The organism is Rhodococcus opacus B4, from assembly GCF_000010805.1.
In the GTDB taxonomy this organism is placed as follows: domain Bacteria; phylum Actinomycetota; class Actinomycetes; order Mycobacteriales; family Mycobacteriaceae; genus Rhodococcus_F; species Rhodococcus_F opacus_C.
This window is the reverse complement of sequence record NC_012522.1, coordinates 1256465-1314135: the sequence shown is the minus strand read 5'-3', so window position 1 is coordinate 1314135 and position 57671 is coordinate 1256465. Positions and strand designations below refer to the sequence as shown.

Annotated in this window: 54 protein-coding genes, 2 tRNA genes and 1 pseudogene (2 of these 57 running past the window's edge); 37 read left to right on the top strand and 20 right to left on the bottom strand. The window is 68.1% G+C overall.

The features are described 5' to 3' along the window. Positions 1-346 carry the 3' end of an enoyl-CoA hydratase gene (locus ROP_RS06150; protein ID WP_012688463.1) on the top strand. It extends 431 nt beyond the left edge of the window, so 346 of the gene's 777 nt are visible here — the last part of the coding sequence; the start codon falls outside the window, past its left edge; the stop codon is at positions 344-346. Between the two features lie 31 nt (positions 347-377). On the opposite strand, the gene ROP_RS06145 is transcribed toward ROP_RS06150, so the two are convergent. Then, entirely contained in the window at positions 378-911 is a 534-nt protein-coding gene (locus tag ROP_RS06145) for a MarR family winged helix-turn-helix transcriptional regulator (protein WP_012688462.1), read from the bottom strand. Between the two features lie 54 nt (positions 912-965). Further along, complete coding sequence (locus tag ROP_RS06140; protein ID WP_043824283.1) at positions 966-2216, bottom strand: multidrug effflux MFS transporter; 1251 nt, start codon at positions 2214-2216, stop codon at positions 966-968. 92 nt (positions 2217-2308) lie between these two features. On the opposite strand from ROP_RS06140, the gene ROP_RS06135 reads away from it, so the two are divergent. Continuing rightward, a tRNA-Cys gene (locus ROP_RS06135) sits at positions 2309-2380 on the top strand. Positions 2381-2420: 40 nt separating this feature from the next. Here ROP_RS06135 and ROP_RS06130 read toward each other — a convergent pair. Together ROP_RS06130 and ROP_RS06125 are read right to left on the bottom strand one after the other, a co-directional pair. Beyond that, a complete protein-coding gene (locus tag ROP_RS06130; protein ID WP_012688460.1) occupies positions 2421-4385 on the bottom strand; it encodes a glycosyltransferase family 39 protein in 1965 nt (654 codons plus the stop codon). Between the two features lie 115 nt (positions 4386-4500). Further along, on the bottom strand, positions 4501-5109 hold the full coding sequence (locus ROP_RS06125) for a TetR/AcrR family transcriptional regulator (RefSeq protein WP_012688459.1): 609 nt from the start codon (positions 5107-5109) through the stop codon (positions 4501-4503). Positions 5110-5208: 99 nt separating this feature from the next. Here ROP_RS06125 and ROP_RS06120 point away from each other — a divergent pair, with 99 nt between their 5' ends. Next, positions 5209-6996, top strand: a complete 1788-nt coding sequence (locus ROP_RS06120) for an N-acyl-D-amino-acid deacylase family protein (RefSeq protein ID WP_012688458.1) — start codon at positions 5209-5211, stop codon at positions 6994-6996. Beyond that, positions 6993-7841, top strand: a complete 849-nt coding sequence (locus ROP_RS06115) for an alpha/beta fold hydrolase (protein WP_012688457.1) — start codon at positions 6993-6995, stop codon at positions 7839-7841. The genes ROP_RS06120 and ROP_RS06115 overlap by 4 nt, the downstream gene beginning before the upstream one ends. Here the strand turns inward: ROP_RS06115 and ROP_RS06110 are convergent. Beyond that, positions 7809-8372: a TetR/AcrR family transcriptional regulator gene (locus tag ROP_RS06110; protein ID WP_012688456.1), complete on the bottom strand. Its 564-nt coding sequence runs from the start codon at positions 8370-8372 to the stop codon at positions 7809-7811. The two genes, ROP_RS06115 and ROP_RS06110, sit on opposite strands and share 33 nt — an antisense overlap. A gap of 40 nt (positions 8373-8412) precedes the next feature. Between ROP_RS06110 and ROP_RS06105 the strand changes: the two genes are divergently transcribed. Both ROP_RS06105 and ROP_RS06100 read left to right on the top strand, forming a co-directional pair. Further along, entirely contained in the window at positions 8413-9666 is a 1254-nt protein-coding gene (locus ROP_RS06105; RefSeq protein ID WP_012688455.1) for a KasA/KasB family beta-ketoacyl-ACP synthase, read from the top strand. A gap of 64 nt (positions 9667-9730) precedes the next feature. Next, positions 9731-10078, top strand: coding sequence for a helix-turn-helix domain-containing protein (locus ROP_RS06100; RefSeq protein WP_012688454.1), 348 nt, complete (start codon positions 9731-9733; stop codon positions 10076-10078). 9 nt (positions 10079-10087) lie between these two features. On the opposite strand, the gene ROP_RS06095 is transcribed toward ROP_RS06100, so the two are convergent. Together ROP_RS06095 and ROP_RS06090 are read right to left on the bottom strand one after the other, a co-directional pair. Further along, positions 10088-10672, bottom strand: a complete 585-nt coding sequence (locus ROP_RS06095; protein ID WP_012688453.1) for an ATP-dependent Clp protease proteolytic subunit — start codon at positions 10670-10672, stop codon at positions 10088-10090. 4 nt (positions 10673-10676) lie between these two features. Then, positions 10677-11285: a ClpP family protease gene (locus ROP_RS06090; RefSeq protein WP_005568279.1), complete on the bottom strand. Its 609-nt coding sequence runs from the start codon at positions 11283-11285 to the stop codon at positions 10677-10679. Between the two features lie 208 nt (positions 11286-11493). On the opposite strand from ROP_RS06090, the pseudogene ROP_RS06085 reads away from it, so the two are divergent. Next, positions 11494-12181, top strand: a pseudogene (locus tag ROP_RS06085) (low molecular weight phosphatase family protein). Here the strand turns inward: ROP_RS06085 and ROP_RS06080 are convergent. Genes ROP_RS06080 through ROP_RS06070 form a run of 3 tightly spaced genes read right to left on the bottom strand, consistent with a single transcriptional unit; the run spans position 12165 to position 15302 of the window. Then, entirely contained in the window at positions 12165-13322 is a 1158-nt protein-coding gene (locus ROP_RS06080) for a sulfotransferase family protein (protein WP_012688451.1), read from the bottom strand. The pseudogene ROP_RS06085 and the gene ROP_RS06080 sit on opposite strands and share 17 nt — an antisense overlap. Positions 13323-13341: 19 nt before the next feature. Continuing rightward, positions 13342-14139 (bottom strand): SDR family oxidoreductase, encoded by a 798-nt coding sequence (locus ROP_RS06075; RefSeq protein WP_043824281.1) that lies wholly within the window; start codon positions 14137-14139, stop codon positions 13342-13344. Then, the gene (locus ROP_RS06070) at positions 14136-15302 is read right to left on the bottom strand and encodes a hypothetical protein (protein ID WP_012688449.1); all 1167 of its coding nucleotides are present in this window, start codon (positions 15300-15302) and stop codon (positions 14136-14138) included. The genes ROP_RS06075 and ROP_RS06070 overlap by 4 nt, the downstream gene beginning before the upstream one ends. A 93-nt stretch (positions 15303-15395) precedes the next feature. Here ROP_RS06070 and ROP_RS06065 point away from each other — a divergent pair, with 93 nt between their 5' ends. The 5 genes from ROP_RS06065 (at position 15396) to ROP_RS06045 (ending at position 20724) form a co-directional block, all read left to right on the top strand. Then, positions 15396-16319, top strand: coding sequence for a helix-turn-helix domain-containing protein (locus ROP_RS06065; RefSeq protein WP_012688448.1), 924 nt, complete (start codon positions 15396-15398; stop codon positions 16317-16319). A 119-nt stretch (positions 16320-16438) separates the two neighbouring features. Next, complete coding sequence (gene cysD, locus ROP_RS06060) at positions 16439-17356, top strand: sulfate adenylyltransferase subunit CysD (RefSeq protein ID WP_012688447.1); 918 nt, start codon at positions 16439-16441, stop codon at positions 17354-17356. Beyond that, positions 17356-19206, top strand: coding sequence for an adenylyl-sulfate kinase (cysC, locus tag ROP_RS06055; protein ID WP_012688446.1), 1851 nt, complete (start codon positions 17356-17358; stop codon positions 19204-19206). Before cysD ends, cysC begins: the two co-directional genes overlap by 1 nt. Then, the gene (locus ROP_RS06050) at positions 19196-20326 is read left to right on the top strand and encodes a 3'(2'),5'-bisphosphate nucleotidase CysQ (protein WP_012688445.1); all 1131 of its coding nucleotides are present in this window, start codon (positions 19196-19198) and stop codon (positions 20324-20326) included. The genes cysC and ROP_RS06050 overlap by 11 nt, the downstream gene beginning before the upstream one ends. Next, a complete protein-coding gene (locus ROP_RS06045; protein ID WP_012688444.1) occupies positions 20323-20724 on the top strand; it encodes a nuclear transport factor 2 family protein in 402 nt (133 codons plus the stop codon). The genes ROP_RS06050 and ROP_RS06045 overlap by 4 nt, the downstream gene beginning before the upstream one ends. On the opposite strand, the gene ROP_RS41010 is transcribed toward ROP_RS06045, so the two are convergent. Continuing rightward, positions 20679-20993, bottom strand: a complete 315-nt coding sequence (locus tag ROP_RS41010) for a hypothetical protein (protein WP_231868861.1) — start codon at positions 20991-20993, stop codon at positions 20679-20681. The genes ROP_RS06045 and ROP_RS41010 overlap by 46 nt on opposite strands. Positions 20994-21244: 251 nt before the next feature. On the opposite strand from ROP_RS41010, the gene ROP_RS06040 reads away from it, so the two are divergent. Then, positions 21245-22093, top strand: a complete 849-nt coding sequence (locus ROP_RS06040) for a phosphotriesterase family protein (protein ID WP_012688443.1) — start codon at positions 21245-21247, stop codon at positions 22091-22093. Position 22094: 1 nt separating this feature from the next. After that, positions 22095-22787 carry a TetR/AcrR family transcriptional regulator gene (locus ROP_RS06035; RefSeq protein ID WP_012688442.1) on the top strand — a complete coding sequence of 231 codons (693 nt, stop codon included), beginning with the start codon at positions 22095-22097 and terminating at the stop codon, positions 22785-22787. Here ROP_RS06035 and ROP_RS06030 read toward each other — a convergent pair. Further along, entirely contained in the window at positions 22741-23367 is a 627-nt protein-coding gene (locus tag ROP_RS06030) for a TetR/AcrR family transcriptional regulator (RefSeq protein WP_012688441.1), read from the bottom strand. The genes ROP_RS06035 and ROP_RS06030 overlap by 47 nt on opposite strands. 189 nt (positions 23368-23556) lie before the next feature. Here ROP_RS06030 and ROP_RS06025 point away from each other — a divergent pair, with 189 nt between their 5' ends. After that, complete coding sequence (locus ROP_RS06025) at positions 23557-24960, top strand: MFS transporter (RefSeq protein ID WP_012688440.1); 1404 nt, start codon at positions 23557-23559, stop codon at positions 24958-24960. On the opposite strand, the gene ROP_RS06020 is transcribed toward ROP_RS06025, so the two are convergent. From ROP_RS06020 to ROP_RS06000, 5 genes are all read right to left on the bottom strand, one after another. Further along, positions 24842-26122: a hemerythrin domain-containing protein gene (locus ROP_RS06020; RefSeq protein ID WP_012688439.1), complete on the bottom strand. Its 1281-nt coding sequence runs from the start codon at positions 26120-26122 to the stop codon at positions 24842-24844. The two genes, ROP_RS06025 and ROP_RS06020, sit on opposite strands and share 119 nt — an antisense overlap. A 29-nt stretch (positions 26123-26151) precedes the next feature. Beyond that, entirely contained in the window at positions 26152-26811 is a 660-nt protein-coding gene (locus tag ROP_RS06015; protein WP_012688438.1) for a TetR/AcrR family transcriptional regulator, read from the bottom strand. 132 nt (positions 26812-26943) lie between these two features. Then, entirely contained in the window at positions 26944-27951 is a 1008-nt protein-coding gene (locus ROP_RS06010; RefSeq protein ID WP_043826279.1) for an NADP-dependent oxidoreductase, read from the bottom strand. Between the two features lie 5 nt (positions 27952-27956). Then, a complete protein-coding gene (locus tag ROP_RS06005) occupies positions 27957-29474 on the bottom strand; it encodes an AMP-binding protein (RefSeq protein WP_012688436.1) in 1518 nt (505 codons plus the stop codon). 44 nt (positions 29475-29518) lie between these two features. Then, positions 29519-30001, bottom strand: a complete 483-nt coding sequence (locus ROP_RS06000; RefSeq protein WP_012688435.1) for a MaoC family dehydratase — start codon at positions 29999-30001, stop codon at positions 29519-29521. Positions 30002-30163: 162 nt separating this feature from the next. Here ROP_RS06000 and ROP_RS05995 point away from each other — a divergent pair, with 162 nt between their 5' ends. Genes ROP_RS05995 through ROP_RS05960 form a run of 8 tightly spaced genes read left to right on the top strand, consistent with a single transcriptional unit; the run spans position 30164 to position 38233 of the window. Then, positions 30164-30991 (top strand): SDR family oxidoreductase, encoded by an 828-nt coding sequence (locus ROP_RS05995; protein WP_012688434.1) that lies wholly within the window; start codon positions 30164-30166, stop codon positions 30989-30991. A gap of 47 nt (positions 30992-31038) precedes the next feature. Then, positions 31039-32289: an acyl-CoA dehydrogenase family protein gene (locus ROP_RS05990; RefSeq protein ID WP_012688433.1), complete on the top strand. Its 1251-nt coding sequence runs from the start codon at positions 31039-31041 to the stop codon at positions 32287-32289. A 1-nt stretch (position 32290) separates the two neighbouring features. Then, complete coding sequence (locus ROP_RS05985; protein ID WP_012688432.1) at positions 32291-33073, top strand: SDR family oxidoreductase; 783 nt, start codon at positions 32291-32293, stop codon at positions 33071-33073. Continuing rightward, positions 33066-34100, top strand: a complete 1035-nt coding sequence (locus tag ROP_RS05980; protein ID WP_012688431.1) for a phosphotransferase family protein — start codon at positions 33066-33068, stop codon at positions 34098-34100. The genes ROP_RS05985 and ROP_RS05980 overlap by 8 nt, the downstream gene beginning before the upstream one ends. A gap of 25 nt (positions 34101-34125) precedes the next feature. Then, on the top strand, positions 34126-35316 hold the full coding sequence (locus ROP_RS05975; RefSeq protein ID WP_043826277.1) for an acyl-CoA dehydrogenase family protein: 1191 nt from the start codon (positions 34126-34128) through the stop codon (positions 35314-35316). Next, the gene (locus tag ROP_RS05970; RefSeq protein ID WP_012688429.1) at positions 35313-36413 is read left to right on the top strand and encodes an acyl-CoA dehydrogenase family protein; all 1101 of its coding nucleotides are present in this window, start codon (positions 35313-35315) and stop codon (positions 36411-36413) included. Before ROP_RS05975 ends, ROP_RS05970 begins: the two co-directional genes overlap by 4 nt. 36 nt (positions 36414-36449) lie before the next feature. Next, on the top strand, positions 36450-37433 hold the full coding sequence (locus ROP_RS05965) for an NADPH:quinone oxidoreductase family protein (RefSeq protein WP_012688428.1): 984 nt from the start codon (positions 36450-36452) through the stop codon (positions 37431-37433). Between the two features lie 11 nt (positions 37434-37444). Further along, positions 37445-38233, top strand: a complete 789-nt coding sequence (locus ROP_RS05960) for a glucose 1-dehydrogenase (protein ID WP_043824276.1) — start codon at positions 37445-37447, stop codon at positions 38231-38233. A 185-nt stretch (positions 38234-38418) separates the two neighbouring features. Here ROP_RS05960 and ROP_RS05955 read toward each other — a convergent pair. Further along, positions 38419-38491 (bottom strand) — tRNA-Arg (locus tag ROP_RS05955). A gap of 166 nt (positions 38492-38657) precedes the next feature. On the opposite strand from ROP_RS05955, the gene ROP_RS05950 reads away from it, so the two are divergent. Then, positions 38658-41060, top strand: a complete 2403-nt coding sequence (locus tag ROP_RS05950) for a phosphoketolase family protein (RefSeq protein WP_012688426.1) — start codon at positions 38658-38660, stop codon at positions 41058-41060. Between the two features lie 9 nt (positions 41061-41069). Here the strand turns inward: ROP_RS05950 and ROP_RS05945 are convergent, their stop codons facing one another. After that, positions 41070-41804: a DUF305 domain-containing protein gene (locus ROP_RS05945; RefSeq protein ID WP_012688425.1), complete on the bottom strand. Its 735-nt coding sequence runs from the start codon at positions 41802-41804 to the stop codon at positions 41070-41072. Beyond that, on the bottom strand, positions 41797-42717 hold the full coding sequence (locus ROP_RS05940; protein ID WP_012688424.1) for a DUF3105 domain-containing protein: 921 nt from the start codon (positions 42715-42717) through the stop codon (positions 41797-41799). The genes ROP_RS05945 and ROP_RS05940 overlap by 8 nt, the downstream gene beginning before the upstream one ends. Before the next feature lie 206 nt (positions 42718-42923). Between ROP_RS05940 and argS the strand changes: the two genes are divergently transcribed. From argS to atpB, 13 genes are all read left to right on the top strand, one after another. Beyond that, the gene (argS, locus tag ROP_RS05935; protein ID WP_012688423.1) at positions 42924-44576 is read left to right on the top strand and encodes an arginine--tRNA ligase; all 1653 of its coding nucleotides are present in this window, start codon (positions 42924-42926) and stop codon (positions 44574-44576) included. Then, positions 44573-45994, top strand: coding sequence for a diaminopimelate decarboxylase (lysA, locus tag ROP_RS05930; RefSeq protein WP_012688422.1), 1422 nt, complete (start codon positions 44573-44575; stop codon positions 45992-45994). Before argS ends, lysA begins: the two co-directional genes overlap by 4 nt. Then, positions 45991-47304 (top strand): homoserine dehydrogenase, encoded by a 1314-nt coding sequence (locus ROP_RS05925; RefSeq protein ID WP_005264470.1) that lies wholly within the window; start codon positions 45991-45993, stop codon positions 47302-47304. Before lysA ends, ROP_RS05925 begins: the two co-directional genes overlap by 4 nt. Next, positions 47301-48383 carry a threonine synthase gene (thrC, locus tag ROP_RS05920; protein WP_012688421.1) on the top strand — a complete coding sequence of 361 codons (1083 nt, stop codon included), beginning with the start codon at positions 47301-47303 and terminating at the stop codon, positions 48381-48383. The genes ROP_RS05925 and thrC overlap by 4 nt, the downstream gene beginning before the upstream one ends. Positions 48384-48427: 44 nt before the next feature. Further along, the gene (gene thrB / locus ROP_RS05915; RefSeq protein ID WP_012688420.1) at positions 48428-49372 is read left to right on the top strand and encodes a homoserine kinase; all 945 of its coding nucleotides are present in this window, start codon (positions 48428-48430) and stop codon (positions 49370-49372) included. Between the two features lie 328 nt (positions 49373-49700). After that, positions 49701-51764: a transcription termination factor Rho gene (rho, locus tag ROP_RS05910; protein ID WP_012688419.1), complete on the top strand. Its 2064-nt coding sequence runs from the start codon at positions 49701-49703 to the stop codon at positions 51762-51764. 224 nt (positions 51765-51988) lie between these two features. Beyond that, complete coding sequence (gene rpmE, locus ROP_RS05905; protein WP_005252948.1) at positions 51989-52231, top strand: 50S ribosomal protein L31; 243 nt, start codon at positions 51989-51991, stop codon at positions 52229-52231. A 92-nt stretch (positions 52232-52323) separates the two neighbouring features. Then, complete coding sequence (gene prfA / locus ROP_RS05900) at positions 52324-53403, top strand: peptide chain release factor 1 (RefSeq protein ID WP_012688418.1); 1080 nt, start codon at positions 52324-52326, stop codon at positions 53401-53403. A gap of 54 nt (positions 53404-53457) precedes the next feature. Next, entirely contained in the window at positions 53458-54387 is a 930-nt protein-coding gene (gene prmC / locus ROP_RS05895) for a peptide chain release factor N(5)-glutamine methyltransferase (RefSeq protein WP_012688417.1), read from the top strand. Continuing rightward, positions 54384-55040, top strand: a complete 657-nt coding sequence (locus ROP_RS05890) for an L-threonylcarbamoyladenylate synthase (protein ID WP_012688416.1) — start codon at positions 54384-54386, stop codon at positions 55038-55040. Before prmC ends, ROP_RS05890 begins: the two co-directional genes overlap by 4 nt. After that, entirely contained in the window at positions 55037-56218 is a 1182-nt protein-coding gene (locus tag ROP_RS05885; RefSeq protein WP_012688415.1) for a glycosyltransferase family 4 protein, read from the top strand. The genes ROP_RS05890 and ROP_RS05885 overlap by 4 nt, the downstream gene beginning before the upstream one ends. Before the next feature lie 38 nt (positions 56219-56256). Further along, positions 56257-56730: a hypothetical protein gene (locus ROP_RS05880; protein WP_043824273.1), complete on the top strand. Its 474-nt coding sequence runs from the start codon at positions 56257-56259 to the stop codon at positions 56728-56730. Between the two features lie 321 nt (positions 56731-57051). Then, positions 57052-57671: the 5' portion of a F0F1 ATP synthase subunit A gene (gene atpB / locus ROP_RS05875; protein WP_371851572.1), read on the top strand. The gene runs 166 nt beyond the window's last position; the window shows 620 of its 786 coding nt (coding positions 1-620); its start codon is at positions 57052-57054; its stop codon lies off the right edge, out of view.

Here is a 57671-nt window from a genome sequence, read left to right as displayed (position 1 = left end):
GCAGCGTCTGACGCGCGCGGTGGGCAAGGCCAAGGCCATGGAACTGTGCCTGACCGGCCGGAACATGGACGCCGAGGAGGCCGAACGCGCGGGGCTGGTGTCGCGGATCGTGCCCGCCGCCGACCTCCTGGACGAGGCGCTGAAGACGGCGACCACCATCGCCGAGATGTCCCTACCGGTCGCGATGATGGCGAAGGAAGCGGTGAACCGCTCGTTCGAGACCACGCTGACCGAGGGTGTCCGCTTCGAACGACGGGTGTTCCACTCGACGTTCGCCACCGAAGACCAGAAGGAAGGCATGGCAGCGTTCGTCGAGAAGCGTTCGCCCGTCTTCAAGCACCGCTGAGTCTTCAAGCACCGCTGAGGGCCCTGGCTCGTCACCACTTGGTGGGCGCGTCTCCGGTGTCGAAATCGCCTGCCTCGCGTCGCAGTTCGGCGAGGATGGCGACCAGCTGTTCCAGCTTGTCACCGGATACGCCGGGGCTCGAGAACACCTGGGCATTGAGCCGCTCGGTCGATTCGACTGCCAGTTTCCTTCCCGCGTCGGTGATTTCGATCAGTGTTGCGCGGCGGTCGCTCGGATGCGGAACCCGCCGTACGAGATTCGCCGTCTCGAGCCGGTCGACGGCGTTGGTGACGCTGGTCGGGTGAACCTGAAGGCGCGCGCTGGCCTTCGCCATCGGGAGCGCGCCCGTGCGCGTGAACGTCAGCAGTGTCAGCAATTCGTACCGGGCGAACGTGAGCCCCGACGGCTTGAGCACCTCTTCCACCCGCGCGATCATGATCTGATGGGCGCGCATCACCGAGGTCACCGCGGCCATGCCGTCGGCGACATCACCCCAGCCGTGCTTGGTCCACTGCCGGTGGGCCTCTTCGATGGGGTCGAGATGAAGTGGTGACGGTGGTGGCATGCGTCGATCATCCCATGTCGGGTGATCGGCCGTGAAAGTCTGCCGATCGTGTCGTCAGCGGGCTTCCGCCTTCGCTGCGGCCGTGAGCGCCACCAACCCGAGGCCCGTGCACGCGGTCATCGTGACCGCGAGCGCGACGCCGGTGTTACCCAGCACGCCGACCAGTGGCGCGATCAGGGCGCCGACACCGAACTGCAGGGCGCCGAGCAGCGCGGCCGCCGTACCCGCGGCCTCGCCGTGCCTGCCGAGAGCCAGGGCCGGGGCATTGGGCAGGACGAATCCGACACCGCCGAGGAGGAACCACAGGGGAACGACGAACCCGACGAGCCCGCCGAACTCGAAATGCGCGGTGGTGATCAGCGCCAGCCCGGCCACCGTCGCGAAGCCGAGGGACGACACCGTGATCTGCAGCGGTGACCAGCGTGCGAGCGCGCGGACGTTGAGTTGCGAGGCCCCGATGAGAGCGATCGCGCCGGAGCTGAACAGCAGCGCGAACTGCTGCTCGTCCAGGCCGTACTGGTCCTGGAAGACGAACGATGCACCGGAGACGTACGAGAACAGCGATCCCATCGCCACGCTCGACACGAGGGCGAGCACCATGAACGCCCGGTCGCCGAGCAGGCCCCGGTAGGTGCCCAGCACGGCGAGGAGATTGCTCTTGCGGCGGCGTTCGGGCGGCAGCGTCTCCGTCAGACCCCACGCACCGATCACCGCCGTCAGGGTGCCGATCACGGCGAGGACGACGAAGATCCCGCGCCAGTCGAGAGCGATGAGAAGTGCGCCGCCGATACTCGGGGCGAGCACGGGTGCGACGCCGAGGACGAGCATCAGCCGCGACATCACGACGGCGACGGTGTTCCCGGAGAACAGGTCGCGGACCACGGCGAGCGCGACCACCGCCGCGGCGGCGGCGCCGATGCCCTGGAAGACACGGAGCACGCCCAGCACGGCGACGGTCGGCGCGAACACCGCGAGCACGGACGCGGCGACGTGCACACCGATACCGGCGATGAGGGGGCGTCTGCGCCCGAGGCTGTCCGCCAGCGGCCCGACGATCAACTGCCCCAGCGCGAGGCCGAGCAGTGTTCCGGTGATGGTCAGCTGGACAGCGGACGAGGATGCACCGAGGTCGGTTCCGATGTCCGGTAGCGCAGGCAGATACATGTCGATGGTGAAGGGGCCGAGGGCCACCATCGCGCCGAGTACCAGGATCACCCGGAGGCTGGGACGGGTTGTTGTCCGGTCGGCGGTCGGGGCGGCGCGTTCGTCGGTATCGGTCACGAAGCAACACAGCAACGAGGGCACCTGGTTTGTTCCCGCCCCGGCGTGTCGGTTTCGAATCACCGTGAGCGCAACCCTCGCACCCTCGGTACCGCCCGGGCACAGTAGTCATCGATGCGGGTGTGACTGAGTGGTTGAGGTACCGGCCTGCAAAGCCGTTCACACGGGTTCGAATCCCGTCACTCGCTCGGGTGAGAACCGGCAGGTGATGCACCTGCCGGTTCTCTGCTATCCGGTGTAGGTGGAGAGGTCGTACACGGTCGTGCCGCCCACGGTGACGGCGGTGAAATTGGCGGCTACCCACTCCTCGATCGCGCCGGACGTGCTGTCGCCGCCGCGACCACCCCCACCACCACCGGCGATGTAGTAGTGCACCTGGCCGTTCTCGACGTAGGAGATGAACTGGTCGAGTGTCGGCGTGGGGTCGGAACTCCACCCGCCGATGGCCATCACCGCGGTGTTCGCGGCCAGTTCGTAGGTGGCAGCGCTCTGCGATCCGTTGGTCGCGGCAGACCACGTGGTGCCTGCCTCGGCGAGCAAGGTGGTGAGCTCGGAACTCGTCCCACCCGCGTTGCCGCCCATGCCGCCGCCCCGCGCCTGGCCGCCACGCATGCCGCCGCCCGGCGCCCCGCCGCCGGCCATGTCACCACCGGGTGCCCGGCCACCGCCGCCCATTCCGGCATCGGTGACAGCCCCGGAGGGCCCGGCCGTGGGGATCGATCCGCTGTGCGCGGTGGCCGCGGTGGCGATCGCGTAGGACGCGGAACCCCCGATTCCGGCGAGCGAGCCCAGCAGCAACCCCGTCGCGGCGAGCTTCCGGACGCGGTTCCCGTCGCCGAGCGCGATCAGGGCGGCGCCGAGAACGGTACCCGCGAGCAGGACCCACTTCAGGGCGGGCATCCACTCGGTGTTGCGGTGCAACAGAACCCAGCTCCACGCGCCTGCGGCCACCAACATGAGTGCGAGGCCGAAACGTCCGAGAATGCTGCCGCGCTTCTGCCACAGTGCGTACCCGCCGGTGCCGATCATCCCGGCGATCGCGGGGGCGAGCGCCACCGTGTAGTACGGGTGGATGGTGCCGGACATGTAGCTGAAGATCAGGCCCGTGACGAGGAACCATCCGCCCCACACGATCAGGGAGGCCCGCACCCGGTCCGTGCGCGGAGCGCGTCCGCGGGCGAGCAGCCCGAAGACCAGAGCGACCAGCGCCGCCGGGATCAGCCACGAGATCTCGATGCCCATCTCGCTGCCGAACAGGCGATCCAGCCCGGTGCTCCCACCGAAGCTCGATCCCGCACTGCCACCGGCCATTCCTCCGCCGCCACCACCGCTGTTACCGAAGATCCGGCCGAGTCCGTTGTAGCCGAGCACCAGATCCATGACGCTGTTGTCGGTGGAACCACCGATGTAGGGGCGAGAATCCGCGGGCCACAGCCACACGGCGAGAACCCACCATCCGGCCGCGGCGACGACGGCGGCGACACCCGCGGCCAGGTGCAGCAGACGCGCCCGCAACCGGGCTTGCCCGGCAACCAGATATGCCAGACCGAACGCGGGCAGCACCATCAGGCCCTGCAGCATCTTGGTGAGGAATGCGAAGCCGAGTGCGACCCCGGTGAGGACGATCCACATCGCGGCTCGGCGCCCGGCCTTCGTCTCGATCGCCCGGACCACGAAGTATCCGGCCGCGGTCATCAGGAGCACGAGCAGCGCGTCGGGGTTGTCGAAGCGAAACATCAAGGCGGCCGAGGGAGTTGCGGCCAGTACGGCACCGGCGATCAACCCGGCGCCCCTGTTCGTGACGCGGGTGACGGCCGCGTAGACGAGGGCGACCGAACCGACCCCCATCAGGGCCTGGGGGACGAGGAGGCTGGCGCTGGAGAACCCGAAGATCCGCCCGGACAGTCCCATCACCCACAGCGACGCGGGCGGCTTGTCGACCGTGATGAAATTCGAGGTGTCGAGTGAGCCGAAGAACCACGCCTTCCAGCTCTGCGAACCGGCCTGCGCCGCTGCGGCGTAGAAACTGTTGGCGTAGCCGCTGGACGTGAGATCCCACAGGTACAGGGTCGCGGTGGCGGCGAGGAGTGCGGTGAGGGCGAGCGCGGAACCGTGTCGGCGGATCCACGATTCCGACTCGGCGCGGTGGCCGGGCGGTCCGATTCTCCGTGGCGGAGTGAGAACGGCAGTCATCAGGTGGTCCCTTCGCGAGTCGCTGTCCTGACAACGTTCTCGCGCGGGGGCGTCACCCGGCTGGGAGGGAGCTGGAAGATTCCTGTGAACCCAAGGCCTGCTGTCGCGGTCCGGTTCAGCGTGTCGTGTCGAGTGCGCCGACGTCGACGCCTGCTGCGGGAAGTAGGTGGTAGAAGGCGCGTTCGCAGAGGTCGATCATCTCGGAGCGTTCCATGGTCGGCTCGTCGAGCCAGGACAGCACGATCTCCTCCATGAACGCCTGCCAGCCCGAGACCGCGGCCTCGAGCGCGGGTGTCGTCGGCACGCCGAACTCGGCCAGCGACACGACTGTCCATCGGGTGAACGTCCGCCGCATGCCGCGGTAGATCTGCCGCATCCGCTCGTCGCCGCTGCCGGCCATCCGCATGACCGCGAGGTAGATGGTGGGGTGCTCGATCACCGCTTCCGCGAACGTTTCGACGCCCGCCCGGAGCTGCCAGTACACCGGGAGCGTCGCGTCGGGGGTCATCCGCCGCTGCAGTTCGGACGCCGACGCTTCGAGGACGGCGTTGCGAAAACCCTGCTTGTTCTTGAAGTAGTGGAACAGCAGCGGTGCGGAGACGCCTGCCTCGGCCGCCACCTGGTCGATCGACAGGTCGTCGAACGGCACCGTCTCGAGGAGCCGGACGGCGACGTCGAGGATCTGCGCGCGCCGATCTTCGGGAGAGCGGGGTGCGGCGGCCACCCCTGCACTCTATTGAGCAACGCTCGAACCGTCCATTGACTTTTACTCAACCACATACGTAACCTCGGGTAACACATACTGAGTGTGAGGAGGGCAACAATGCCGGATTTCGATGTGGTCATAAACGGTGGCCTGTGGTTCGACGGAACCGGATCCGCGCCGCTGCGCCGCAATCTCGGCATCCGCGACGGGGTTCTCGTCCGGGCGTCGACTCGCCCGCTGCCCGTCGGACCGGACACCGAGGTCATCGATGCCGCAGGCAAGTGGGTGCTCCCCGGATTCGTCGACGTGCACACCCATTACGACGCGGAGGTGCTCGTCAGCCCCGGCCTGCCGGAGTCGGTGCGACACGGTGTGACCACCGTAGTCGTCGGAAACTGCTCGCTGTCCACCGTGTATTCGACGCCGCGTGAATGCGCCGACCTGTTCAGCAGGGTCGAGGCCGTGCCGCACGACTCCGTGCTCGGGATCCTGGAGGAGAACAAGATCTGGCAGAGCCCGGCGGAATACGTCGAGGCCCTCGAGTCGCTGCCGCTCGGCCCCAACATTGCCGGGTTCATCGGGCACTCCGACATCCGCACCCACGTCCTCGGTCTCGGCCGGGCCACCGACAGGCGGATCGAGCCGACCGCTCGCGAACTCGGGCAGATGGGTGCGATGCTCACCGACGCCATCGACGTGGGCTTCCTCGGGCTCTCCTCGATGACGAACGCGCTCGACAAGATCGACGGCGACGAATACCGTTCCCGCTCACTGCCGTCCACGTACGCGCGGTGGAAGGAGTTCCGCTTCCTCAATCGCATCCTGCGCGAGCGCGGCAAGATCCTGCAGAGCGCGCCCACGATCAACCTGCACCCGAACATCGCCGGATTCTTCGCGGAGAGTTCGGGCTTCGGGCGGCGCAAACCCCTCAAGACGTCGCTGCTGTCGGCCGCGGACTCGAAGGCGTATCCGCCGATCGTCTACTTCATGCTCGCCGCGGCGCCGCTGCTGAACCGCTTCGCGAAGACCGATTTCAAATGGCAGCACCTGCCGGTGCCGTTCACCGTCTACGCGGACGGGATCGACCTCGTGGTGTTCGAGGAATTCGGCGCCGGCGCGGCGGCACTGCACCTGAAGGACCAGGTGGAGCGAAACGCCCTGCTACAGGACGAGTCCTATCGACGCCGGTTCCGCAAGGACTACGACAACAAGTTCAGCCCCCGCATCTGGCACCGCAACTTCTACGACGCGGTGATCGTCGGGTGCCCCGACGAGACGCTGATCGGCAAGACGTTCGGCGCCGTGGGCGACCTCCGTGGTGTGCACCCGGTCGACGCGTACCTCGATCTCGTCGTCGAGTACGGGACCGATCTGCGGTGGCGGACCACCATCGCGGGCCATCGCCCCAAGTTCGCGAAGAAGCTCGCGGCCAGTTCCGGGGTGCAGATGGGATTCGGCGACGCCGGTGCCCACCTGCGCAATATGGCGTTCTACAACTACCCGATCCGGCTGCTGAAGAAGGTCAAGGACGCGCAGTCCGACCGAAAGCCGTTCCTGACCGTCGAGCGGGCCGTTCACCGGCTGACGGGCGAGCTCGCCGACTGGTACGGCATCGACGCCGGCCACCTCCGTGAAGGTGACCGCGCCGATCTGGTCGTCGTCGACCCGGCGGGTCTCGACGCCACGGTGGACGGGTTGTTCGAGGCGGAGGTCCCCGAATACGGCGGGTTGCGGCGGATGGTGAACCGCAGCGACGGCGCCGCGGTCGCCACCGTGATCAACGGCAGGCTCGTCTACCGCGACGGCGAATTCACCGGTGGATTCGGGGTGACAAAGACGGGTCGCTTCCTCCGCGCCGGAGAGTCGACCGCAGACCGCAGCGAGCGTGAGACGATCGTCGGATGAGTCGCACGGAGCGGATCGGCACGTTCACCCGCGACGGACTGGTGTTCGACGTCCGCGACGAGGGCCCGATCGACGGCACGCCGGTGGTGCTCTTGCACGGGTTTCCGCAGGACTCCCGGTCGTGGGACGCGCTGGCGGCGCTGCTGCACCGGCGCGGGTTCCGCACCCTCGCCCCGGACCAGCGCGGCTATTCGCCCGGTGCCAGGCCCCGCGCCCGCCGGGCGTACCGCAGCGCGGAACTGATCGCGGACGTCATCGCTCTCATCGACCGGGCGGGACTCGGCCCGGCGCACGTGGTCGGACACGATTGGGGCGCGGCGGTGGCGTGGGGCGTCGCCGCCGAACGTCCCGATCGGGTCCGCACGCTCACGGCGCTGTCGGTGCCGCACCCGGCGGCGTTCGTGCGGGCGATGCTCACCAGCCGACAGATCCTGAAGTCCTGGTACATGTTCGCGTTCCAGCTGCCCTGGATTCCAGAGCGGGTGCTCACCCCGGACGGCTTCGGCTACCGGGCCCTGGTCGCCAGCGGCCAGTCGCCGGACGACGCGAAGCGCGACCTCGGGCCCATGCGCGACCGGACGCGGGCCCGGGGCGCCCTGAACTGGTATCGCGCGATGCCGTTCACCTCGCCCCGATCGGCGTCCCGGAAGGTCCGGGTGCCGACGCTGTTCGTCTGGAGCGACGGCGACACGGCGATCGGTCCGGTCGGCCCGGAGCTGACCTCCCGATTCGTCGACGCCCCGTACACATACGAGGTGCTCCGCGGCGTGAGCCACTGGATCCCGGACGAGGCCGCCGAACGTGTCGACGAACTACTCGGCAACCACCTGCTCGATCAGTCGTGACGCCGATCGATCGGTCCGCGCCGCGTCGCCGGTGACCAAGCGGTCGAGGAGGATTCCCCGTAGTCCGGACACCGCGACGGTCGCACTGTCGCGAGAATCCCGAGTGGAGATCCCGCATCGGACCATTGCGTCGGCGACGGCATCGATCAGCGTGTGAATGGCCGAGGTGGCGAAGTCGGCAAATGGGCCCCGCTGCACGCTCGCCACCCCCATCACCTGCAACAGGATCTTCGTGCTGACCGAGGACTCGCCTCGTGTGGTCGACGTCCACAGCTCCTCGAGGCCGGCACGCAGCCCGTCCCGGTCCGAGACTCCGGAGAACAGCGACGAGAAGCCGGGATGCTGCGTCGCCAGCGCCTGGACCAGCAGTTCCTCCTTGGTGCCGAAGTAGTAGATGAGCATGCGTGAGCTCGTGCCCAGCTCCGCGGCGAGTGGCCGGAGCGACAGGTCCGCGAGTCCGTGTTCGGCGATGTAGCCGACGACGTCGGCGAGTAGTTGTGTGCGCTTGCCATGGTCGAGGGGGCGGGCCATGCGTTTGACTGTAACGGACGCTACAGGTATTCATGGGAACATGACTGTAACGACTGCTTCAGAAATTCGGAGCGCCGCACGTCCGGTGGTGGTCACGGCGTTCGCCGCCACCACCTCGATCGCCGACGACGTCGACGGCACCTGGGAAGGGCTGTTGCGCAACCGGACCGGCATCAGTGTGCTCGAGGAGTCGTTCGTCGACGAGTACGACCTTCCCGTCCGGATCGGCGGCAAGCTCACGGCGCACCCGGCCGAGCACCTGACGCGGGTAGAGCAGCGCCGGCTGTCCTTCGTCGAGCAGAGCGCCCTGGTCCTCGGTCGGCGGGCCTGGGCGAACGCGGGCTCACCCTCGGTCGACGGTGAGCGGCTCGCCGTCGCGATCGGCACCGGACTCGGCGGCGGGGACGCACTCGTCGGGGCCGTCGACGCGATGCGCGCGAACGGGTACCGCACGGTCTCGCCGATGTCCGTGCCCATGGTCATGCCAAACGGTCCCGCCGCCACTGTCGGCCTCGAGATCGGGGCGAAGGCGGGTGTGTTCGCGCCCGTGTCCGCGTGTTCGTCCGGTTCCGAGGCCATCGCGCACGCCTGGCGGTTGATCGCCACCGGCGAGGCGGACGTGGTGATGGCCGGCGGGGTCGAGGGGCAGATCGATGCGGTGCCCATCGCGAGTTTCGCGATGATGCGTGCGATGAGTACCCGCAACCACGATCCCGGGCGTGCGTCGCGGCCGTTCGACCGCGACCGGGACGGCTTCGTGTTCGGTGAGGCCGGCGCGGTGCTCGTGCTCGAATCCGAGGAGCACGCCCGGTCTCGCGGCGCGGAGATTCACGGCAGAATCCTGGGCGCCGGAATCACCTCCGATGCTTACCACATCGTCGCCCCCGACCCGCAGGGCGCCGGAATTGCGCGCGCCATGCGGAAGGCGCTCACCACCGCCGGTCTGCGCGGTGCGGACGTCGACCACGTCAACGCCCACGCCACCTCGACGTCCGTCGGCGACGTGTCCGAGGCCGCCGCGATCGCCGCCGTCGCCGGACAGGCGTCGGTGTATGCCCCGAAATCGGCGCTCGGGCACTCCATCGGCGCGGTCGGAGCCCTCGAGGCGATCCTCACCGTCCTGACGGTGCGGGAACAGATCGTTCCACCGACCCTCAACCTCGACAACCAGGACCCCGACGTCGACCTGGATGTCGTCGCCGGATCGCCGCGCCGTCAGCGCATCGACTACGCGCTGAGCAATTCGATCGGTTTCGGCGGGCACAACGTCGCGCTCGCCATCGGCCGGTACTGATCGGCTGTCCGCTGTCGGTGAACGCCGCGGCGTCAGGGTGCGTCGTCTGGAAGACTCCGGAGGTATGGACGCGCCACGCAGACTGACGCTGGTCACGGCCGCCCCCGACGGCTCGGGGGAGGAGCCGCTCGTGCGCGAGCTCTACGGACGGGTGCTCCGCGAGGCGCGACGGGACCAGGACCGGAGTCTCGAGGACGTCGCAGCCGCCGTCGGCATGTCGAAGCAGTACCTCTCCGAGATCGAGCGCGGCAAGAAGGAGCCGTCCTCGGAGATGCTGCGCGCGGTGTGCGGTGCACTCGGTATGTCGGTGGAACACCTGCTGTTCCGGTCCGGGCGCCGGCTCGGTGCGGCGAACCGCACGTCGGTGACCCGGACCGTGAACCGGCAGGTGCCCACCCTGCTCGCCGCCTGACGCCGTCGGTCAGTCCACGACGACCGTGTCGGCCAGCCCGTAATCGATGGCCTCCTGGGCCGTGAAGATCCGGTCCCGGTCGGTGTCCCGGCGCAGACGTTCGACGGTCTGCCCGGTGTGTTTGCTCAGAATCGACTCGGTCTGCGAACGGACCCGCATGATCTCGGCGGCCTGCAGCGCCAGGTCGGAGATCGTGCCGTTGCCCTGCGTGGACGGCTGGTGCAGCAGCACCCGGGAATGCGCCAGGACGTGCCGGTGTCCCTCGGTTCCCGCCGCAAGGAGCACCGCAGCGGCGGAGGCGGCCTGCCCCATGCAGTAGGTGGCGATGGTCGGGCGGAGGAACTGCATCGTGTCGTAGATGGCGAGCATCGCGGTGGTGGAGCCGCCGGGCGAATTGATGTACAGACCGATCTCCTGGTCAGAGCTGTCCGCCTGCAGGTGGAGCAGTTGTGCCATCACGACATTGGCGACTCCGTCGTCGATTTCCGTGCCCAGGAAGACGATCCGCTCGTTCAGCAGGCGGCTGAAGATGTCGAACGACCGCTCGCCGGCCGGGGTGCGTTCGATGACGTGGGGAATGGTGTACGAAGACATGGCGTCACAGTCCAATTCTCGGAGCGGTGGTGTGTGGGGCGATCTCGGCGAACGAGGACACGACGCGATCGACGATCCCGTAGTCACGGGCCTCGTCCGCGGTGAACCACCGATCCCGGTCGCTGTCCTCCGCGATCTGTTCGACCGGATGCCCCGTCTCCGCGGCCAGGATCTCCTGCGACTGTCGCTTCATCCGTTCGAGGCTCTCGGCCTGGATGGCGATGTCGACGGCCGTGCCGCCGATGCCCGCGGACGGTTGGTGCATCATGATGCGGCTGTGCGCCAGGCTGATCCGCTTGCCGTGGGTTCCCGAGCACAGCAGGACCTGGCCCATGCTGGCGGCGAAACCCATGGCCACGGTCACTACGTCGTTGGGGACGAGTTTCATCGTGTCGTAGATGGCCAGGCCTGCGAAGACGGATCCCCCCGGCGAATTGATGTACAGCACGATGTCGCGTTTGGGGTCGGCGGCGGCGAGGAGCACCAGTTCGGAGCAGGCGCGCTCGGCCATGGCGTCGTCCACCTCACCGGTGAGGAGGATCGTGCGCTGGCGAAACAGTCTGTCCGCCAACAGGTCGCGGTAGTTCAGGTCGGGTAGTGCGGCTGTGGTCATGCCTCCAGTCCTACCGCCGCGCCGGCGCGGGACCGGCAAATGTCTGCTGAGGGCAGACGATGGGCAACCGTGCCCTCGTGATTCGAGGTGACCGTAAGGAAACGGGAAGATGAACGACCCGCCACCGAGCGATGAACTGTGAGAACAGACCGCTCGGCCAGTGGAATCGGACTCGCGTGTGGACGAAGTCGCTGGTTAGGGTTCCCTCATGCACGTTCTGTTCGTCTGTAGCGGGAACGTCTGCCGCTCGCCGATCGCAGAGCGGCTGACACACGCGTACGCGCTCGCCCACGATCTGCCGCACCTCACCGCGGAGAGCGCCGGTGTCCGCGCCCTCGTGGGCTTTCCGATCGAACCCGTCGCCGCCCGGGTCATCGAGGGCCTCGGTGCGAGCGTCGACGGTTTCCGGGCGCGCCGCCTGCGGCCCGAGATGATCAAACGCGCCGACCTCGTTCTCGCCATGACCGAGCAGATCCGGGACCGTTCGATGGAACTGCTTCTCGGGACGAGCCACTGCACGTTCACGCTTCGGGAGGCCCGCCGGATCGCGACCGACACCGGCGCCCGCACCGTCGCCGAACTCGCGGTCGCCCGCCGCGACTACGGGACGGTCGACGAGCCGAACATCAGCGACCCGGTGGGGCTGGCCGAGTCGGCATTCACCGAGGTGGGAGACCGGATCGCCGCCGAGTTGATACCGCTGCTCGACGCTCTCGATCTCGACAGCGGTACGACGTGGTCGGAACCGGAACCGGAACCCGAGCCGGAACCGAATCCCCGACCCGAGCCCGAGCCGCTGCCCCCGGTCGTCCATCTTCCGCTGTCGCCCAGGCCGCTGATCGCGGCGCGGGCGGCGTCGTCGATTCTCGACTATCCCGGTCAGCTGGACGCGCTGAACTGGTAGTCGGCGAATCTCTCGTCGACCTGTTCGGCGGTCAGACCGAACTCTTCGAGCGTGTACTTGTGCGAGGGTCGGCGGTCACCGCTGCGGCTCTCGGCGTGCATCGCCTCCATCGCCGCCCGGGCGGGCCCGCCGAGATCGAGTCCGAAGTACGTGTACACCCCCTCGACGGTGCCGAGCGGATCGGCCACGAAATCCCGGTAGTCGACGTCGATGAACTGCGCTGGGTCGTGCCGCGTGCGGGCCGCGGTGAACTGCTCCAGCCCCCTGGCCCACAACTCGAGCTGGCTCTCGCCGATGACGCTGCCGCGGAACTTCTCGGACCATCCGTCCGTCGCCTGTTCCGCCAGGCTGCACACCGACGGGACGATCGTGCGCGGCGGCCGGTGGGTCTGGACGATCAGCGCGTCCGGATAGACCGCGAGGAGTTCGTCGAGCGCGAACAGGTGGCTGGGGTTCTTGAGCACCCAGCGGCGGTCCCGGTCAGGAAGCCCGATCAGCTGCAGGTTCTTCTTGTGCCGCTGATACGCGTTGGTCCAATCCTGGCCTTCGAGCCAGTGGGAGTACGTCGGGAGTGACGCCAGGCATTCGTAGGAGATGGACTTGAACGTCTGCCGCAGCAGTTGCCAGCACTCCTCGACCTCGCTCGCCGACATGTAGTGCACGCCCATGAATTCGGGGCGTTCGATGTGGTGGCGGCTGAAGCCCTCCTCGATCTTCTGGAACACGGGATTCGATTCCCAGGTGTCGCGCGGCGGCCGCGGTTGCGGCATCTCGGTCAGCCACATCTCCAGGCCCTGATGCGACGGGTCCGCGGTGAGCAGCCGGTGCAGTGCCGTCGTCCCCGTGCGGGGGAGTCCGGTGACGAAGATGGGCCGCTCGATCCGCACGTCCGCGTGCTCGGGGTTCTGTTGCCACGCCGCCTCGCTCAGCAGCCGGGCCACCAGGGCGCCGCGGAGGAACACCCGGGACACCTTGCTGCCGAGTGGGGTCAGCTGCTCGTCGGTGTGGTAGGAGTCCAGCAGGACGCCGAGGGCCTCGGTGTAGTCGTCCACACCGAAGTCGGTGAGACCGGTCAGCCGGGTGGCCGAGGCGTGCAGGTCCTCGACCGTGCCGACCGTGGTGCGCTCGCTCATGATGCTCCGGTTCTGTTCGCTAGTGGTGGAATTCGCCGCAGTTGACGTCGAGGCACTGCCCGGTCACGGCGCTCGCCCACGGTGAGGCCAGGAAGATCACGGCATCGGCGACCTCCGCGGTCGTCGGGAGACGCTTCAGATCCGTGTTCGCGGCGGTGTGTTCGTAGATCTGCTCGACTGTCGTCCCGTACTTCTCGGCCTGGTGTGTGAAATACTGCTTCAACGTGTCACCCCAGATATAGCCGGGAGCAACCGAATTGACGCGGATTCCCTGCGGTCCCAATTCCGTGGCGAGCGACTGCGACGTCGCGAGCAGCGCGGACTTGGCCATCTTGTAGCTGCCGTACCGTTCCTGGGAGTGCCGGAGCACCATCGAGTTGATGTTCACCACCGCGCCGTTCACCTCGGCGAGTGCGGGCGTGAACAGCTGGGTCAGGCGCAGCGCGCCGAGCACGGTCAGCTCGAAACTGCTGCGGATGTGGTCGAACTCGGTGCGGGCCAGCGGTTTCATCGACGGAACCGAGAACGCGTTGTTGATCAGCACGTCGACCTTGCCGTACGCGTCGACGGCCGCGGACACCAGGTTCTCGGCCGAGGCCTGGTCGGTGATGTCGGTCGGGACGGTCACCGCGCGCCGGCCGGCGGCGATGATCTCCTTGGCCACCTCGTCGAGGCGCGACGCGGTGCGGGCGGCCAGCACCACGTCGGCGCCGGCGTCGGCGCAGCGGACGGCGAGCGTGCGCCCCAGGGCCGGTCCGACGCCGGAGATGACGACCACCTTGTCCTGCAACAGCTGTGGAGTGCTCACGGCGATCACCCCAGCATCCGGTCGGCCACCGCGGCCTGGCGTGCGGCGATGCGTGCGGCGAAGTCCTCGGGCGAGATCTTGTTGGAGTCGTAGTAGGGCAGTTGTCGATGGACGTCGTCGAACTTCACGACCTCGATCCGGGGACCGTCGTCCGGGGTGAGTTCGCGGGAGACGCGCTGCCAGCGGAACTGCAGGTAGCCGCGGAGGTGCCCGACGGTGGCGATCCAATTGGCAACGCCGGGATTGCGCTCGCTGACGACGAGTCGGATGCGGTCGTCGGGATCCACCTGCGACTGCGCGACGTTCAGCGACGTCTGGTGGTTGACGTAGTCGAGGGAGATGTACCACATGCTGCCGAGTTGAAATCCCTGGTAGGGCACGTCGGCTTTCGGAACGGTGATGACGATGGCCTCGTCCTCGGCGAGTTCGTAGTGCCCGACGGACGAGTACTGGGTGGCGAGGCCGCCCGGTGTGAGCCGCGGTTCGGTCATCGTGTTCACCGGCAGGTTCAGGTAGAACCACTCCGGAAACTGCAGCCAGGTCTTGACCCGCGAGACGAGAGCCTTGCCCGCCCGGGCGTACCGCTTCTCGACGGCCTCGCGGGTGAGCGGGCCCGGGGCGGTACCGACCGTGTCCGCCCTGGCGATGCGAATGGTGCCCCGCCGCTGATGCCAATCGCTGTACACCTCCCGGACCACCAGTTGCGACGAATCCGGTGCGAGGGTGAAGTAGTTGCGCCTGCCCGCGCTGTCGCCGGGTCCGAACCGCACCTCGAACGAACCGTCGGGTGCGATGTCGATCTCCCGGTCGTCGAAGGCCGTGACGCTGCCGGGAACGTGTGCGGCCGTGTAGTTTCCGTTCAGCACCTGGAAGCTCAGGTCGGCGGTGGTGCCTCGTCGCCCGGTGACCACGTATTCGACGTCGTCGTCGATCCGCGCACCGAAGTAGAGGGTGTCCGGGTTGTCCAGGCCCATCTTCATGTACGGGCCGGTGCCGGAGATGAACGTCGGGTGTGACCGTTCGGTGGCCCAGGCGGCGTGCGTCGTGGCGAGGATTCCGCCGGCGAGGTACTGGTAGCCCTCCAGTAGATCCTGTTCGGTGCGGATGTGGGGGGCGCTCTCGATCAGTTTCTCGGCCTCGGCCATGGCGTCGGCGAATGGGTCGGTCAGCACACCGTAGCTCCTCACGAAAGGGTGGTACAAATATGTACCTGCGTGGTAGAACGTTGATGAACCGACAATAGAACGTGTTCTAAGGAGTGGTCAATGGGGCTCGAGGACGAGACGCCGGACCGGGCGCAGGGCCGGCGGTCGCCGCCCACCGAGCGGGTGGTGCAGGTGCTCGACTTCCTGGTGGCGCGCAAGGAGCACCGCTTCGGGCTGTCGGAATTGGCCCGGCAGCTCGACATCAGCAAGCCGACGTGCCTGGGAATCCTCACCGAACTGGCCCGTGGCGGCTATCTCGTCCGGGATCCGGCGACGAAGACGTACGGCCTCGGTCCGGCCCTCATCGCGGCGGGCCGCGCGGCCCAGCAGGGGTTCGCGGCCGGGCCGGTGGCGCGCAGGCATCTCGCCGTCCTCAGTGACGAGTTCCGGACCACGTGCACGGCGTCGGCGGTGGTCGGCGACCGCATCGCCGTCCTCGAGCTGACCAGCCCGCCGGGCGTCCGGGCGGCGGCCAAGGTGGGGGAGATGTACCCGTTCGCGCCGCCCGTCGGGCTGATGTACGTGCTGTGGGACGGCGACGACGCGCTGCAGTCGTGGCTGCGCCGGAAGCCGACGCTGCCGGTGCGCCTCGACCGGGACCGGCTGCGCACGGTGGTCGAGGAGTGCTCCCGCACCGGGTACCTCGTCGAGACCCTCACGCCGGTCGGGCAGCGACTGCACACGCTCATGGCGGGCGTCGCCGCGCACGATCTGCCGCCGGAGTTGCGCGACGTGCTCGGCGAGATGGTGTCCAGCCTGGGGGAGCGGGTATACCTCGATGCCGAACGCGCGGACCCCGCTTCGCCGCACCCGGTCAGCCTCATCGCGGCGCCGACGTACGACGCCGAGGGTCACCAGGCCATGGTCCTCACGCTCTACGTCGGTGCCGAACTCGCGCCGTCGGAGATCGCGCGGCGGGGCAAGGCTCTTGCGGCTGCGGCGGACGCGATCACGACGGAGGTGGGTGGCCGCCGTCCCCGGTGACGAGCGGGCATTGACCACAATCTGAAACACGTTCTATTCTCGGAGGTGCATTGTTTTCGACCGGGCTGGTCCAAATATGAACCAGTGACCGGTAAGGCACTCGCGACGAGGAGTCGCCCATGACCGCACCGCCCGTGTACGAGTTGTCCCACCTCGGCGCGCTCGAAGCCGAAGCCGTGCACATCTTCCGAGAAGTGGCCGCGACGTTCGAGCGTCCGGTGCTGCTGTTCTCCGGCGGCAAGGACTCGGTGGTGATGCTCCACGTGGCCGCCAAGGCGTTCTGGCCGGCGCCACTCCCGTTCGCCGTCATGCACGTCGACACCGGCCACAACTTCGACGAGGTCATCGAGTTCCGCGACCGGACCGTCGAGCGCCTGGGCCTGCGGATGGTGGTGTCGAGCGTGCAGGACGACATCGACGCCGGCCGTGTCAGCGAGGAGTCGGGTCCGCGGGCCAGCCGCAACCGGCTCCAGACCACGGCGCTGCTGCGCGGCATCCGTGAGAACGGGTTCGACGCCATCTTCGGCGGTGCCCGCCGCGACGAGGAGAAGGCCCGCGCGAAGGAACGGGTGTTCAGCTTCCGCGACGAATTCGGGCAGTGGGATCCTCGGGCACAGCGTCCGGAGTTGTGGAGCCTGTACAACGGCCGGCACCGCAAGGGCGAGCACATCCGGGTGTTCCCGCTGTCCAACTGGACCGAACTCGACATCTGGCAGTACATCAGCGAGGAGAAGATCGCACTGCCGCCGCTGTACTACGCGCACCGCAGGACGGTCGTGCCGCGCGACGGAATGCTGTTGGCGCACACCCGGTTCCTGAACCTTCTCCCCGGAGACGAGCCGTACGAGGCCCTCGTCCGATTCCGGACCGTCGGCGACGCCACGTGCACGGGGTGCGTCGAATCGTCCGCGACCAGTCCCGAGGCTGTCGTCACGGAGGTCGCCGCGAGCAGGCTGACCGAGCGCGGGGCGACCCGGGCAGACGACCGGATCTCCGAGGCAGGCATGGAAGACCGCAAGAAGGAAGGGTACTTCTGATGCCGCAGTTACTCCGGGTCGCGACCGCGGGCAGCGTGGACGACGGCAAGTCCACCCTCATCGGCAGGCTGCTGTACGACTCCAAGGCGATCTTCGAAGACCAGCTCGAGGCGGTCGAACGCACCAGCCGCGAACGGGGCGACGAACACGCGAACCTCGCACTGCTCACCGACGGCCTGCGCGCCGAACGGGAGCAGGGCATCACCATCGACGTCGCGCACCGCTACTTCGCCACACCGCACCGCAAGTTCATCATCGCGGACACCCCGGGGCACGAGCAGTACACGCGGAACATGGTGACCGGGGCGTCGACCGCCGACCTGGCCCTGATCCTCGTCGACGCCCGCAAAGGAATCCTGGAGCAGACACGTCGTCACGCCTTCATCGCCAGCCTCCTCGGAATTCCGCACCTCGTGCTGTGCGTCAACAAGATGGACCTCGTCGGGTGGTCCGAGGAACGGTTCGAGGAGATCAAGGAGGAGTTCCGGCAGTTCGCGATCAAACTCGAGGTCCACGACCTCACGTTCATCCCGGTGTCGGCACTGCGCGGCGACAACATCGCGCAACGCACCGCCAACATGCCCTGGTACGAGGGGGCGTCGCTGTTGCACTACCTCGAGCACGTGCACGTGGCGTCCGACCGCAACCTGATCGACGCACGGTTCCCCGTGCAGTACGTGGTTCGTCCGCAGCGCCAGACCGATTCCGCGTTGCACGATTTCCGTGGCTACGCGGGGACGGTCGCCAGTGGGGTGTTCAAGCCGGGCGACGTGGTGGTGGCGCTGCCGTCGGGATTCACCTCCACCGTCACCGCCATCTGGGGCCCCGGCGGAACCCGTCTCGACGAGGCGTTCGCACCGTCGGCGGTGTGCGTGCAACTCGCCGACCAATTGGACGTGAGCCGCGGGGACGTGCTGTGCCGTCCCAACAACCGTCCCCTTCTCGGGCAGGAACTCGACGCGATGGTCTGCTGGTTCAGCGAACAGTCCACGCTGACGCCGGATGCCCGCTACACGCTGCTGCACACCACCCGCGCCACCAAGGCGTCGGTCGTGAGGCTCGACTACCGGCTGGACGTGAATACGTTGCACCGCGACGAGTCTGCACAGGCGCTGTCGCTCAACGAGATCGGCCGTGTCCAGCTGCGGACGTCGCAGCCGCTCATGTTCGACCCGTACCGCCGCAACCACGTGACGGGCAGTTTCATCCTTGTCGACGAGTCCACCCACAACACGGTCGCCGCGGGCATGATCACCGGGCCGACGCTCTCGCGGTCGAAGGTGGTGTGGCACGCCTCGGCCGTCTCCCGGGAGGAGCGGGCGACGCGGGGCCGCACCGTGTGGCTGACGGGACTGTCGGCGTCGGGAAAGTCGACGGTCGCGGTGGAACTCGAGCGACGCCTGGTCGCGTCCGGGGTGCCCGCTTACCGGCTGGACGGCGACAACCTGCGGCACGGTCTCAACGCCGACCTCGGGTTCAGTGCGCAGGACCGCGCCGAGAACGTGCGCCGCGTCGGCGCCGTGGCTCAGCTGCTCGCCGACTCCGGGGTGGTCGCGATCGCGTCGCTGATCAGTCCGTATCGCGCCGACCGGGACCGCGTCCGGGAACAGCACCGGGCTGCCGGGCTCGACTTCGTCGAGGTGTTCGTCGACACCCCGGTGGAGCAGTGCGAGGCGCGCGATCCCAAGGGGATGTACGCGAAGGCCCGCGCCGGAGAGATCACGGGATTCACCGGGGTCGACGACCCGTACGAGGTCCCCGAGAACCCCGAACTCGTGCTCCGGCCCGAGGACGGCACGCCGACCGAACAAGCCGCGAGAATTATGGAATTGTTGACACGTGATCACTGACGCACGACTCGCGGCCGACATCGCCTCCGGTGCCGGTGCCCTGCTGCTGGACATCCGCACCGCGGGACTGGGATCGGCCGACGGTCGTGAACTCGGCAGGCGCGGCGACGTCGCCGCCGACGCGTTCATCCTCGGCAAACTTGCCGCGGAGCGACCCGAAGACGCGATTCTCTCCGAGGAGTCGGCGGACGACCGGTCGAGGCTGGATCGGTCCCGGGTGTGGATCATCGACCCGCTCGACGGTTCCAAGGAGTACGGACTGCCCGGGCACTCGGACTGGGCCGTGCACGTCGCGCTGTGGGAACGCGGCCGCGGCATCACCGCGGCCGCGGTCGCGCAACCGGCGCTGGGCGCCGTGTACGCCAGCGACGACGACAGTCATGTGGTGCACGCCGAGCAGTTGCCGGCGCGCCCGCGGATCGTCGTGAGCGCCAGCCGGCCGCCGGTCTTCGTCGACGCCGTCGCGACTGAGATCGGTGCCGAGGTCACCACCATGGGTTCGGCGGGCGCGAAGGCGATGGCGGTGCTCCGCGGAGACGTCGACGCCTACGTCCACGCGGGCGGGCAGTGGGAATGGGACTCGGCGGCCCCTGTCGGCGTCGCTGTGGCCGCGGGCCTGCACTGCTCGCGCATCGACGGAACCCCGTTGGACTACAACGAATCCCACCCCTACCTCCCCGACCTGCTGATCTGCCGGCCGGAACTGGCCGAGCCCCTGCTCGCGGCGATCGCGAAACACGCCACCGACACGGCCGACAGCGGACGCGTCGCGATGGCCAGGGCCTACATCGACGCCCTCGTCAGTCACGACGCCACCAAGGTGCGTCTCGCGGACAACGCGTGGCGGGTGGAGAACGGGCAGCACACGGGCGAATCGGGTGCGTTCATCCGGGACGAACTCGAGAACGGGCTGCAGTACCAGGCGATCCAGGCCGTGCGCGATCTCTCCTTCCACGAATGGGGCGACAACGTGGTGGCCCGGTTCGTACTCGACCTCGGGGCCACCCCCACCGAGGTCACGTCGGTGCGGATCACGGAGCATTTCGACATCCCGGCCGGGGCGATCCAGTCCGTCATGGCCATCATCGAACCGTTCGCGATCGAGAGGGAAAACCGATGACCCCGGACCAGCTGGTCACGCAATTCTGTGCCGAGTGGATCGAGCCCGATCCGGCGAAGATCGCCGAGTACTTCGCGGAAGACGCCGTCTATCACAATATTCCGATGGAACCCGTCACTGGCCGTGACGCGATCCGCGAGTTCATCGCCGGCTTCATCGCGGCGTTCGGCGGCATCGACTTCCGTGTGCACCGGCAGGTCACCGACGGCGGCCAGAGCCCCAACGCCGAGGAATCGAGCGGGGTGGTGATGAACGAGCGGATCGACGTGTTCACGCTGAACGGCACCGTCGTCGAACTGCCCGTCGTCGGAGTCTTCGAGATCACCGACGGCAAGATCACCACGTGGCGTGACTACTTCGACATGGCGCCGATCCAGGCCGCGGCCGGTGGCGGATAGCTGCCCCATGACTCACCGGTAAGCCACTTCCACGGCTTGTCCCAGTGTCCGGGCGGTGGCACGAACGGCAGCTGTCCCAACTGCCCCGGCGGTGGGAAGAACGGCAGCTGACCCAGCTGTCCGGGCGGTGGAACCACATCGGGTACCGAACTACCGGGAATCGGCGATGGCCCTGGATCGGCATTTGCCGTCTGTGCGCCGAGTCCCAGTGTGCCGAAGCCCAGCGCGACGGCGATCACGGCTCCCGTCGCAGTCTTCTTCAGATTCATCGTGAACTCCTTCTGCGTCTGCCCTACCACTGGCTGTGGACGGGCACGCACCGGTATGCACGCTTACAGTGTGCGCGTGTGCGCAGGCCTGTGGGTTACGCGTGGGAATCGTGTGCACTGCGGAACTGCCTGCGCCTGTGGAAGTGCGTCGCTGTGCCGGCCGCCTCGGAGTAAATGTTGACGTCAGATTCAAGTTAGATCTACGCTAGGCCGAGTATGACGACGGTCACATCCGGAGAGGGCGAGTCTGCATGAGTCAGGTCAATACGGTCCGCGGACCGAGCGACAGCGCCGAACTCGGACGCACGTACATGCACGATGCCGTCGCCAAACTGCGTGCGCTGGCCCGGCAGGGGGTCCGGACCATCGTCGACCCCACCGTGGTGGGGCTCGGCCGGTACATTCCGAACATCCAACGGGTCGCGGAGCATCTTCCCGAGCTGAACATCGTTGCCGCAACAGGGCTCTACACCTACGACGACGTGCCGTTCTTCTTCCACTACCGTGGTCCGGCGCTCGATGCGATCGTGGGTGCCGCGGTCCCCGACCCGATGGTCGACATGTTCGTGAAAGACATCGAAGAGGGAATCGCCGACACCGGGGTCCGCGCGGGCCTGCTCGAGTGCGCGATCGACCGTCAAGGGCTCACACGAGGGGTCGAGCGGGTGATGCGCACCGTCGCGAAGGCGCACCGGCGCACGGGCGTCCCCATCACCGTGCACACCCACCCGGGTAGTGAGGCCGGGCTGCACGTCAAACGGGTGATGTGCGACGAGGAGGGGGTGCGGCCCGACCGGATCGTGCTCGGCCACAGCGGCGACAGCACCGACGTCGAGCACCTGACCGGCCTCGCCGAGGAGGGCTTCGTCCTCGGGATGGACCGGTTCGGCATCAATCTCGAGACGACGTCGCAGGACGCCTCCTGCTACATCGACTGGATCGACCTCAATCTGATGGCCGCGCTGCCGCAGTGGCATCACCTGCACATCGAGAAGGATGTGCTGCCCTATGTCCGGGAACGAGGGGTCACCGAGAAGATGATCACCGAGATGCTGGTCGAGGTGCCCCGTCGATACTTCGAGAACGTCGAGCCCTACTGACATGTCGCGCCCGCGAACCGCACCCACGCCACCGGTCACGGCCCGGGGCGTCCGCACCCGCGACCGTCTCGTCGCCGCGGCCCGGGTGGTGTTCGAGCGCGACGGGTACCTCGCCGCCCGTCTCGTCGACATCAGCAAGGAGGCCGGACTGTCGACCGGATCTTTCTACACGTACTTCGCAGGCAAGGAAGAGGTGTTCGCGGCGGTCGTCGAGGTGACGCAGAACGATCTGCTGCATCCCGGGATGGGGCGGGTCGAGGACGAGGGCGACGTACATGCGGTCGTGGAGGCGAGCATCCGGGCATACCTGCATGCGTGCCGCCGGAACGCGCGTCTGCTGGCCCTGCTCGAGCAGGTCGCGCACGTCGACCCCGCATTCCGTGAACTGGAACGCGCGCGGGACGAGACCTTCTACCGGCGCAACGCGCGCGCGATCGCCGATCTGCAGGACCGCGGTCTCGCCGATGCCTCGCTCGATCCGATGCTGACGTCGAAGGCGTTGTCCGCCATGGTCGGGAGGATGGCCTACGGCTACTTCGTCGGACCGCCCAGCGAGCGGCGATCGCTCTCGTTCGACGAGTTGACCGCCGGGCTCGCGCGAATGTGGACGAACGGGCTGCGCGTGCCGGATCGCGCCGGAGAGCCCGTCAGTAGCCGGGCGCGTGAAGGATCCGAAGGACGAGATCGGCGTTGATGTCGCCGAGTTCGGCCGGCGTGAACTCGCCGTCGGGGCTGTACCACCGGCAGATGTCCACCGCGAGCGACATGATCGCGAGAACCGCGACGCGGGGGTCGGGAATCAGGAACACCCCCTGATCGATCCCGTTCTGCACCTCGCGAATTGCCGCGAGCCGGATCTGAAGCCGGGTTTCGGCGACCACTTCGTGGTGTTCGGGGCTCAGATGCCTGCTCTCGTACTGGGCGATGCGCGCGCGCCGGAAGTTCCTCGCGTGCATGATGCTGAACTCCCGGACCAGTGCGCGCACGCGGTGGATGGGGTCGGTGAACGGGGCGACGGCGCTCAGCACCAGGGCGAGTGCGCGCTCGTTCGATCGGCGGACCAGTTGGAAGAGCAGATCTTCCTTGGACGGGAAGTGCACGTACATGGCGGAAGGACTCATTCCCGCCATGGTTGAGATGTCCCTCGTGCGCGTGGCTTCGAAACCTTTGTCGGAGAACAGTGTCGTCGCCGCGCGGAGCAGGCGTTCCTCGGATGTCGGCGGTCCGGGGCTCGGCTCGTCGGCCGCGGATATGCCTTCTTGTAGTTCGGTCATCGGTGGTCCTCTCCGCCGCATCGAGCTTCGTCCGCACCGGCGGGATTCGGCAAGATCAATCCCCTCGAGTGATTGACATCACACAACAATTCAAACACACTAAGCAAGCGCTCACTGACTTGAAGTTGGCGTCATGTTCTGAAAATCCAATCCCACGTCCACAGATGACCTATCTCGAGGAGTGATCGGATGACTACATCCGCGGTGCAGCCGAGTAAGGACGCAGCCGGTGACCAGACCGTGCAGCGCAAGCGTGCACATCGGAAACTGCTGGCGGCGGGACTCGTCGGCAGCTCGATCGAGTGGTACGACTTCTTCCTGTACGGAACCGCTGCGGCACTGGTCTTTCCCCACGTCTTCTTCCCCGGCTCGTCGGCGTTGGTGGGCACCCTGCTCTCGTTCAGCACCTTCTGGGCCGGCTTCGTCGCCCGCCCGCTCGGCGGCCTCGTCGCCGGTCACTTCGGCGACAAGTACGGCCGCAAGCCGGCCGTCGTCACCTGCCTGCTGTTCATGGGACTGGCGACGTTCCTCATCGGCTGCCTGCCCGGTGCCGCGACCATCGGCGTCGCGGCCCCGATCCTGCTGGTGGTCCTGCGGTTCGTGCAGGGCCTCGCCTGCGGCGGTCAGTGGGGTGGGATCGTCCTGCTGCTCACGGAGTCGGCAAGCCCCAAGCGCAGGGGATTCTCCGGCACCTTCGGGCAGATGGGCGTCTCCTTCGGCGTCCTGCTCGGCAACCTCGTGTTCCTCGGCGCCACCGCCGCGATCTCGAACGAGGCGTTCCTCAGCTGGGGCTGGCGGATCCCGTTCTTCGCCAGTGCACTGCTGTTCCCGGTCGTGCTCTACATCCAGACCAAGGTCGAGGACACCCCCGAATTCCGGGACCTGCAGGAGGCGGCGCAGAAGAAGAACGAGACCGTCGTCCGCGCACCGCTCACGCAAGCGATCAAGGAGCACTGGCGCAAGATCCTGCTCGGTTGCGGACTGCTCGCGGCCACCAACTCGCTGTTCTACATCTCCATCGCCGGTGTGCTCAGTTACGGCACAGCCGAACTGGGCATGAAGCGTAACGACCTGCTCGCGATCTCGCTGCTCAGCGCCGCACTCACGGTCGGTGTCGTGCTGTGGTCCGGGCACATGTCCGACAAGATCGGGCGCAGGCCGATGATCCTGATCGGCGCGGCGATGATCATCGTGTGGGCGTTCCCGTACTTCTGGCTGATCAACACCCGGAACCTGGTGCTGTTCTTCATCGCCGTCACGGTCGGCAGCGTCTTCCAGTCGATGACGTACGGGCCGATCGCCGCGTACATGGGTGAGCTGTTCGCCCCCAACGTCCGCTATTCCGCCGCCTCACTCGCCTATCAGCTGGCGGCGATCACGGTGAGCGGCGGCACGCCGTTCATCATGACGGCGCTGATCGCCAAGACCGGAACCACCACGTTCGTCGCCGTCTTCGTCGCGCTGATGGGACTGGTCACGCTCCTCTGCGCGTGGAAGCTCCGCGAGACCAACCCCGCCGAGGTCCGCAGCGATCCCACGGCCGTGCCCGGCGCCCAGTTCTACCAGGCGGTTCCGGCGAGAGTCGACCGGTAGGCGAGCCGGCGTGCGCCTGCTGCCGCAGTGCCTCCAGATTCTGCCGCATCTGTGGCCGCATATCCTGGTGCTGCGGCTGCAGGCGCGAGTAGAGCCTGAGCAGCGGGCGGTACGGCAGAACGTCGATCCGATACGAGTGCGTCACCCGGGTCCCGTCGCCGTCCGCGGTGAAGAGATAGGACCAGGTGGTCGAGTCGTGGTACAGCGGGTTACGCCGGTCCGACACCGTGCGAAATTCGAACTTTCTGCCCGGATCGACGGCAGTCACCTCGCAGACCCGGGACCACCGCATGTGATGTGCGCGATTGTGCCCGCGGAATCGGGCGCCGACGGTCCCCGGTGGCCGTCCCGGTAGCCACTCGCAGCGGCGGCACTCGGGGCTGCGTTCGCTGATGCGGGTGACGTCGGCGACCGCGTCGTACAGCTGCCGGGCGGGGACGTCGATCCACAGTTCCGCCGCACCCTCCGTGCGGGTCGGCCGGCGGAGCCGTGGGCTGACGTCGAGATCGGCACCCCATCGAGTGGCGCACGCCCGCCGGTACGGTCGTTTGAACGCATGGAGCAGCATGAACCGGGTGGCGGGATCGACTTTGCGCACGGTGACGTCGTAGTCTTCCCGACCGGCACCGTCGATGATCCAGTGAGCTTCGATCCCCAGCTCGCGCTTGGTTTTCGACGCGATGAACACCCGCTGCTCCACGTCGTCCCACTGACGACGGGTCAGGGTCCGGGCGACGACCGGCATCATCTCGTCCTCCTCCCGCTGCAGATGCGGCAGGAGAACCTGTTCGAGAGAGGTGACGGATTGCGACAGTTCTTCTCGGGCAGCCGGGTGCGCACGGTAGTCGGCTGCCACCGCGGCAACCCGCTCCATCTCGGGGCCGATCCGCGCATGATCGGCGTCCATCGCATCGAGCAGTGCGCCGGCGGCCGGGTTCAACTCGCGGACCAGTGGCCAGAGCCCACTGTCCTCGCCGGTGTGGTGCAGGTGCAGGAAATGCATCATCCACACGAGATGATCGGCGAGGGCGACCCGCTGGGCCTGCGCGGGCGGAGGCGCTGTGCGCAGCACCTCCGCGGCGCGGGCAATATCGCGGCGCAGCGCGGTGTGCACGATGCGCATGATGCGAGTGTCGGCGGGGGAGAGCGTGTCGGTTGTCATGACCTACTCCAGACAAAGGCGTCCGTGTGTCACACCGGGCGGTCGAGGATTTCTTCGATGCGGTCGATCAGCCAGGATTCGTAGCGGACGCGGCTCCACCCGCATTCGTCCACGAGCAGGGCGTAGACCTGGTCGCCGGTCTGGACCCACAGTTCGTCGACCTGACCAGGATCGGGGGGACGGCTCGTGATCAGCTGTGCGACGTCGGCGACCGAGCGCCTGCGCTGCCCCTCCAGGTCGGCAATCGCCGCTGCGAGCATGGCGTCCACCGTCGCACCCTGCCGGATCGCCACGGCCAGGCGGTAGATGCGCTCGTTGATCGTGGCGATCATGCGCGCACCCATCTCGATGCGGTCGCCGGTCGTGCGTCCCGTGCCGATCGCCGTGTACACGGGCCGGTCGGCCAACGGCACCTGGGCGTCGTCGCCCACGATCGCGACCTCCAGCGCCGTCTTCAACAGGTGGGCCTTGGATCCGAACGCTGTGTAGACGGTTTCAACCGAAACCGCCGCAGCCCGCGCGATATCCCTCATGCCGGTGCCGCCCCAGCCACGTTCGGCAAACAGCCGCGTGGCGGCCTCGAGTACGACCGCTCGCGTCTGAGCTGCCTGCATCCGACGCAGCGGAGAGCGGTACCGGCGGGTTCCGGAATCGCCCGGCGCCGCCGAGTCGGACTCGACCCTTGCCATGTCCCGATTCTAGAACGCACAAGTTTTCAATACAATGCCGTTCAACCGATTTCTGTTCCCGGACGCGAACGCGGCCGCCACCGGAGTACGGTGACGGCCGCGAGGACCCTTCCGAGCGGGTGTAATCGGTGGTCAGCTGATCTTCAGCACCAGCTTGCCGGTGTTGGCGCCGTCGAACAGCAGGTTGAGGGTGCGGCCGAACGCCTCGACGCCGCCGGTTTCCACCTGCTCACGTGCCACGATCTCTCCGGCGCGGATCCATTCCGACATCGCCTCCATGCCCTCGGGGAACCGGTCGAGGTAGTCGAACACGATGAATCCCGTCATCGAGGCGCGATTGACCAGCAGTGACAGATACCGGGACGGACCGGGCTGTGGGTCGGTGGCGTTGTATCCGGAGATCGCGCCGCACAACGCAACCCGCGCGTTCTTGCGGAGCCGGGCCAGTGCGGCGTCGAGGATCTCGCCGCCGACATTGTCGAAGTAGACGTCGATCCCGTCCGGCGCGGCGGCGCGCAGTGCCTTGCCGACCGATTCGGACTTGTAGTCGATCGCCGCGTCGAAACCCAGTTCCTCGGTCAGCCAGGCGCACTTCTCGGGACCGCCGGCGACGCCGATCACCGTGGCACCCTTCAGCTTGGCGATCTGCCCGGCGATGCTCCCGACCGCTCCCGCCGCGCCCGAGATGAGCACTGTGTCGCCCTTCTCCAGCTTGCCGACGTCGGTGAGACCGAAATACGCGGTCATGCCGGGGAATCCGAGCGCGCCCAGCCACGTCGGCGCCGGGGCGAGCGACTCGTCGACGGCGAGGGCGCCGCGGCCGTCGGAGAGCGCAAACTCCTGCACGCCGAACTGCCCGGACACGAGCTGTCCCTCGGGGAACTTCGCGTTCTTCGACGCCACCACCCGGCCGACGGCGTGGGTGCGCATCACCTCACCGATCGCCACCGGCGGCACGTACGACTTCACGTCGTCGAGCCACCCGCGCATCGCCGGATCGAGGGACACGTAGTCCACCTTCACGGTGAATTCGCCGTCCGAGGGTTCGGGTACCGGTTCCGACGTGATCTCCCAGGTGGAGTCGTCGGGACGGCCGACCGGACGCTTCGCCAGTCGGACCTGCCTGTTCACGGATGTCACGGTGTTCACCTTTCGGGTACTTCTGCGGTCAGTGCGTCGAGTTTCAGTGCGGTCCTGTCGATCGACCGCTTGAGGATCTTTCCGGTTGACCCCTTCGGGAGGGCGTCGACAATCGCGACGATCCGGGGAATCTTGTATGCGGACAGTCGTTCCCGGGCCCAGGCGGTGAGCTGGGAGCCGTCCAGCCCGGACCCGGGGACGGTGGCCACGACCGCGGCCACCTCCTCGCCGTAGTGATCGTCGGGGACGCCCACGACGGCAGCCTCGAGGATGTCGGGGTGCGTGTACAGAACCTCTTCGATCTCGCTCGGGTACACGTTGTAGCCGCCGCGGATGATGAGGTCCTTCACCCGGTCGACGATGCGCAGATCGCCCTCCTCGTCGATCTCACCCAGATCCCCGGTGCGCAGCCAGCCGTCCGGGTCCAGGACTGCCGCGGTGTCGGCGGGCCGGTTCCAGTAGCCCTTCATCACGGTCGAGCCCTTCACGAACACCTCGCCGACGGTCCCGGGAGGGCAGGCGAGCCCGTCGTGGTCCCGCACCTCGACCTGCGTGCGGGGCACCGCGCGACCCGTGTAGCCGATCTTCCCGCCGCGGTCGACGTCGTTGAACGTGCCGAACGCGGTGGTTTCGGTGAGCCCATAACCCTCGAGGATGGTGCACCCGAAGCGGGACTCGAATTCGCGGGCCACCTCGCCCGGTAACGACGCGCCCCCGGAGATGGCGATGCGGAGCTGCGTGAAGTCCTGCGGGTCGGCGCCGCCGGAGGCATGCAGCATCGCGTTCCACATCGTCGGAACCCCGGCCATGATCGTGAGACGGTCGCGGCGGAGCAGGGCGAGCATCGCCGCCGGATCGAATCGGGCCAGCAGCGTCAGCGACCCACCGCCCGTGAACGTCGCCATCATGACGGATGCCTGCCCGAAGACGTGGAACAGCGGCAGTCCGGTGCCCGTCCGGTCGTCGCTCGACCCGCGACTGCATTCGGCGCCGATCTCACCGCCGGACAGCAGGTTCCCGACCGTCAGCTCCGCGCCCTTCGGCCGCCCGGTGGTCCCGGACGTGTAGAGGATGGCGGCGGTGTCGTCGCGGTCGCGCTCGGCGACGGGAACCGGCTCGGCGTCCGGTGACGCGCTGTCGGGAGTGAGCGTCCAGACCGGGATGTCCAGCGCGGCGGCCGCGTCGGCGATCGCCGGCCCGAGTTCGTGCCACACGATGGCGAGTGCGACGCCGGCATCGGCGAGGACGTACTCGCTCTCGGGCCGGGTCGACATCGTGTTCACCGGCACCACGACGCACCCCGCCGCCTGAATGCCCAGGTATGCGACCACGAATTCGGGCACCGAGGGTGCGGCCAGAAGGATTCGGTCGCCGGGGGACAGGCCCGCTTTCGTGAGCGCTCCCGCGTACCGGGTGCTCGCGTTGCGTAGCTGTCCGTAGGTCAGGGTGCTGTCCGCACCCCGCAGCGCGATGTTGCCGGGAGTGGCATCCGCGTGGCGCGACACCGGATCGAGCACATTCACCTGTGAGTACTTGTTAACCGCGGGCGGTTGATAAGTACTCACGGCTACTGTCCGGCCTCGACGACGCGGGCGACGGACTCGGACACCACCACCGGCTTGTCGGAGCCCTCGCGCTCGACGACCTGGCTCATGGTCACCTGGATGCCGCCGCCGACCTGTTCGGCCGACTGGACGGTGGCGCGCATCCGGATGCGTGCACCCACCGGCACCGGCGCGGGAAAACGGACCTTATTGTACCCGTAGTTCAGGCTGTGCGCGAATCCGTCGAAGCGCAGCAGGGTCGCCGACAGCGCCGGTCCGAGGGACAGGCTGTAGAGGCCGTGCGCGATGGTGCCGCCGAGCGGGCTGGCCGCGGCGCGCTCGGGATCGATGTGGATCCACTGGTGGTCGCCGGTCGCGTCGGCGAAGGCGTTGACGCGTTCCTGGGTGACGTCGTGCCAGTCGGTGGGGCCCAGCTCCTTGCCGATCAGCGCGGTGAGCTCGTCGAAGCTCGCCGGACGAACGGGCAGTGCGGCGGTGTCGGTCATCTGTCTCCCTCAATTTCGAGTGGTGCAGGGCCTGGATGTGTCACGTTGGCTGGGTCGGAATTCGAGGTGTGATCTGAATCCCGACACTTGAACTTGACGACGGATTCAACTATACAAAAGAGAGACGGGAGTCACAATGCACGGCGAAGGAGAGGACACCTCGTGAAGGTTGCACGGAAGGTCGCCATCGTGACCGGCGGTGGGGGCGGTATCGGCGGGGCGATTGCTGACCGTCTCGCCGAGCGCGGCGCCAAGGTGCTGGTCGCCGATCTGGACCCGACGGCGGCCTCCGCGGTCGCGGACGGCATCAACGCCCGCCACCCGGGATCCGCCGTCGCCGAAGATGCCGACGTCGCGGACGCCGATCAGATCCGGCGCATCATCGAGCGTGCGGAGACCGAGTTCGGTCCCGTCGACCTCTACTTCGCCAACGCCGGCATCGCGGGAGCTCCCGGCCTCGACGCCGACGACGCCGACTGGGACCTCGCGTTCGACGTCAACGTCCGCGCCCATATCCGCGCCGCCCAGCAACTCGTGCCGAAGTGGATCGAACGCGGCGAGGGGTACTTCGTGTCGACCGCCTCCGCGGCCGGGCTCCTCACCCAGATCGGTTCGGCCACCTACGCGGTCACCAAGCATGCGGCCGTCTCGTTCTCCGAATGGCTGTCGGTCACTTATGGCGACAGAGGGATTCGGGTCAGCTGCCTCTGTCCGATGGGGGTCGAGACGAAGTTGATGCGCTCCGGCCAGAACTCGGGCGATCCACTCGGTGTCGCGGCCACGAAGGCCGTCGTCTCGGCGGGGGAGGTGCTGCAGCCCGAGCAGGTCGCCGACATCGTGCTGGACGCTGTGGACCGCGAGACGTTTCTGATCCTGCCCCACGAGAGCGTGCTCGCCATGTACCGCCAGAAGGGTTCCGACTACGACCGCTGGCTGCGCGGGATGCGCCGCTACCAGAGTTCGCTGCTGGAGCACTGTGACACCCGGTAACGACAAGCAGACACCCATCGTTCCCTTACTACCCGTCAGGAGTTCCCATGTCCCTGTTTGACATTTCCGAACGAGCCCAGCAGTTGCAGGTCGATCTGCTCGAGTTCATGGATTCGCACGTGTATCCGGCGGAGGCGGTGTACGAGGAGCAGATGCGGGAGTCGGGGGATCCGCATTTCCAGCCGCCGGTTCTGGAGGAGTTGAAGGCGGAGGCGCGGCGCCGGGGGTTGTGGAATCTGTTCCACCCGCACCCGGGCACGGGTGCCGGGCTGACGAACCTCGAGTACGCGCCGTTGGCGGAGATCATGGGGCGCAGTCATATTGCGTCGGAGGCGTGCAACTGCAATGCGCCGGACACCGGCAACATGGAGGTGCTCGAGTTGTTCGGCACGGCCGAGCACAAGGAAAAGTACCTGAAGCCGCTCCTCGACGGGACGATGGCGTCGGCGTTCGCGATGACCGAACCCGCGGTGGCGAGTTCGGACGCGACGAACGTGGAGTTGTCGATGGTGCGTGACGGTGACGAGTACGTGCTGAACGGCCGCAAGTGGTTCGCGTCGAACGCGCTGCACCGCAATTGCAAGGTGCTGATCGTGATGGGCAAGACGGATCCGTCGGCGGCGCCGCACCGGCAGCAGTCGATGATGGTGGTGCCGATCGACGCGCCCGGGGTGACAGTGATGCGGGGGCTGCCGGTGTTCGGGTATCAGGACCGGGAGGGCCACGCGGAGATCGATTTCGCGGATGTGCGGGTGCCGGTGACGGACGTGCTGAAGGGCGAGGGCGAGGGCTTCGCGATTTCGCAGGCGCGGCTGGGTCCGGGTCGCATTCACCACTGCATGCGGGCGATCGGGATGGCGGAGCGGGCCCTCGAGCTGATGTGCCGCCGGGCGTCGTCGCGGGTGACGTTCGGGAAGCCGGTCAGTGAGAACGCGAACATCCAGGATTGGATCGCGGAGGCGCGCATCGAGATCGAGATGATCCGGTTGCTGACGCTGAAGGCGGCGTATCTGATGGACACGGTAGGGAACAAGGAGGCGCGGACGGAGATCGCGGCGATCAAGGTGGCCGCCCCCAATATTGCGCTCGAGATCGTGGACCGGGCCATTCAGGTGCACGGCGGGGCCGGGGTCACCGACGACTTCCCCCTCGCCATGGCCTGGGCGCACCTGCGGACCCTGCGCCTGGCCGACGGTCCCGACGAGGTCCACAAGCGCGCCATCGCGCGTCAGGAACTGCGCCAGTACCGCGACACCGCAGGCGCCTCCACCAACGGGCACAAGGTTGCGGTGAGCTGACATGGCCGGACTCGACCTGACCGGACGCACCGCGATCGTCACCGGCGCCTCGCGGGGCATCGGCCTGGCCGTCGCCCGGGCCCTCGCGGCCGCGGGCGCCGACGTGGTGCTCACCTCACGCTCCCAGGAATCGGCCGACGCCGCCGCGGCGCAGGTCGGGGGCACCGCGATCGGCGTCGCCGCGCACGCCGTCGACGAAGAGGCCGCCCGGCGCTGCGTCGACACCACCGTCGAACGGTTCGGCAGCGTGGACATCCTGGTCAACAACGCGGGAACCAACCCCGCATTCGGACCGGTCATCGACCAGGACCACGCACGATTCGCCAAGACCTTCGACGTGAACCTGTGGGCGCCGGTGCTGTGGACCGGGCTCGCCACGAAGGCGTGGATGGGCGAGCACGGCGGCGCCGTGGTCAACACCGCGTCCATCGGCGGCATGGCGTTCGAGGCGAACATCGGCCTGTACAACGCGTCGAAGGCCGCGCTGATCCACCTCACCAAGCAACTGGCGCTGGAACTGTCGCCGAAAATCAGGGTCAACGCCGTCGCGCCCGGTGTGGTGCGGACCAAGTTGGCCGAGGCGCTGTGGAAGGACCACGAGCAGGCCGTGTCGGCGTCCACGGCGCTGGGGCGGATCGGCGAACCCGAGGACATCGCGTCCGCGGTCGCGTTCCTCGTCTCCGATGCCGCGAGCTGGATCACCGGCGAGACGATGGCGATCGACGGCGGGCAACTGCTCGGCGACGCCCTCCCGTTCCGGCAGGGGGCCCAGCTCGGTGTCTAGCGTGGACGTCGTCGGCATCGACACCGAGGCCGTGAGCCGCTGGATCGGCACGCTCGGCCTCGGCACTGCCGGACCGCTGACCTTCGACCGGATCGGCCTCGGCCAGTCGAACCTCACCTACCTGGTCCGGGATCAGGGAGGTGGCAGATGGGTGCTGCGGCGCCCACCCCTCGGGCACCTGCTGGTGTCGGCCCACGACGTCGCGCGCGAGGCGCGGATCCTCTCCGCCCTCGAAGACACCGCGGTACCCACCCCGCGGGTGTTCGGGCTCACCGACGATCCGGAGGTGACCGACGTGCCGCTGCTGCTGATGGAGTTCGTCGACGGACAGGTCGTCGATCGGATGTCGATCGCGGAGTCCCTGACCCCGCAGCGTCGCCGGGCGATCGGCCTGTCGCTGCCGCGGACGCTGGCGAAGATCCATGCGGTCGACCTCGAGACCACCGGGTTGACCGATCTGGCCAGCCACAAGCCCTACGCGCAGCGTCAGCTCAAGCGGTGGTCGGGTCAGTGGGAGAAGTCGAAGACCCGCGAGTTGCCCGCCCTCGACGACCTGACCAGGCGACTCACCGCCTCGGTGCCGGAACAGCGGGAACTGACCCTCGTGCACGGCGACTTCCATCTGCGCAACGTCATCACCTCCCACGAGACCGGGGCGGTGACGGCCGCCCTGGACTGGGAGTTGTGCACCCTGGGCGACCCGCTCGCCGACGTCGGCAGCCTGCTCGCGTACTGGCCGGAGCCGGGTGAGACCACCGGCGGCGACTTCCCGGCGTCCACCCTCGACGGTTTCCCGGACCGGGTGGAGATCGCCGGGGTGTACCTCGACGAGACCGGACGCGACCCGGACGCCCTGGCGTTCTGGCACGTCCTCGGCCTGTGGAAGGTGGCGGTCATCGCGGAGGGCGTCATGCGCCGCGCCCGCGACGAACCGCAGAACAAGGCGGCCGCGGGCACCCCGACGGTCGAGCGCATCGACGATCTCGTGGCCAAGGCGTGCGATATCGCCGCCCGGGCCGGAATCTGAACCGACAGCGATGGGACTGATGGGCATGACCACTGACGAACCGGCGATCGCACGCGACCTGAGCGGCCGCGTCGCGACACTCGTCGAACAGAACGACCTGTCGGATCCGGCCCGGTTCCTCGGGGCCCGATTCGACGCCGGCCTCGCATGGGTCCACTTTCCGCCCGGACGCGGCGGTCTGGGGCTGCCGCAGAGCTTCCAGGCGCAGGTCGACGCCGAACTCGAGGCAGCGGGCGCGCCGGGTCCGGAGAAGGGTCGCAACGGGATCGGATTGGGCATGGCCGCGCCGACCATTGCCGCGTTCGGCACCGAGGAACAACAGCGGAAGTACCTTCGGCCGATCTTCACCGGCGAGCACATCTACTGCCAGTTGTTCAGCGAACCGGGTGCGGGTTCCGACCTCGCCGCGGTCGCGACGCGAGCCGTCCGTGAGGGTGACGGCTGGATCGTCAACGGGCAGAAGGTGTGGACGTCGGGGGCGCAGAACGCGCAGATGGCGATCCTCGTGGCCCGGACGGATCCGACGGTCCCGAAGCACGCCGGGCTCACCTACTTCCTGTGCGACATGAGCGATCCCGGTATCGACGTCCGGCCGCTGCGGCAGATCACCGGCGAGGCCGAGTTCAACGAGGTGTTCCTCACCGACGTCCGCATTCCCGATTCCGATCGGCTCGGCGGCGAGGGGCAGGGCTGGCGAGTGGCCACCGCGACCCTCAACAACGAGCGGGTCGCGATCGGCGGTTCCGCGGCCGCCCGGGAGAGCGGCATGATCGGACCGGTCGCCCGCGCCTGGCGGGAACACCCCGAACTCCGCGACCCCGCGATGCACGACGAACTGCTCCGGCTGTGGGTCGAAGCGGAAGTCGCCCGGCTGACCGGCGAACGGCTGCGGCAGCAACTCGCGGCCGGACAACCCGGCCCGGAGGGATCCGGACTGAAGCTGGCGTTCGCCCGGCTCGCGCAGACCATCTCCGGTTTCGACATCGAACTCCACGGCGAGGCCGGGCTGCAGTACGACGACTGGACCATGCGCCGCCCGGACAGGGTCGACTTCACCGGCCGCGAACCGGGGTACCGCTACCTGCGCTCGAAAGGCAACTCGATCGAGGGCGGCACGTCCGAGATCCTGCGCAACGTCATCGCGGAACGCGTCCTCGGCCTCCCGCCGGAGCACCGCGTCGACAAGGACATCGCCTGGAAGGACCTGCCCCGATGAACACCGCAGATCTGCTGTACTCCGACACGGAAGACGCCCTGCGCGACTCCGTCCGCCGGCTCCTCGCCGACCGCTGCCCACCGGAACTGGTGGCCGGGGCGTACGACGGATCGCCCGCCGACTGCTCCGGCGTGTGGAAATCGCTCGCCGCCGAACTCGGACTCGCGGGACTGCTCGTCCCCGAGGACCTGGGCGGCGCCGGGGCGAGCGCACGCGAGGCCGCGGTGGTCATGGAGGAGATCGGACGCGCCGTCGCGCCCGTCCCGTACCTGTCCAGCGCCGTCCTCGCAACGGTCGCGCTGGTGAAGGCGGGCGACACCGAGACGATCGGCGCACTCGCCGACGGGACGACCACCGGTGCGCTCACGGTCGGGCTCGCGACCGCACCGGGCCGGTTCACCCCCGCCGTGCGCCGGGTCGGCGACACCCTCACCGGCACCGTGACCAGCGTCGCGGGCGCCTCCGAAGCCGACATCCTGATCGTGCCCGTCGAGGGTCCGGGCGGGCTCGAGCTGCACACGGTGCCCGCGGGCACCGCCGGGGTCACCGTCACGCCCGTCCTCGCACTCGACATGACCCGGTCGCTGGCGGACGTCGCGTTCGACGGCGCGGCGTCGACCCGCATCGACGACGGCAACGCCGCGGCAGCCGTCCGGGAGGCCCTCGTTCTCGGCGCCGCACTGCTCGCCTCCGAGCAACTCGGGCTCGCACAGTGGTGCTTCCAGACGACGCTGGCGTACGTCAAGGACCGAACCCAGTTCGGTCGCGCCGTCGGGTCGTTCCAGGCGATCAAGCACCGCCTCGCCGACCTGTGGCTCGAAGTGACGTCGGCGGCCGCCGCCGCCCGGTACGCCGCCGACACCGCCGCCCGGGGCGACGCGGACGCCGAGGTCGCGGCCACCATCGCGCAGGCGTACTGCAGCGGGGTCGCCGTCCACGCCGCGGAGGAGTGCGTCCAGTTGCACGGCGGGATCGGCATGACGTGGGAATACCCCGCCCACCTGTACCTGAAGAGGGCGAAGAGCGACCAGCTCGCGTTCGGCACCGCCTACCGTCACCGCGCGCACCTCGCCGGTCTGATCGACCTGCCCGCGTAACCCGGGCCCTACCAACGACAGTCAGGAAGCAAACCCATGAAGGTATGGCGTGTCCACGAACTCGGCGAGCCGCGCACCGCACTGCACCTCGAGGAGGTCCCGGACCCCACGGCAGGCCCCGGGCAGGTGCTGGTCCGGGTCCTCGCCGCACCGGCGAACTTCCCCGACGTGCTGCTGTGCCGCGGTGAATACCAGATCAAGCCGCCGCTGCCGTTCACGCCCGGTGTCGAGTTGTGCGGCGAGGTGGTCGCGCTCGGTGAGGGCGTCACCCGCTTCGCCGTCGGCGACCGGGTCATCGGCAACCCGAACCTGCCCGGCGGCGGATTCGCGGAGATGGCCGTGATGGACGAGGTCGACACGTTCGCCGCCCCGTCCGCACTCGACGACGCCGAGGCGTCCGCGTTGAGCATCGGCTACCAGACGAGTTGGTTCGCCCTGCAACGGCGCACCCGGCTGAAGCCGGGGGAGACGCTGCTCGTCCATGCCGCCGCGGGCGGAGTGGGCAGCGCCGCCGTGCAACTGGGCAAGGCCGCGGGGGCACAGGTGATCGGCGTCGTCGGAGGCGCCGACAAGGCCGACTACTGCCGGCGGCTGGGGGCGGACCTGGTGATCGACCGGCGCACCGAAGACTTCGTCCCGCTGGTCAAGGAATTCACCGGCGGACGCGGCGCGGACGTCGTCTACGACCCGGTCGGCGGCGACGCCTACGCGAAGTCCACCAAGTGCATCGCGTTCGAGGGCCGGATCCTGATCATCGGGTTCGCCGGCGGCACCATCCCGACACCCGGCCTCAACCACGCCCTGATCAAGAACTACTCCATCATCGGACTGCACTGGGGCCTGTACAAGCAGTACAACCAGCAGGCGATCGCCGACTGCCACGAGGAACTGACCCGCCTCGCCGACTCCGGCGCCATCAGGCCGCTGATCAGCGAGCGGCTGTCGCTCGCGGACGTGGCCGACGGCCTCGGCCGGCTCGGCGACGGCAGCACCGTCGGCCGCCTCGTCTTCCAACCCTGAGAGGAATGCACATGGATGCAGGTTCACTGTTCGACGTCGCGGGCAAGACCGTGGTGGTAACCGGCGGTTCGCGGGGTATCGGCCGGATGATCGCGCAGGGATTCGTGCAGTCCGGCGCGACCGTTGTGATTTCCGCCCGCAAGGCCGAGGCGTGCGAGAAGGCCGCCGCCGAACTGTCCGCACTCGGGCCGGGGACGTGCCACGCGCATCCCGCCGACCTGTCCACCGAGGAAGGGATCGCGAGCCTCGTCGCACGGGTCGCCGAGGTGTCGCCCCGTCTCGACGTTCTAATCAACAACGCCGGCGCGACGTGGGGTGCGCCGGTCGACGAGTTCCCCGCCGGCGGATTCGACAAGATCTTCGACATCAACGTCAAGGGCGTATTCATGCTCACCCAGGCGCTGCTGCCGAGTCTGCGGGCCGCGGCGACCGACGACGACCCCGGCCGGGTGATCAACATCGGGTCGATCGACGGACTCGTCGTGTCCGGCACCGACAACTTCTCGTACGGGGCGAGCAAGGCCGCGGTGCACATGCTCACCCGCAAGCTCGCCGCGACGCTCGCCGCCGAACGGATCACCGTCAATGCCATTGCACCGGGACCGTTCCCGAGCAAGATGATGGCCTTCATCCTGGACGATCCGGAGCGGAAGGATGCGATCGAGGGTGCCGTTCCGCTCGGCCGGGTCGGCACCCCGGAAGACGTCGCGGGCACCGCGATCTTCCTGTCCTCACGTGCCGGTGCGTACCTCACCGGCACCGTGATCCCCGTCGACGGCGGGATGTCGGGAACGCGCTGAACGGCACGTCACACAGTCGGAGCACGGAACGAGCGAGAGGGGGCACGGCGACGACCCGCGGCCCGTCCCGGACGAACGGGACGGCCGTTGCGTCAGATCGAACGAGCGTCCCGTTCGTACGTGCGTCGCGGCGGCATGATCGCACGAAAAAAGCTGCACCGCGTGGGCGGTGCAGCTTTTTCGTGTGCCCCCGGCAGGATTCGAACCTGCGGCCTTTCGCTCCGGAGGCGAACGCTCTATCCCCTGAGCTACGGGGGCGCACCGGAAAACCGGTGTGCCGATTGGGCTGGCCAATGGTAGCGCATAGGTAGGGGGATCGACCAAATCGGTCCCCCTACTTCGTGGACTCGCCCCGGTAGACGCCCGAACGCGCCTAGTGTCGGGAGGACGTGGACGCTCGCGAACTCTCGGGGAGGGGTCGAGAATGACCGAAGTACGGCAGCCGGGGTCGCAGGACTCCGACGGGCACTATTCCGACGCCGACCTCGAGTCGGACCTGCGGTGGTGGGCGGCGGCCAACTATCTGACGGTTGCGCAGATCTACCTGCAGGACAACACGCTTCTGCGTGAACCGCTGCGCCCGGAACACATCAAACCCCGGCTGCTCGGGCACTGGGGGACGAGCCCGGGGCTGTCGATGATCTACGCGCTGCTGAACCGTCTCATCCGCCGGACCGACACGGACTGCCTGTACGTGACCGGTCCCGGTCACGGTGGTCCGGCGCTCGTCGCCGCCACGTACCTCGAGGGAACGTACTCGGAGGTGTATCCGGGCGTGTCCCGCGACGCCGCCGGTATCCACCGGCTGTGCCGGCAGTTCTCGACGCCGGGCGGCATCCCGAGTCACGTCAGTGTGCAGACCCCGGGCAGCATCCACGAGGGCGGCGAGCTCGGCTACGCGCTCGCACACGCCGCCGGGGCGGCATTCGACCACCCGAATCTGTTGGTGGCGTGCGTGATCGGAGACGGGGAGGCGGAGACGGGACCGCTGTCCGCGTCGTGGAAACTGCCCGCATTCCTCAACCCGGAACGCGACGGTGCGGTGCTGCCGATCCTGCACGTCAACGGTGCGAAGATCGCCGGGCCCACCGTCCACGGCCGCAGCAGCGACGCCGACGTCGAAGCGTTCCTCGGTGGTCAGGGGTGGGCGCCGGTCGTCGTCTCCGGTGACGATCCGCGGCAGGTCTTCCCGGCGCTGCATCGCGCCCTGACCGACGCCCATACCGCGATCTCCGACCTTCAGCGGGAGGCACGGGCCGACCGGCGCAGCGCCGCCAAGTGGCCGGCGATCGTGCTCCGGACCCCCAAGGGCTGGACCGGTCCGCGCACCGTCGACGGCGTGCTCGTCGAGGGCACGCACCGGGCGCATCAGGTTCCGCTGTCGGGAGTCCGCACCAACGAGGCGCATCTGCGTCAACTCGAGGAGTGGATGCGGTCGTACGGCCCGGACCAACTGTTCGACTCGTCGGGCGCACTCGTGCCGGACCTGGTGCGGCTGGCGCCGCAGGGCGACAAGAGGATGGGGTCGTCGCCGTACGCGAACGGCGGCCGCCTGCGCGCGGATCTTCCCGTCCCGCCCCTGGAGAAGTACGCGCTCCCCATCGAGAAACCCGGCACCACCCACCACGAGACCACCCGGGTACTCGGCGAATTGCTCCGCGACCTCTATGCCGCCACCACCACACAAGACGGCGGTGGATACTTCCGGCTGTTCTGTCCCGACGAAACGTCCAGCAACCGATTGGGCGCCGTCTTCGAGGTGACCGACCGGTGCTGGCAGCTGCCGGTCACCGACTACGACGACGGACTGGCGGCCCGCGGCCGGGTGATGGAGGTGCTCAGCGAGCACCTCTGCGAGGGATGGCTGGAGGGGTACCTGCTGTCGGGGCGGCACGGACTGTTCGCGAGCTACGAGGCCTTCGCGATGGTGAGCGTGTCGATGCTCGTCCAGCACACCAAGTGGCTGCAGCATGCGGTGGATCTGCCGTGGCGGGCGCCGGTGGCCTCGCTGAACGTCCTGCTCACCAGCACCTGCTGGCGCAACGACCACAACGGGTTCAGCCACCAGGGGCCGGGCATGATCGACGCCGTGATCCCGCTCGCACCGGATGTGGTCCGGGTGTGGCTCCCACCGGACTCGAACACCCTGCTCTCGATCGCCGACCACTGCCTCCGCAGCACCGATCACGTCAACCTCGTCGTGGTCGACAAACAGCCGCACCTGCAGTACCTGTCCCTTGCGGAGGCGCACGCGCACTGCGCGGCCGGGGCGTCGGTGTGGGAGTGGGCGGGAACGGAGTCTTCGGCGGGCACCGAACCGGATGTCGTGCTCGCTGCCGCCGGGGACGTCCCGACCCAGGAAATTCTCGCCGCCGCGCAGTTGCTGCGCGAACACACCCCGGAACTGGTCACCCGGGTGGTCAATGTCGTCGACCTGATGGGGCTGCTCACGCCGACCGAGCACCCGCACGGATTCGACGCGCGCACATTCCTCGACCTCTTCACCGCGGACACGGACGTGGTGTTCGCGTTCCACGGGTACTCGCGCGCCGTCCACGAGTTGCTACACGGACGTCCCGCACCGGACCGCTTCCACGTCCGCGGCTTCAGCGAACAGGGCACTACGACCACACCGTTCGACATGGTCGTGCTCAACCGGATGAGCCGATACCACCTCGCGCTCGCCGCGCTGCGCCGCACGCGGCGGGAGCCGGCCGGTGCCACGGAGTTGGCCGATCACTGCCTCCGGCAACTCGAACGGCACGGCGAATACGTCGTCGCGCACCTCGAGGACATGCCCGAGGTGCGCGACTGGACGTGGTCGTGACGCCGGACGTCAGTTCATCGGCAGGGGCGCGGCGCCCTTCGCGGTGAGCATGTTCGTCATCACCGTCGATTCGCTCTGCTGGGTGTCCACCATCGTCTGCGCGAGACTGCGGACCGCGTCTTCCGACGCGTGCTGGGCCGCGTACTCCATCATCGGGAGCCCGCCCTGGTGGTGCCGCAGCATCAGCTGGAGGTAGAGGACGTCGACGGCCGGGCCGGTGGCCTGACGTAACGCGGCCATGTCCTCCGACGACGCCATGCCGGGCATCTTCGACATCGACTCCATGTGCGTGTTCTCGGCGGTCCCGTGGGTGTGACCGTCCGAGTGCTCGGATTCCATCCAGCCCATGTAGCCGCCGGACGGCAGGGCCGGCTGATCCCACAGCGCGAGCCAGCCCTGCATCTGTCCGAGCTGGTTCTGCTGTGTGGTGAGGATGTCGTACGCGAGACTGCGGACCGCCGGGTCGGTGGCATTGGCCAGCGCAATCGCGGACATCTCCACCGCCTGGCTGTGATGCACGCTCATGTCCTGCGCGAATCCGACATCGACGGAACCGGCCTCGGGAACCGGGGTGCCGGAGTCCTCGAGCGGAAGCCGGGCGAGGAACCCGAGCGCGAATCCGAGGGCGATGGCGCCGATCAGCCCGATGACCAGCAGCGCTGTGCGCTGACTTGGCCGGGCCGGGGCCGCCTCGTCGACGGAATCGGTCTCCGGTCCGTGCCCGGGATCGGCGGAACTAGCCATTGCCGCCCTCGGCCGGGGCCTGCTGCAGATCGGACGGCAGTTGCAGGTCGCTCGGGAGCTGCATGCCGCTCGGCAGCTGCGCTCCCGCGCCGCCGGATTCCGACTGGTCGGGGCTGATTCCGCCACCGTCCATCGGCACCGCGTCCGCGCCCGGCGTGGACGGGTCGAACGGTGGCGGGTTGTCCGGGTCGAAACCGGAGCCCGGGATGGACGAGCAGCTCGCGCCGACCTCGGGATAGGTGTTCTTGTTGATCCGCAGCGCGGTGATGAACTGGTCGATTCGCTCGTCGTCGACGCTGTCCACCTTCAACTGGTGACCCCACGACTGCACGGAGACGGGACTGTCGAGGCCCGGGTACGGCGACAGCAGCGTGTACGTCTCGCCGTCGACCTTGTCCTTCAGCGTCTCGACCTGGTCGGCGGACAGCTCGTCCGGGTTGTAGGCGATCCACACGGCACCGTGCTCGAGCGAGTGCACCGCGTTCTCGGTGCGGATCGCGTTCGGGTAGACCGTGCCGGTGCACGTCGCCCAGATGGCGTCGTGCGGGCCGCCGAACGGCGGCGACTGGTCGTACGCGACGCGCTGCGTCGGCTGGATGTGGATGCCTGCCGGATAGTCGACCTTCACGACGCCGTCGATGTTGACCGACGGATCGGGGTTCTCGGCGCTCGGCGCGTACTTCGCGGCCTCTTCCTTGGCCTGATACTTGGGAACCAGGTTGATCGCGAGAACCGCCACGAGTGCGAGAACGGCCGCTCCGGCGCCGATCGTCAGCCACGGGATGTTCCGCGGAGCGGACGCGCCGCCCTTGACTTTCGCGCCGCCGCTCTTCTTCTTGGCGGCCTTGATGGCCTTCGCCGACTTCGCGCCCGAGTTCTTATCGGGACCGCGACTTTCCGAACCGCTTGGCATCGATTGTGATCTTTCGGTGTGTGGGTTACGGGCGCTCGACCCCGGTGACCGGGAGCTGAGAGCCGGGACTCAGGGCGATCCCACTCTACTTACCCACCCTGAGCGCAACCTGGGAGAGTGGCCGGGCCCACGCTCGCCGGCGGTCGCCGGGACTCGCGGGAAGCCGGATCACCGCTCGGGACGCGTTGGCCATAGGATAGATACCTGTGACTCCAGCTGACCTTGCCGAACTGCTCCGCGGAACCGCCGCGAAAGTGCTCGCCGAACGCGGACTCGACGTGTCCGTGCTTCCCGAAACTCTCACGGTCGAGCGTCCGCGCAATCCCGAGCACGGCGATTACGCCACCAACGTCGCGATGCAGGTGGCCAAGAAGGTCGGTACCAACCCGCGTGAGCTGGCCGGCTGGCTCGCCGACGCGCTGACCGCCGCCGAGGGCATCGACAGCGCCGACATCGCGGGCCCGGGCTTCCTCAACATCCGCCTGGCCGCCGACGCGCAGGGCGCGATCGTCGCGAAGATCCTCGAGGCGGGTGCCGCCTTCGGGGCGGGTCACACTCTCGACGGCAAGAAGATCAACCTCGAGTTCGTGTCCGCGAACCCCACCGGCCCCATCCACCTCGGTGGAACCCGCTGGGCCGCGGTGGGCGACGCGCTGGGCCGCATCCTGTCGACCCAGGGCGCGGCGGTCACCCGCGAGTACTACTTCAACGACCACGGCGCCCAGATCGACCGGTTCTCCCGCTCGCTGATCGCCGCCGCCAAGGGGGAGCCCGCCCCCGAGGACGGATACGCGGGCGCCTACATCGCCGACATCGCCGCCCAGGTGCAGCAGCAGCGTCCCGACGTGCTGGACCTGCCCGCGGGCGAGCAGCAGGAAGTGTTCCGGTCCATCGGCGTGGACCTGATGTTCGCGCACATCAAACGCACCCTGCACGAGTTCGGCGTCGACTTCGACGTCTACTTCCACGAGAACTCGCTGTTCGAGTCCGGCGCGGTGGAGAAGGCCGTAGAGACGCTGAAGGATTCCGGCAACCTCTTCCAGGAGGACGGCGCCTGGTGGCTCAAGAGCACCGACTTCGGCGACGACAAGGACCGGGTCGTCATCAAGAGCGACGGCAACGCGGCGTACATCGCCGGTGACATCGCCTACTTCCAGGACAAGCGCTCCCGCGGCTTCGACCTGTGCATCTACATGCTCGGCGCGGACCACCACGGGTACATCGGCCGGCTCAAGGCGGCCGCGGCCGCGTTCGGCGACGACCCCGACACCGTCGAGGTGCTCATCGGCCAGATGGTGAACCTGGTCCGCGACGGTGTCGCGGTGAAGATGAGCAAGCGCGCCGGCACCGTCATCACCCTGGACGACCTGGTCGAGGCGATCGGCGTCGACGCGTCGCGGTACGCCATGATCCGGTCCTCGGTGGATTCGAGCATCGACATCGACCTCGAGCTGTGGACGAGCACCGGAAACGAGAACCCGGTGTACTACGTGCAGTACGCGCACGCCCGGCTGTCGGCCATCGCCCGCAACGCCGCCGACCTCGGCATCGCCGTCACGGATCCCGACTTCTCGCTGCTGATCGCGGAGCAGGAAGGCGATCTGATCCGCACCCTCGGCGAGTACCCGCGGGTCGTGACCAGCGCCGCGAATCTACGTGAGCCGCACCGCATCGCGCGGTATCTCGAGGAGCTGGCCGGTGCCTACCACCGGTTCTACGGTGCCTGCCGCATCCTGCCCCAGGGCGACGAGGAGGTCGGCCCGCTGCACATCGCGCGCCTGGCCCTGTGCGACGCGTCCCGTCAGGTCCTGGCCAACGGTCTCGCCCTGCTCGGCGTCAGCGCACCGGAGCAGATGTGAACGCGCACCCCGCCGGTCCCAAGCACGCCGAGCAACTGCACGCGCCCGGTCTGCCCGAACGTCCCGCCGATGCGGCCGCGTTCGCCGCTCTGTCTCCGGACGTGTGGCCGCGCAACGCGCGCCGCGCCGACGACGGAGTCGTGAGCCTGGCCGGCATCCCGGTCACCGAACTCGCCGAGAAGTACGGCACCCCACTGTTCGTCGTCGACGAGGACGACTTCCGGTCCCGCTGCCGCGACATGGCCCGTGCGTTCGGCCCGGCGGCCAAGGTCCACTACGCATCCAAGGCGTTCCTGTGCGGCGAGATCGCCCGCTGGGTCGCCGACGAGGGCCTGTCCCTCGACGTCGCTTCGGGCGGCGAACTCGCGGTCGCGCTGCACGCCGGGTTCCCTGCGGGGCGAATTGCCATGCACGGCAACAACAAATCGGTCGCCGAGCTCAACGCCGCCGTGTCGGCCGGGGTCGGGCACATCGTGCTCGACTCCGCCACGGAGATCGACCGCCTCGACAAGGTGGCCGCCGAAGCCGGTGTGGTGCAGGACGTCCTGATCCGCGTGACGGTCGGAGTCGAGGCGCACACCCACGAGTTCATCTCCACCGCCCACGAGGATCAGAAGTTCGGGTTCTCGCTCGCGGGCGGTAAGGCGATCGACGCGGTCCGGCGGGTCTTCGCCGCAGACAACCTGCGACTTGTCGGTCTCCACAGTCACATCGGCTCGCAGATCTTCGACGTCGACGGCTTCGAGGTGGCCGCGCACCGCGTGATCGGGCTCCTGCGGGACGTCGTCGCGGAATTCGGCGTCGACAAGACCGCCCAGATCTCGATCATCGATCTCGGCGGCGGCATGGGAATCTCCTACGTCCCCACCGACGACCCGCCGCCCGTCGACCAGCTCGCCGCCAAACTCGGCGACATCGTGCGCCACGAGTCGGCGCTCGCCGGTCTGCCCGAGCCCACGCTGGCCGTCGAACCCGGCCGCGCGATCGCCGGACCGGGTACGGTCACGCTGTACGAGGTCGGCACCATCAAGGACGTCACCGTCGGCAGCAACCTCACCCGCCGGTACGTCAGCGTCGACGGCGGAATGAGCGACAACATCCGCACCGCGCTGTACCAGGCGGAGTACGAGGCCAAACTGGTCTCGCGGGTCAGCGACGCGGCGCCGGTGGTGTCCCGGGTCGTCGGCAAGCACTGCGAGTCCGGTGACATCGTGATCCGCGACACCTGGATGCCCGAGGACATCGACGCCGGCGACTTGCTCGCCGTCGCGGCCACCGGTGCATACTGCTATTCGATGTCGAGCAGGTACAACCTGCTCGCCCGCCCTGCCGTGGTGGCGGTGCGCGACGGACAGTCGCGCGTGATCCTCCGGAGGGAAACCGTGGAAGACCTGTTGAGCTTGGAGGTACAAGAGTGACGAGCGAATCGGCGCATCGCGCTATCGGTGTGGCCGTCCTCGGCCTCGGCAACGTCGGGAGTGAGGTCGTGCGCATCCTGCGGGAGCACAGCGAAGACCTCGAGGCTCGCGTCGGCGCCCCGCTGGAACTGCGTGGAGTGGCCGTCCGCCGCCCCGGCAAGGACCGCGGAATTCCCGAGGAGTTGCAGACCACCGACGCGGAGTCCCTCGTGGCCCGCGACGACGTCGACCTGGTCGTCGAGGTCATCGGGGGCATGGATCTGCCCCGCAAGCTGATTCTCTCGGCGCTGAACTCCGGCAAGTCCGTCGTCACCGCGAACAAGGCCCTCCTCGCCGATCACACCGGTGAACTGGCCGAGGCCGCGGAACTGCACAACGTCGATCTCTACTTCGAGGCCGCCGTTGCCGGTGCGATCCCCGTGATCCGCCCGCTCATCCAGTCGCTCGCCGGCGACCGGGTGAACAAGGTCGCCGGAATCGTGAACGGGACTACCAACTTCATCCTGTCGGCGATGGACGAGACCGGCGCCGACTACGCCGCGACCCTCGCCGAGGCCGGACGCCTGGGATACGCCGAGGCCGATCCGACCGCCGACGTGGAGGGCTACGACGCCGCGGCCAAGGCTGCCATCCTCGCGTCGATCGCGTTCCACACCCGGGTCACCGCCGCCGACGTGTACCGCGAGGGTATCTCCAAGATCACCGCTGCCGACCTGACCTCGGCTCGCGCCCTCGACTGCACGATCAAGCTGCTGTCCATCTGCGAGCGGATCACCACCCCCGAGGGCAAGGAGCGGATCTCCGCGCGGGTCTACCCGGCGCTCGTGCCGCTGGAGCACCCGCTGGCCTCGGTCAACGGTGCGTTCAACGCGGTCGTCGTCGAGGCGGAGAACGCCGGGCGCCTGATGTTCTACGGTCAGGGCGCCGGCGGCGCCCCCACCGCGTCGGCCGTGATGGGCGACCTGGTGATGGCCGCGCGTAACAAGGTGAACGGTGGCCGCGGACCGCGCGAGTCCAAGTACGCCAAGCTCAAGATCGCGCCGATCGGCGACATCCCCACCCGCTATTACGTCAACATGCAGGTGGCGGACAAGGCCGGGGTCCTGTCGGCGGTGGCTGCCGAATTCTCGCAGCACGGCGTCAGCATCTCGACCGTGCGGCAGGAAGGTGCCGGCGACGGCGCCCGCCTCGTCGTCGTGACCCACGTCGCGACGGATTCTGCCCTGTCGGAAACCGTTGAGGCCCTGAGCAAACTCGAATTCGTCACCGCTGTGACCAGCGTGCTGCGACTGGAAGGCACCGAACAATGACCGGCACCCGTAATCCCGTTCACACCCCCTGGCCGGGGCTGATCGAGGCTTACCGCGACCGCCTCGCCATCGGGCCGAACTGGAAGACGGTCACCCTGCGCGAGGGCGGCACCCCGTTGCTGCCCGCCGGGCACCTCTCGGAGATCACCGGCTGCGACGTCTACCTGAAGGTCGAGGGGCTCAACCCCACCGGTTCGTTCAAGGATCGCGGCATGACGATGGCCGTGACCGATGCGCTGGCCCGCGGCCAGCAGGCCGTCCTGTGCGCGTCCACGGGTAACACGTCCGCTTCCGCGGCCGCGTACGCCGCCAAGGCGAAGATGACGTGCGCCGTGCTGGTGCCGCAGGGCAAGATCGCGATGGGCAAGCTCGCGCAGGCCGTCATGCACGGTGCGCGGATCATCCAGGTGCAGGGCAACTTCGACGACTGCCTCGAACTGGCCCGCAAGACCACCGCGGAATTCCCCACGATCGGGCTCGTGAACTCGGTCAACCCCGTCCGCATCGAGGGTCAGAAGACCGCGGCGTTCGAGATCTGCGACGCCCTCGGCAAGGCCCCCGACGTGCACGCCCTCCCGGTCGGCAACGCCGGCAACATCACCGCCTACTGGCGCGGGTACTCCGAGTACTACGCGGACGGCCTCACCAGCGTGAAGCCCCGCATGCTCGGCGTGCAGGCCGCGGGCGCGGCGCCGCTCGTCCACGGTGCGCCGGTGAAGGACCCGGAGACCATCGCGACCGCGATCCGCATCGGCTCGCCCGCTTCCTGGAACGGCGCTGTCGCCGCCAAGGAAGAGTCGCACGGCGCCTTCCGGGCCGCCACGGACGACGAGATCCTCGAGGCGTACCGGCTGATCGCCAGGACCGAAGGGGTCTTCGTCGAACCCGCGTCGGCCGCGAGCGTCGCGGGCCTGCTCGCCGCCCGCAAGGAGGGCTGGCTGGACTCCGGGCTGACCGTCGTCTGCACGGTCACCGGTAACGGCCTCAAGGACCCCGACACGGCGTTGGCGGGTATGCCTGAGGTCCAACCGATCCCGGTCGACCCTGTCGCTGTCGCCTCGGCCCTCGAGCTGGCGTAGTGGGGGCTCCCACGCCCACCACGCCGCAGGACCAGACCGCCGCCATGACACAGACCCTCCCCGCGGGCCTCACCGTGACCGCCCGCGTGCCTGCGTCGAGCGCCAACCTCGGCCCGGGTTTCGACACGCTGGGCATCGCGCTCGGACTGTACGACGAGATCACCGTGACGACCACGGCTTCGGGGCTGAACATCCGGGTCGAGGGCGAGGGTGCCGACGACGTGCCGTGGGGTCCGTCCCATCTCGTGGTCCGGGCGATCGAACGCGGCCTGGAATCGGCCGGCGTGTGGGCTGACGGTCTGGATGTGGTGTGCCGCAACGTGATACCCCATTCGCGTGGTCTGGGGTCGTCCGCCTCCGCTGTCGTCGGCGGGCTGGCGGCCGCGAACGGCCTCGCAATCAAGCTCGACCCCGAACTCGGGCTGTCGCTCGATCAGCTCGTCCAGCTGTCGTCCGAATTCGAAGGGCACCCCGACAACGCGTCGGCGAGCGTGCTCGGTGGCGCCGTCGTGTCGTGGAGCTGCGCGGGTGAGCAGGCCGACGGGGCGCCCGCGGCCACCGACATCTACTCGGCCGTCGCGCTGAAGGTGCACCCCGCGATCCGGGTCGTCGCTCTGGTTCCGGGGGAGCGTTCGTCGACGGCCCACACGCGGGGTCTGTTGCCGGAGACGGTTCCCCACCGGGATGCCGCGTTCAACGTCAGCCGCGGCGCCCTCGCTGTGGTCGCGCTCACAGAGCGTCCCGACCTCCTCATGGCGGCCACTGAGGATCGACTGCATCAGACGCAGCGCGCTCCGGCCCTTCCGCTGACGACGCGATGGATCGCCGTCCTCCGGAAGGCGGGTATCGCCGCCACCGTCTCGGGAGCCGGACCGACCGTCCTCGCATTGACCACGGAGCCTTTCCCCGTGGAACTTCGAGCACAGGCCGAGGCCGAGGGGTTGCAGGTTCTCGAACTGGACGTAGCCGACGGCGTCCGGACCAGCTGACACGCCGTAGGGGCGTCTCCTTGCCCCTACGGGCGTTCACAGCTATCCTGGGCACTGTCCGTACATCGTGCGCATCAGACGCCGGTGCTTCACCAGGGCAATTACTCCAGGTCAATCGGGGTTGACGGCTCCTGGCACGATCCTCCGCACTATCTGTCGTGTAGGGATTGCGAGTACGCGCCTGTTTCAAGGGTGATGTGATGGCGGGCAAGCCGGCAGTTCTTCACATGCAACTACGTACGGCACATCCGAATTCGGTACTCGAAACCGAATTACGGGACGAACCCTCGACTCAGCGCAGCGCGAGTGAGGGAAGGAAAGGACCTCCGTGACCGATACGGACCTCATCGCCGCTCCTGTGCGCGCCTCCTCGGTGGATACCGTTGGCGCGCAGGCAGGCGACTCTACACAGGCGTCATCAGTGACGGCCTCCACAAAGCGCGCCGACGCGCGCCGAGGTGCCGGGCTGTCCGGAATGGTGCTCACCGAGCTCCGCTCTCTCGCAGGTGAGCTGGGCATCAAGGGCATTTCGGGGATGCGCAAGGGCGACCTGATCGCCGCGATCAAGGAGCGTCAGGGCGGCTCTGCGGCCCCGGCCGCTGCCGCGACCGAAACCGCTCCTCGGACCCGGGCAACGCGCGCAAAGCGCGAACAGTCCGCTCAAACCGAACTCGAAGTGACTCCGCAGGCGGAGCCCGCCGAGAAGGCCGCCGAGCCCAAGACGGCCGAAACCGCGACGGGCGACGGCGCCGCCGCCGACACCGACACCGCCGAAGGCGGACGTCGTGGCCGCCAGCGCCGGGGCTCCGCACGTCGGGCGGGCGCTCCCGAGCCGGGTGACCAGGGCGGAAACGCCCAGGACACCGCCTCGGCGACTGCCACCGACACGCAGCAGGCCGAGCGCAAGCAGGCCGAAGACCGTCAGGACGCCGCCGAGAAGCCGGCCAAGCAGGACGGCTCCGGCGAGCAGGGCGGCGACCGCAACCGGCGTGAGCGCGGCGATACCCGTGGTGATCGTGGCGAGACCCGCGGTGACCGGGGCGAACGCGGCGACCGGGGGGATCGTGACAACCGCGGCGACCGCGGCCAGGGTGGCAACGGACCGCGCACCAACGACAACCGGCCCGGCGACGACGAGGAAGGCGGTCGCGGACGCCGCGGACGCCGCTTCCGCGAACGTCGTCGTGGACGCGACCGCGGTGAAGGCGGCGGCGGTGACGCCCGCGAGACCGAGATCCGCGAGGACGACGTCCTGCAGCCGGTCGCGGGCATCCTGGACGTCCTCGACAACTACGCGTTCGTGCGGACCTCCGGCTACCTGGCCGGACCGAACGACGTCTACGTGTCGATGAACCTGATCCGCAAGAACGGTCTCCGTCGCGGCGACGCCATCACCGGCGCCGTCAGGGTGGGCCGCGAGGGCGACCAGGGCAACCAGCGGCAGAAGTTCAACCCGCTGGTCCGTATCGACACCGTCAACGGCGGCGATGTCGAAGCGGCCAAGAAGCGCCCCGAGTTCGGCAAGCTCACCCCGCTGTACCCGAACCAGCGGCTGCGTCTGGAGACGACGCCGAACATCCTGACGACGCGTGTCATCGACCTGGTGATGCCGATCGGCAAGGGACAGCGAGCGCTGATCGTGAGCCCGCCGAAGGCCGGTAAGACCAGCGTTCTGCAGGCCATCGCGAACGCCATCGCGACCAACAACCCCGAGTGCTACCTCATGGTCGTGCTGGTCGACGAGCGTCCCGAAGAGGTCACCGACATGCAGCGTTCGGTGAAGGGCGAGGTCATCTCCTCGACCTTCGACCGTCCGCCGGGAGACCACACCTCGGTCGCCGAGCTCGCCATCGAGCGCGCGAAGCGCCTGGTGGAGGCGGGTAAGGACGTCGTCGTCCTCCTCGACTCGATCACCCGCCTCGGCCGTGCGTACAACAACTCGTCGCCGGCGTCGGGACGCATCCTGTCCGGTGGTGTCGACTCGACCGCGCTGTATCCGCCGAAGCGTTTCCTCGGTGCTGCGCGCAACATCGAGAACGGCGGTTCGCTGACGATCATCGCGACGGCCATGGTCGAGACCGGTTCCACCGGCGACACCGTGATCTTCGAGGAGTTCAAGGGCACCGGTAACGCCGAGCTGAAGCTCGATCGCAAGATCGCGGAACGCCGCGTGTTCCCGGCCGTGGACGTGAACCCCTCGGGCACACGTAAGGACGAGCTGCTGCTCAGCCCGGACGAGGCCGCGGTGCTGCACAAGCTCCGGCGCGTGCTCTCCGGACTCGATTCGCACCAGGCCATCGATCTGCTGATCGACCGGCTCAAGAAGAGCAAGAGCAACCTCGAGTTCCTCATGCAGGTGTCGAAGACTGCTCCGGGCGCGATCGACGACTGATCATCGACCCGAAGCGGGGCCCGGCGACTTCGGTCGCCGGGCCCCGTTGTTTCCCCCGGAATCACCGTGGAACAAAACGCGGACCACCCGCGTTGACCACACCGCAAGCACAAATGCCGATTGGGATCGCGAACCTGCGATCTGGCATACTGAGCGGCTGAGTCCGGTTCCGGTTCACGTCTTCGAACGGCGAAGGCGACCCGGCGACCATTGAAAGGGACACCATGAAGTCAGGCATTCACCCCAATTACGTGGCCACCACCGTGGTCTGTGGTTGCGGCAACACCTTCGAGACCCACAGCACCAAGGAGACCGGGCGTATCAACGTCGAGGTCTGCTCGCAGTGCCACCCGTTCTACACCGGCAAGCAGAAGATCCTCGACACCGGTGGACGTGTCGCCCGCTTCGAGGCTCGCTACGGCAAGCGTGCCGGCAAGGGCGCAGCCAAGGAATCTGCAGAGTCCTAGCTGTTCCGCCGACGCCCGTCCTGCGATAATTGCAGGCCGGGCGTCGGCTTTTTTGTGCCCATTCCCGAGAAGAACGCAGAGCGGAGCGAATCATGGCAGGGACCACCCAGCCTTCGGCCATCGACGACATCCTGGCCGAACATGCCGGCCTGGAGCAGCAGTTGGCGGACCCGGCCCTGCACAACGATGCGTCCGCGGCCCGCAAGGCGGGCAAGCGATTCGCCGAGCTCGCGCCGATCATGGCGACCTACACCAGGCTCAAGTCGGCGCAGGACGATCTGGACGCGGCGCGTGAACTCGCTGCCGACGACTCCAGCTTCGCCGCCGAGGTGCCCGCCCTCGAGGAGCAGGTACTCGAACTGGACAAGACCCTCACCGACCTTCTGGCCCCCCGCGACCCGCACGACGGTGACGACGTCGTGCTCGAGGTGAAGTCGGGCGAGGGCGGCGAGGAATCCGCGCTGTTCGCCTCCGACCTGGCCCGGATGTACGTCCGGTACGCCGAGCGTCACGGCTGGCGCGTCGAGATCCTCGACGCGACCGTCTCCGACCTCGGCGGATACAAGGACGCGACGCTGTCGATCAAGTCGAAGGGTGACGTGCGTGACGGGGTCTGGGCGCGGCTGAAGTTCGAGGGCGGCGTCCACCGTGTGCAGCGCGTGCCCGTGACGGAATCGCAGGGACGTGTCCACACGTCCGCCGCCGGTGTCCTCATCTACCCGGAACCGGAAGAGGTGGAGGAGGTGCAGATCGACGAAACCGATCTGCGCATCGACGTCTACCGCTCCTCGGGCAAGGGCGGTCAGGGTGTCAACACCACCGACTCCGCGGTCCGGATCACGCACCTGCCCACCGGCATCGTCGTGACCTGTCAGAACGAACGCTCGCAGTTGCAGAACAAGGCCCGCGCCATGCAGGTGCTCGCCGCCCGGCTGCAGGCTGCGGCGGAGGAGGCCGCGGATGCGGAGGCGTCGGCGGGCAGGCAGAGCCAGGTGCGCACCGTCGACCGCTCCGAGCGGATCCGCACCTACAACTTCCCGGAGAACCGCATCACCGATCACCGGATCGGATTCAAGTCCCACAACCTGGACGCGGTCCTCGACGGCGAACTCGACGCCCTCCTCGACGCGCTCGGCAAGTCGGACCGTGAGGCGAGGCTCGCCGCGGAGTAGCCGCGAAGCCGGGACCGCGCCACCGGACGGCGGGCCGCGTGGCAGTCTGTACCTGTGAGTCGCCTTCCTCTTCGCCTGGCCCTGATCGACGCAACCGCGCAACTCGACGAGGCCGGGGTGCGTAGCTCCCGTGCGGACGCCGAACTGCTCGCGGCACACCTGCTGGGGGTGGAGCGGACCCGGCTCGGGCTCGTCCCGCTCGTCGACGAGTCGGTGATCGACGCCTACAAGAAGATGGTCGATCAGCGGGCCAAACGGATTCCGTTGCAGTACATCCTCGGTACGGCCGCGATGGGAGACATCGACATCGAGGTCGGCCCCGGCGTTTTCGTGCCGCGCCCCGAGACGGAACTGCTGCTCGGGTGGGCGCTCGCGTTCCTCGGAAGCTGCGATCAGCATCCGCCGGTTGTCCTCGACCTGTGCACCGGGTCGGGCGCGCTCGCGCTGGCGATCGCCAACGCCCGCCCCGACGCCGTCGTGCACGCCGTCGAATTGGAACCGCATGCTCTCGCGTGGGCCCGGCGCAACGCCGACGCCCGTGAACAGGCAGGTGACGCGCCGATCCGGCTGTACCAGGGCGACGTGACCGACCGGACGTTGCTCGCCGGACTCGAGGGCGGGGTCGACCTGATCGTCGCGAATCCGCCGTACATCCCCGAGGGCGTCGAACTCGAACCCGAAGTCGCCGACCACGATCCGCACAGCGCGTTGTTCGCCGGACCGGACGGTCTGTCCGTCATCAAGCCGATGATCTCGAACGTCGCGCGCTGGCTGCGCATCGGGGGAGCGGTGGGAATCGAGCACGACGACTCGAACGGGTCCGACGTGGCGGCACTGTTCGCGTCCCGCCGGGTGTTCGGCGAGGTCGCGGAGCACCCGGACCTGGCAGGGAAGCCGCGCTTCGTCGTGGCCCGCCGCGTCGCAACGGATATCGAGGCGCAGCGTGCAGGGGCCGAATCCGAGGGTGAAAGAATGAACCGGTGAGTACCGTTTACGACTGTGGCCTTCCCGATTCACGCTCCGCCGGACTGAGTGCGGCCAAGAATGCGCTGAAGGCCGGGCGTCTCGTCGTGCTCCCCACGGACACCCTGTACGGAATCGGCGCGGACGCCTTCGACAGCGAGGCCGTCGCTGCCCTCCTGCGGGCCAAGGGGCGCGGTCGCGACATGCCGGTGCCGGTGCTGGTCGGTTCATGGAACACGATCGACGGCCTGGTGTACAGCGTGCGCCCGCAGGCGCGCGACCTCATCCGGGCGTTCTGGCCCGGCGGGCTGAGTCTCGTTGTGGAACAAGCGCCTTCGCTGGCGTGGGACCTCGGCGACACCCGGGGCACGGTGATGCTGCGCATGCCGCTGCATCCGGTCGCCCTCGAACTGCTGCGTGAGGTCGGACCGCTCGCGGTGTCGAGTGCGAACGTCTCCGGGCGCCCGCCCGCCACGACGGTGGAGGAAGCCCGGGAGCAACTCGGCGGATCGGCGAGCGTGTATCTCGACGGTGGCCGGGCGGAACAGGGGCAGGCCTCGACCATCGTCGACCTCACCGGCGCGGCCCCGCGGATCCTGCGTGTGGGCGCAGTGCCCACCGGCGATGTCGCCGACGTGCTCGGAGTGACGGCGGAGAGTCTGTCCGCCCAGTGAGTGCTGCCGAGTCGGCCGGCGTGGTGCTGGCCCAAGCAGGTGGGGGCGCGGGTGTCCCGCTGCGTGAACTCCTGCTCGTCCTCTTCACGGCCGCGGTGGTGACCTACCTCGCCACCGGAGCCGTGCGGCTGTTCGCGCTGCGGTTCGGCGCGGTGGCGGTGCCGCGGGACCGGGACGTCCACGTCACCCCGACTCCGCGCCTCGGCGGGGTCGGTATGTATCTCGGCATGCTCGTCGCGTTGTTGTTCGCGCAACAGCTACCGGCGCTCACCAGGGGTTTCGAGTTCACCTCCGACATCCCCGCGGCCCTGGTCTCGGGATTCGTGATCGTGCTGGTGGGCGTCGTCGACGACCGCTGGGGCCTGGACGCGCTCACGAAGTTCGTCGGCCAGGTCACCGCGGCCGGGATCCTCGTCGTGATGGGTGTGAGCTGGTTCATCGTCTACATGCCGTTCGGGGACGGCAGCACGGTCATCCTCGACCAGCTCCAGGCCGGTCTCGTCACCGTGGGTGTCGCGGTGGTGATGGTGAACGCCATGAACTTCGTCGACGGCCTCGACGGCCTCGCCGCGGGCCTCGGCCTGATCTCCTCGCTGGCGATCTGCGTGTTTTCGGTGGGGCTTCTGCACGATCAGGGTGGCGACGTCAGCGCCTATCCGCCCGCTCTGATCGCCGCCGCGCTGGCGGGTGCGTGTCTCGGATTCCTTCCGCACAACTTCCAGCCCGCCAAGATCTTCATGGGTGACTCCGGCTCCATGCTGATCGGGCTGATGCTCGCCGCCATCTCCACCAGCGCGTCCGGTCGCATTCCGTTGACCGCGTACGGCACCCGCGACCTGCTCGGTCTGCTGTCTCCGCTGTTGCTGGTCGGTGCGGTCATGTTCATTCCGATCCTCGACCTGTTGCTGGCTGTGGTCCGGCGAACCCGCGCCGGGGTGAGCCCGTTCAGCCCCGACAAGATGCACCTGCACCACCGGCTCCTGCAGATCGGGCACTCGCATCGTCGAGTCGTGCTGCTCATCTACTTGTGGGTCGGTGTGCTGGCGTTCGGCGCGGTCGGTTCGGCCCTGTTCGACCGTCGCGTCGTCGTGCTCCTGGTGGCGGGAGGCCTCGTGTTCGCGCTGGTCGTGACGGCTGTCCCGTCGATTCGCGGACAGCAGCACGACCGCCGGGGCTGACAGGAGGGTTGCCGCGGACCGGCGAAGATCCACTACCCTTGGCGACCGTGACGTTCACCCCTGCCTCCGCCCCTGATCACACCGCGTCGTTGCGGGCTGCCGTCCGCTACGGAGTTCTCGGGCTGATCGTGCTGGCAGTGGTCGGTTCGATCGTCGCGTTTCTCGTCGCGGGCAAGCCCGGCCTGTACGGGGCACTTCTCGGTGCGGCCGTCGGGGGAGGGTTCATCCTGTGCACCGCGCTCGGTGTGCTGTTCACCGCGAAGCTCCCGGCGCTGACGGCGGGAGCGGTACTGCTCGGTACCTGGTTGCTGAAGATGATCCTCGCGATCACGGTCCTCGCCGTCCTCAAACCGCTCGACTTCTACGACAAGACGGCATTGGTGCTGGTCATGGTGCTTTCGCTGGTCATCGTGCTCGGAGCGGAAACGTTTGGGGTGCTCGGCACCAAGGCGCCGTACGTCGAACCCACGCCGTCGGACGACGGTGGATCGTCCGATTCGGACGATAAGTAGTACTACGAGATGTAGTAAAATTGAATCGACCCCGACCCCGTCTACACAACGTCGTAGATGACTTGCTAAGGTCTGGGTCAAGCGAGAGCAATGAGAGTGCGAGTCAGTTACTCGCCGGTATTGCATGCTTGTAGGTGGCCGCACTTCCAGGGCCGCCGAGTCGACGAGAGTCGCCGACACCGACAGACGCTGGACTCGAACAGTCCGCAGCAGCTGACGAATACGCGAGTCGAGCTTGTCGACTTGTTTGATCGTCAATGTCCGATCGAACCGCAGTCAACGAAGGCTGCGGACCGACTACGGGAGAGAACGCTGAGCGTCATCAACGTGGCCGCGGAAGAATTCCACGCGCCTTCCCTGAACGACTTCTTCCCGCCCGCGGTCCTGTTCGAAGGGACTCCGTTCGAACTCGACCGCCTGATGCTGGTTCGCATCCTGCTGTCCGCGCTGATGATGCTCTTCTTCGTCATCGCGATGCGCAGCCCGAAGATCATTCCTCGCGGTGTCCAGAACATCGGCGAGATCGCGCTCGACTTCGTCCGGATCAACATCGCGGAAGAAATTCTCGGCAAGGAGCAGGGCAAGCGCTTCCTGCCGGTCATCACCACCATCTTCTTCCTGGTGCTCGCCAGCAACCTCGGCAGCATCATCCCCTTCATCAACATCTCGCCGAACGCGCGAATCGGCATGCCGCTCGTGCTCGCCGCCCTGGCGTACATCGTGTTCAACTACGTCGGCATCAAGAAGTACGGCTTCTTCAAGTACGTGAAGAGCAGCATCGTGGTCCCGGGTGTGCCGCTTCCGCTGCACTTCCTGCTCGTGCCGATCGAGTTCATCTCGACGTTCGTCCTCCGGCCGTTCACGCTCATGGTTCGTCTCATGGCCAACATGCTGGCCGGCCACATCCTGCTGGTGCTGTTCTTCAGCGCCACCCAGTACTT

Excerpts from the sequence above, each read along its gene's own strand:
- ROP_RS06035 (WP_012688442.1), top strand. The coding sequence starts at position 22,095 with ATGTCGCGCCCGCGAACCGCACCCACGCCACCGGTCACGGCCCGGGGC.
- ROP_RS05975 (WP_043826277.1), top strand. The coding sequence starts at position 34,126 with ATGACCACTGACGAACCGGCGATCGCACGCGACCTGAGCGGCCGCGTC.
- ROP_RS06090 (WP_005568279.1), bottom strand. The coding sequence starts at position 11,285 with ATGACCACAGCCGCACTACCCGACCTGAACTACCGCGACCTGTTGGCG.
- ROP_RS05990 (WP_012688433.1), top strand. The coding sequence starts at position 31,039 with ATGTCCCTGTTTGACATTTCCGAACGAGCCCAGCAGTTGCAGGTCGAT.
- ROP_RS06040 (WP_012688443.1), top strand. The coding sequence starts at position 21,245 with ATGAGTCAGGTCAATACGGTCCGCGGACCGAGCGACAGCGCCGAACTC.
- rpmE (WP_005252948.1), top strand. The coding sequence starts at position 51,989 with ATGAAGTCAGGCATTCACCCCAATTACGTGGCCACCACCGTGGTCTGT.
- ROP_RS06015 (WP_012688438.1), bottom strand. The coding sequence starts at position 26,811 with ATGGCAAGGGTCGAGTCCGACTCGGCGGCGCCGGGCGATTCCGGAACC.
- ROP_RS06045 (WP_012688444.1), top strand. The coding sequence starts at position 20,323 with ATGACCCCGGACCAGCTGGTCACGCAATTCTGTGCCGAGTGGATCGAG.
- ROP_RS06145 (WP_012688462.1), bottom strand. The coding sequence starts at position 911 with ATGCCACCACCGTCACCACTTCATCTCGACCCCATCGAAGAGGCCCAC.
- ROP_RS06100 (WP_012688454.1), top strand. The coding sequence starts at position 9,731 with ATGGACGCGCCACGCAGACTGACGCTGGTCACGGCCGCCCCCGACGGC.
- ROP_RS06000 (WP_012688435.1), bottom strand. The coding sequence starts at position 30,001 with ATGACCGACACCGCCGCACTGCCCGTTCGTCCGGCGAGCTTCGACGAG.
- ROP_RS05960 (WP_043824276.1), top strand. The coding sequence starts at position 37,445 with ATGGATGCAGGTTCACTGTTCGACGTCGCGGGCAAGACCGTGGTGGTA.
- ROP_RS06130 (WP_012688460.1), bottom strand. The coding sequence starts at position 4,385 with ATGACTGCCGTTCTCACTCCGCCACGGAGAATCGGACCGCCCGGCCAC.
- ROP_RS06115 (WP_012688457.1), top strand. The coding sequence starts at position 6,993 with ATGAGTCGCACGGAGCGGATCGGCACGTTCACCCGCGACGGACTGGTG.
- ROP_RS06020 (WP_012688439.1), bottom strand. The coding sequence starts at position 26,122 with ATGACAACCGACACGCTCTCCCCCGCCGACACTCGCATCATGCGCATC.
- thrB (WP_012688420.1), top strand. The coding sequence starts at position 48,428 with ATGACACAGACCCTCCCCGCGGGCCTCACCGTGACCGCCCGCGTGCCT.
- thrC (WP_012688421.1), top strand. The coding sequence starts at position 47,301 with ATGACCGGCACCCGTAATCCCGTTCACACCCCCTGGCCGGGGCTGATC.
- ROP_RS05940 (WP_012688424.1), bottom strand. The coding sequence starts at position 42,717 with ATGCCAAGCGGTTCGGAAAGTCGCGGTCCCGATAAGAACTCGGGCGCG.
- ROP_RS06030 (WP_012688441.1), bottom strand. The coding sequence starts at position 23,367 with ATGACCGAACTACAAGAAGGCATATCCGCGGCCGACGAGCCGAGCCCC.
- ROP_RS06080 (WP_012688451.1), bottom strand. The coding sequence starts at position 13,322 with ATGAGCGAGCGCACCACGGTCGGCACGGTCGAGGACCTGCACGCCTCG.
- ROP_RS05970 (WP_012688429.1), top strand. The coding sequence starts at position 35,313 with ATGAACACCGCAGATCTGCTGTACTCCGACACGGAAGACGCCCTGCGC.
- prfA (WP_012688418.1), top strand. The coding sequence starts at position 52,324 with ATGGCAGGGACCACCCAGCCTTCGGCCATCGACGACATCCTGGCCGAA.
- ROP_RS05985 (WP_012688432.1), top strand. The coding sequence starts at position 32,291 with ATGGCCGGACTCGACCTGACCGGACGCACCGCGATCGTCACCGGCGCC.
- ROP_RS06105 (WP_012688455.1), top strand. The coding sequence starts at position 8,413 with ATGACTGTAACGACTGCTTCAGAAATTCGGAGCGCCGCACGTCCGGTG.
- cysC (WP_012688446.1), top strand. The coding sequence starts at position 17,356 with ATGCCGCAGTTACTCCGGGTCGCGACCGCGGGCAGCGTGGACGACGGC.
- ROP_RS05965 (WP_012688428.1), top strand. The coding sequence starts at position 36,450 with ATGAAGGTATGGCGTGTCCACGAACTCGGCGAGCCGCGCACCGCACTG.
- ROP_RS06120 (WP_012688458.1), top strand. The coding sequence starts at position 5,209 with ATGCCGGATTTCGATGTGGTCATAAACGGTGGCCTGTGGTTCGACGGA.
- ROP_RS06065 (WP_012688448.1), top strand. The coding sequence starts at position 15,396 with ATGGGGCTCGAGGACGAGACGCCGGACCGGGCGCAGGGCCGGCGGTCG.
- ROP_RS06095 (WP_012688453.1), bottom strand. The coding sequence starts at position 10,672 with ATGTCTTCGTACACCATTCCCCACGTCATCGAACGCACCCCGGCCGGC.
- ROP_RS06110 (WP_012688456.1), bottom strand. The coding sequence starts at position 8,372 with ATGGCCCGCCCCCTCGACCATGGCAAGCGCACACAACTACTCGCCGAC.
- ROP_RS06025 (WP_012688440.1), top strand. The coding sequence starts at position 23,557 with ATGACTACATCCGCGGTGCAGCCGAGTAAGGACGCAGCCGGTGACCAG.
- cysD (WP_012688447.1), top strand. The coding sequence starts at position 16,439 with ATGACCGCACCGCCCGTGTACGAGTTGTCCCACCTCGGCGCGCTCGAA.
- ROP_RS05950 (WP_012688426.1), top strand. The coding sequence starts at position 38,658 with ATGACCGAAGTACGGCAGCCGGGGTCGCAGGACTCCGACGGGCACTAT.
- ROP_RS41010 (WP_231868861.1), bottom strand. The coding sequence starts at position 20,993 with ATGAATCTGAAGAAGACTGCGACGGGAGCCGTGATCGCCGTCGCGCTG.
- ROP_RS05945 (WP_012688425.1), bottom strand. The coding sequence starts at position 41,804 with ATGGCTAGTTCCGCCGATCCCGGGCACGGACCGGAGACCGATTCCGTC.